The organism is Paenibacillus sp. MDMC362, assembly GCF_003269305.1.
In the GTDB taxonomy this organism is placed as follows: Bacteria; Bacillota; Bacilli; order Paenibacillales; family Paenibacillaceae; genus Paenibacillus_AQ.
Map to the genome: position 1 here is coordinate 1 of NZ_QLYT01000079.1, position 57,671 is coordinate 57,671.

General features: G+C 52.3%; 48 protein-coding genes and 1 riboswitch (1 of these 49 running past the window's edge). Of the genes, 7 read left to right on the top strand and 41 right to left on the bottom strand.

Annotation, left to right across the window (positions count from 1 at the left end):
* Positions 1-424: 424 nt before the first annotated feature.
* From DP091_RS29035 to DP091_RS29045, 3 genes are all read right to left on the bottom strand, one after another.
* Entirely contained in the window at positions 425-1,201 is a 777-nt protein-coding gene (locus DP091_RS29035) for a DODA-type extradiol aromatic ring-opening family dioxygenase (RefSeq protein WP_113061521.1), read from the bottom strand.
* Positions 1,202-1,278: 77 nt separating this feature from the next.
* On the bottom strand, positions 1,279-2,106 hold the full coding sequence (locus DP091_RS29040) for an alpha/beta hydrolase (protein ID WP_113061522.1): 828 nt from the start codon (positions 2,104-2,106) through the stop codon (positions 1,279-1,281).
* Between the two features lie 173 nt (positions 2,107-2,279).
* Complete coding sequence (locus DP091_RS29045) at positions 2,280-2,534, bottom strand: hypothetical protein (protein WP_113061523.1); 255 nt, start codon at positions 2,532-2,534, stop codon at positions 2,280-2,282.
* Between the two features lie 285 nt (positions 2,535-2,819).
* Between DP091_RS29045 and DP091_RS29050 the strand changes: the two genes are divergently transcribed.
* The 3 genes from DP091_RS29050 (at position 2,820) to DP091_RS29060 (ending at position 4,885) form a co-directional block, all read left to right on the top strand.
* Positions 2,820-3,155, top strand: coding sequence for a PadR family transcriptional regulator (locus DP091_RS29050; RefSeq protein ID WP_009592352.1), 336 nt, complete (start codon positions 2,820-2,822; stop codon positions 3,153-3,155).
* Positions 3,156-3,157: 2 nt separating this feature from the next.
* Complete coding sequence (locus tag DP091_RS29055) at positions 3,158-3,820, top strand: DUF1129 family protein (protein WP_113061524.1); 663 nt, start codon at positions 3,158-3,160, stop codon at positions 3,818-3,820.
* A 126-nt stretch (positions 3,821-3,946) separates the two neighbouring features.
* Positions 3,947-4,885 carry a hypothetical protein gene (locus tag DP091_RS29060; RefSeq protein WP_113061525.1) on the top strand — a complete coding sequence of 313 codons (939 nt, stop codon included), beginning with the start codon at positions 3,947-3,949 and terminating at the stop codon, positions 4,883-4,885.
* Between the two features lie 143 nt (positions 4,886-5,028).
* Here DP091_RS29060 and ilvA read toward each other — a convergent pair whose 3' ends face one another.
* On the bottom strand, positions 5,029-6,297 hold the full coding sequence (ilvA, locus tag DP091_RS29065) for a threonine ammonia-lyase IlvA (protein WP_071221525.1): 1,269 nt from the start codon (positions 6,295-6,297) through the stop codon (positions 5,029-5,031).
* Between the two features lie 147 nt (positions 6,298-6,444).
* A complete protein-coding gene (locus DP091_RS29070) occupies positions 6,445-7,347 on the bottom strand; it encodes a LysR family transcriptional regulator (protein ID WP_113061526.1) in 903 nt (300 codons plus the stop codon).
* Positions 7,348-7,496: 149 nt separating this feature from the next.
* On the opposite strand from DP091_RS29070, the gene DP091_RS29075 reads away from it, so the two are divergent.
* Positions 7,497-8,588: an oxidoreductase gene (locus DP091_RS29075; RefSeq protein WP_113061527.1), complete on the top strand. Its 1,092-nt coding sequence runs from the start codon at positions 7,497-7,499 to the stop codon at positions 8,586-8,588.
* A 78-nt stretch (positions 8,589-8,666) separates the two neighbouring features.
* Here the strand turns inward: DP091_RS29075 and DP091_RS29080 are convergent, their stop codons facing one another.
* The 12 genes from DP091_RS29080 to DP091_RS29135 form a co-directional block, all read right to left on the bottom strand.
* A complete protein-coding gene (locus DP091_RS29080; RefSeq protein WP_113061528.1) occupies positions 8,667-10,544 on the bottom strand; it encodes a DUF2264 domain-containing protein in 1,878 nt (625 codons plus the stop codon).
* 260 nt (positions 10,545-10,804) lie between these two features.
* Positions 10,805-11,941 (bottom strand): glycoside hydrolase family 88 protein, encoded by a 1,137-nt coding sequence (locus DP091_RS29085; protein WP_113061529.1) that lies wholly within the window; start codon positions 11,939-11,941, stop codon positions 10,805-10,807.
* Positions 11,942-11,957: 16 nt separating this feature from the next.
* The gene (locus DP091_RS29090) at positions 11,958-13,988 is read right to left on the bottom strand and encodes a heparinase II/III family protein (RefSeq protein WP_113061530.1); all 2,031 of its coding nucleotides are present in this window, start codon (positions 13,986-13,988) and stop codon (positions 11,958-11,960) included.
* A 57-nt stretch (positions 13,989-14,045) separates the two neighbouring features.
* Entirely contained in the window at positions 14,046-15,665 is a 1,620-nt protein-coding gene (locus DP091_RS29095) for a response regulator transcription factor (protein ID WP_113061531.1), read from the bottom strand.
* Entirely contained in the window at positions 15,658-17,469 is a 1,812-nt protein-coding gene (locus tag DP091_RS29100) for a cache domain-containing sensor histidine kinase (protein WP_113061532.1), read from the bottom strand. Before DP091_RS29100 ends, DP091_RS29095 begins: the two co-directional genes overlap by 8 nt.
* Before the next feature lie 98 nt (positions 17,470-17,567).
* Entirely contained in the window at positions 17,568-18,941 is a 1,374-nt protein-coding gene (locus tag DP091_RS29105) for an ABC transporter substrate-binding protein (protein ID WP_113061533.1), read from the bottom strand.
* A 156-nt stretch (positions 18,942-19,097) separates the two neighbouring features.
* Positions 19,098-19,937 (bottom strand): carbohydrate ABC transporter permease, encoded by an 840-nt coding sequence (locus tag DP091_RS29110; protein WP_113061534.1) that lies wholly within the window; start codon positions 19,935-19,937, stop codon positions 19,098-19,100.
* A gap of 15 nt (positions 19,938-19,952) precedes the next feature.
* Complete coding sequence (locus DP091_RS29115) at positions 19,953-20,900, bottom strand: carbohydrate ABC transporter permease (RefSeq protein ID WP_113061535.1); 948 nt, start codon at positions 20,898-20,900, stop codon at positions 19,953-19,955.
* A gap of 145 nt (positions 20,901-21,045) precedes the next feature.
* Positions 21,046-21,660, bottom strand: coding sequence for an alpha/beta hydrolase (locus tag DP091_RS29120; protein WP_113061536.1), 615 nt, complete (start codon positions 21,658-21,660; stop codon positions 21,046-21,048).
* A 490-nt stretch (positions 21,661-22,150) separates the two neighbouring features.
* Positions 22,151-22,858, bottom strand: coding sequence for a PIG-L deacetylase family protein (locus tag DP091_RS29125; protein WP_113061537.1), 708 nt, complete (start codon positions 22,856-22,858; stop codon positions 22,151-22,153).
* Between the two features lie 35 nt (positions 22,859-22,893).
* Complete coding sequence (locus tag DP091_RS29130; RefSeq protein WP_113061538.1) at positions 22,894-23,850, bottom strand: GNAT family N-acetyltransferase; 957 nt, start codon at positions 23,848-23,850, stop codon at positions 22,894-22,896.
* Between the two features lie 53 nt (positions 23,851-23,903).
* Complete coding sequence (locus tag DP091_RS29135; protein ID WP_113061539.1) at positions 23,904-25,049, bottom strand: serine hydrolase domain-containing protein; 1,146 nt, start codon at positions 25,047-25,049, stop codon at positions 23,904-23,906.
* Between the two features lie 436 nt (positions 25,050-25,485).
* Between DP091_RS29135 and DP091_RS29140 the strand changes: the two genes are divergently transcribed.
* The gene (locus tag DP091_RS29140; protein WP_113061540.1) at positions 25,486-27,627 is read left to right on the top strand and encodes an alpha-amylase family glycosyl hydrolase; all 2,142 of its coding nucleotides are present in this window, start codon (positions 25,486-25,488) and stop codon (positions 27,625-27,627) included.
* Positions 27,628-28,132: 505 nt separating this feature from the next.
* Here DP091_RS29140 and DP091_RS29145 read toward each other — a convergent pair.
* From DP091_RS29145 to purE, 16 genes are all read right to left on the bottom strand, one after another.
* Positions 28,133-30,169 (bottom strand): methyl-accepting chemotaxis protein, encoded by a 2,037-nt coding sequence (locus tag DP091_RS29145; RefSeq protein WP_113061541.1) that lies wholly within the window; start codon positions 30,167-30,169, stop codon positions 28,133-28,135.
* A gap of 130 nt (positions 30,170-30,299) precedes the next feature.
* Positions 30,300-31,142 (bottom strand): sugar ABC transporter permease, encoded by an 843-nt coding sequence (locus tag DP091_RS29150; protein ID WP_071221547.1) that lies wholly within the window; start codon positions 31,140-31,142, stop codon positions 30,300-30,302.
* Positions 31,142-32,455 carry a sugar ABC transporter permease gene (locus DP091_RS29155; RefSeq protein WP_113061542.1) on the bottom strand — a complete coding sequence of 438 codons (1,314 nt, stop codon included), beginning with the start codon at positions 32,453-32,455 and terminating at the stop codon, positions 31,142-31,144. Before DP091_RS29155 ends, DP091_RS29150 begins: the two co-directional genes overlap by 1 nt.
* A gap of 97 nt (positions 32,456-32,552) precedes the next feature.
* The gene (locus tag DP091_RS29160) at positions 32,553-33,863 is read right to left on the bottom strand and encodes a sugar ABC transporter substrate-binding protein (RefSeq protein ID WP_071221549.1); all 1,311 of its coding nucleotides are present in this window, start codon (positions 33,861-33,863) and stop codon (positions 32,553-32,555) included.
* A gap of 539 nt (positions 33,864-34,402) precedes the next feature.
* Positions 34,403-35,671 carry a phosphoribosylamine--glycine ligase gene (purD, locus tag DP091_RS29165; RefSeq protein ID WP_113061543.1) on the bottom strand — a complete coding sequence of 423 codons (1,269 nt, stop codon included), beginning with the start codon at positions 35,669-35,671 and terminating at the stop codon, positions 34,403-34,405.
* A 215-nt stretch (positions 35,672-35,886) separates the two neighbouring features.
* Complete coding sequence (gene purH, locus DP091_RS29170; RefSeq protein ID WP_113061544.1) at positions 35,887-37,434, bottom strand: bifunctional phosphoribosylaminoimidazolecarboxamide formyltransferase/IMP cyclohydrolase; 1,548 nt, start codon at positions 37,432-37,434, stop codon at positions 35,887-35,889.
* A gap of 152 nt (positions 37,435-37,586) precedes the next feature.
* Positions 37,587-38,198, bottom strand: a complete 612-nt coding sequence (gene purN / locus DP091_RS29175) for a phosphoribosylglycinamide formyltransferase (protein ID WP_113061545.1) — start codon at positions 38,196-38,198, stop codon at positions 37,587-37,589.
* Entirely contained in the window at positions 38,198-39,238 is a 1,041-nt protein-coding gene (gene purM, locus DP091_RS29180) for a phosphoribosylformylglycinamidine cyclo-ligase (protein ID WP_113061546.1), read from the bottom strand. The genes purN and purM overlap by 1 nt, the downstream gene beginning before the upstream one ends.
* 117 nt (positions 39,239-39,355) lie before the next feature.
* Positions 39,356-40,834, bottom strand: a complete 1,479-nt coding sequence (gene purF / locus DP091_RS29185) for an amidophosphoribosyltransferase (RefSeq protein ID WP_113061547.1) — start codon at positions 40,832-40,834, stop codon at positions 39,356-39,358.
* Positions 40,819-43,062, bottom strand: coding sequence for a phosphoribosylformylglycinamidine synthase subunit PurL (gene purL / locus DP091_RS29190; RefSeq protein ID WP_113061548.1), 2,244 nt, complete (start codon positions 43,060-43,062; stop codon positions 40,819-40,821). The genes purF and purL overlap by 16 nt, the downstream gene beginning before the upstream one ends.
* Complete coding sequence (purQ, locus tag DP091_RS29195) at positions 43,040-43,729, bottom strand: phosphoribosylformylglycinamidine synthase subunit PurQ (RefSeq protein WP_113061549.1); 690 nt, start codon at positions 43,727-43,729, stop codon at positions 43,040-43,042. The genes purL and purQ overlap by 23 nt, the downstream gene beginning before the upstream one ends.
* A 4-nt stretch (positions 43,730-43,733) precedes the next feature.
* Positions 43,734-43,979, bottom strand: a complete 246-nt coding sequence (gene purS, locus DP091_RS29200) for a phosphoribosylformylglycinamidine synthase subunit PurS (protein WP_012819094.1) — start codon at positions 43,977-43,979, stop codon at positions 43,734-43,736.
* Positions 43,980-44,029: 50 nt separating this feature from the next.
* On the bottom strand, positions 44,030-44,920 hold the full coding sequence (locus tag DP091_RS29205) for a phosphoribosylaminoimidazolesuccinocarboxamide synthase (protein ID WP_113061550.1): 891 nt from the start codon (positions 44,918-44,920) through the stop codon (positions 44,030-44,032).
* A gap of 221 nt (positions 44,921-45,141) precedes the next feature.
* On the bottom strand, positions 45,142-46,437 hold the full coding sequence (gene purB, locus DP091_RS29210; RefSeq protein WP_113061551.1) for an adenylosuccinate lyase: 1,296 nt from the start codon (positions 46,435-46,437) through the stop codon (positions 45,142-45,144).
* A gap of 3 nt (positions 46,438-46,440) precedes the next feature.
* The gene (gene purK, locus DP091_RS29215) at positions 46,441-47,628 is read right to left on the bottom strand and encodes a 5-(carboxyamino)imidazole ribonucleotide synthase (protein ID WP_113061552.1); all 1,188 of its coding nucleotides are present in this window, start codon (positions 47,626-47,628) and stop codon (positions 46,441-46,443) included.
* A complete protein-coding gene (gene purE / locus DP091_RS29220; protein WP_009592351.1) occupies positions 47,625-48,110 on the bottom strand; it encodes a 5-(carboxyamino)imidazole ribonucleotide mutase in 486 nt (161 codons plus the stop codon). The genes purK and purE overlap by 4 nt, the downstream gene beginning before the upstream one ends.
* A gap of 194 nt (positions 48,111-48,304) precedes the next feature.
* Positions 48,305-48,406: riboswitch (purine riboswitch) on the bottom strand.
* Positions 48,407-48,532: 126 nt separating this feature from the next.
* Here purE and DP091_RS31510 point away from each other — a divergent pair.
* Both DP091_RS31510 and DP091_RS29225 read left to right on the top strand, forming a co-directional pair.
* Complete coding sequence (locus DP091_RS31510; protein ID WP_181469948.1) at positions 48,533-48,694, top strand: hypothetical protein; 162 nt, start codon at positions 48,533-48,535, stop codon at positions 48,692-48,694.
* 288 nt (positions 48,695-48,982) lie between these two features.
* On the top strand, positions 48,983-49,222 hold the full coding sequence (locus DP091_RS29225) for a phosphoglycerate mutase family protein (RefSeq protein WP_258394734.1): 240 nt from the start codon (positions 48,983-48,985) through the stop codon (positions 49,220-49,222).
* A gap of 41 nt (positions 49,223-49,263) precedes the next feature.
* On the opposite strand, the gene DP091_RS29230 is transcribed toward DP091_RS29225, so the two are convergent.
* From DP091_RS29230 to DP091_RS29265, 8 genes are all read right to left on the bottom strand, one after another.
* Positions 49,264-49,698, bottom strand: coding sequence for a universal stress protein (locus tag DP091_RS29230; RefSeq protein WP_113061553.1), 435 nt, complete (start codon positions 49,696-49,698; stop codon positions 49,264-49,266).
* A 137-nt stretch (positions 49,699-49,835) separates the two neighbouring features.
* Positions 49,836-50,099: a DUF1294 domain-containing protein gene (locus DP091_RS29235; protein ID WP_076325616.1), complete on the bottom strand. Its 264-nt coding sequence runs from the start codon at positions 50,097-50,099 to the stop codon at positions 49,836-49,838.
* 231 nt (positions 50,100-50,330) lie between these two features.
* Complete coding sequence (locus DP091_RS31515; RefSeq protein WP_181469949.1) at positions 50,331-50,468, bottom strand: hypothetical protein; 138 nt, start codon at positions 50,466-50,468, stop codon at positions 50,331-50,333.
* A gap of 102 nt (positions 50,469-50,570) precedes the next feature.
* Positions 50,571-52,706 carry a DNA topoisomerase III gene (locus DP091_RS29240; protein ID WP_113061554.1) on the bottom strand — a complete coding sequence of 712 codons (2,136 nt, stop codon included), beginning with the start codon at positions 52,704-52,706 and terminating at the stop codon, positions 50,571-50,573.
* A gap of 62 nt (positions 52,707-52,768) precedes the next feature.
* Complete coding sequence (locus DP091_RS29245) at positions 52,769-53,935, bottom strand: bis-aminopropyl spermidine synthase family protein (protein ID WP_113061555.1); 1,167 nt, start codon at positions 53,933-53,935, stop codon at positions 52,769-52,771.
* 484 nt (positions 53,936-54,419) lie between these two features.
* The gene (locus DP091_RS29255; protein ID WP_113061556.1) at positions 54,420-55,073 is read right to left on the bottom strand and encodes a sigma-70 family RNA polymerase sigma factor; all 654 of its coding nucleotides are present in this window, start codon (positions 55,071-55,073) and stop codon (positions 54,420-54,422) included.
* 214 nt (positions 55,074-55,287) lie between these two features.
* A complete protein-coding gene (locus tag DP091_RS29260) occupies positions 55,288-56,244 on the bottom strand; it encodes a zinc-dependent alcohol dehydrogenase family protein (RefSeq protein WP_258394735.1) in 957 nt (318 codons plus the stop codon).
* A gap of 98 nt (positions 56,245-56,342) precedes the next feature.
* Positions 56,343-57,671, bottom strand: partial view of an N-acetylmuramoyl-L-alanine amidase family protein gene (locus DP091_RS29265; protein ID WP_258394736.1) — the 3' portion only. The gene runs 96 nt beyond the window's last position; the window shows 1,329 of its 1,425 coding nt (coding positions 97-1,425); the start codon falls outside the window, past its right edge; its stop codon occupies positions 56,343-56,345.

Sequence of the window (57,671 nt, forward strand, 5' to 3'; positions counted from 1 at the left end):
AAATAAGGTCCTCATTTTGCCGATTATCTGCAACTTAACGGAACGTGTGTCCGATAGTCCCACTAAAAGCGAGCGTATTGCCAAAATAGCGGATCTGAGGTCCGTTACTGCTGGGCCGTCGGACTAACCGAGTGCACTGATCCGCTACTTAACGGATCGTGTGTCCGATAGTCCCACTAAAAGCGAGCGTATTGCGAAAATAACGGATCTGAGGTCCGTTACTGCCGGGCAGACGGACTGACCAGTCCGATACTACCCGGCCGGCCGACGGACTGACTAAGTACACTGGTTATTCAATAACGCCCCCCACTATTTTCTGCTTTTTCCCACAAAATTTCTGCCCCGACTCACTGCCAGCTGAATCCCACACACTATCCCCCAAACACAACAAAAGCCGAGCTTGTAAACCAAGCCCGGCATCTCATTATTCGAATGACCAGCAGTTCAGACTCAAACTGCCATATTGGTAAGATTGAAACAATCGCTTTGCCTTGCGGCCGTTGTCGGCAGCACCCATTGCGTAGAACAAAGGGACAAAATGCTCCCGTCCATAGGAAGGGACAGCATCGCTGGCATGAGGCGCTTTTTTGTCAAACGCAAACAGATGATTCAGATTCCATTCCGTCAGCTGCTCCGCGATCCATTCATCGAATGCAGCCGCCCATTCATCAGGCTCATCACTTTCATGCACCATCCGCAGATTGTGCACCAAACCGCCGCTCCCGATAATCAGGATACCTTCTTCACGCAAATCAGACAGCATCGTACCGATGGAATATTGTTCATGTGGCGAGCGCTTGGAGTCCACGGACAAGGCCACCACGGGAATATTCGCATTGGGGTACATTTTGCGCAGAATGACCCATACCCCATGGTCCAGACCACGGCCGGTCACGGCCTTGGCATGCAGATTGTTAGCCTCAAAACGCTGACGAATCTGAGCTGCCAGCTCTGCGCTGCCTGGGGCAGGATATGTGATCTTGTACATTTCCTCCGGAAATCCGTAAAAATCATGCATCGTGCCATGCTCGGCGTCTTCAGTAAGCCGCTGATCCGGATCGTCCCAGTGGGCAGAAAATACAGCTATGCCCCTAGGCGTAGGCAGCTCCCGCCCCAACTGCTCAAGGAAGCGGGTGTACTCGTTGTCCTCCAGGGCCATCATCGGCGAACCATGGGCAATAAATAAAGCAGGTAACGTCATCGATGCCACCTCCAGCTTCAAAATCAAGGGACAACTCTATTGTACCGTTAAATCGCCCATTATGCCAAATAACTCCCTTAAATCATCCAGTGCTGCCATTCCTGCTGAATGTTCTCCTGCTCGTTCAACCAATCCCGTGTACGCTGAAGCAGCTGCTCGCGCTGTGGTCCGGCAGAGTACGTGTGATCGGCCTGGAAGATAATCTCCTTATCGCAGCGGCCTTCCTGGCGCATCCAGAACACTTTTTGGTACAAAAATGCGTAGTCCACCGGAATGACTTCATCCGAGGTACCATGTATCACCAGCACATTGCCCGTAAACTTGATGGCTTCCTGGAAAGGCTGACCCTGTGCCAGCGATTCGAAAAAGACCGGGGTAAACGAGTATCCCAAATAATCGGCGGATCCCGACTTGACAGAGGTGTCGTATACATCGCGACCGGTGATTTTGACGATATCGTTGAACGGATATCCTACTGCAGACCACAGGATCAGATTCTTCACCCGCCGATCCCGAACGGCGGTTTGCAGGGCGACAGCGCCACCCAAGCTATGTCCGATGAGTGTGATGCGCGTCGGATCGACATCGGTGCAGCTGAGTCCATAATCAAGGACGGAACGCGTCTGGGCAATCATCGAGTCGAGACCCTCGCTGCCATAATTGCCCGAACTCTCCCCGCATCCGATATAGTCGAACCGGATCACCATGTACCCGTCTTCGGCAAACGCACGTGCCGTTTTGACAAACAGCCGGTCCACGCCGATCCGGCTTCCAACGAAGCCGTGGCAGATAATGACCAGCGGGATCCGATTGCACCGGCCGCCTTGGGCCGCTTCCTTCAACGGGTAATGGATGGTTGCCGTAAGTTCCTCTTGATTATGCCGGATTGTAATTTGCCGCTCCATGCCGATTCCTCCTTGCGATAACACGCCGTAATCATAATATAAATAATTCCGATAAGTTTAATATGAATTAATTAAACTTATCTTAGCATCGTGATTATGGATTGTCAACGCATGGCATTTTTCTTCGCGCCCGAATTAATTGTTCCTTCCAGCTTTTCACTGAACCCTCAGCGTTACTCGTAGCTCTGGCGAAACATCGCATGGGTCTCTTCGCGCCCGCTCCAATCATTCATCCAGGTCTTCCCGACGGGGTCGTTCTCCCATAAGCTTGATGCGGACAGATCTGTTTCATCATCCTCGGAGGCGTATCCCCCTTCAGGCTGGCCAAATATCCCATCCGCTGTACTGCTGCCTGCAACAACCTTTTGCCCATTGGCCGGCACCGCGTCTCCCCCATGCAATTCATCGTCAAAAAAGTTAGCACTCACCTGAGAACTCCTCCTTTTTACCCCTAAAGTGATCAGGGTGTCGTCTATAGATTCAGAATGCTTATTATTGTGAAATAGGAACGGCGGAATTATACCTAGTTCACGAATACGACACGGAATTTATCAAGCTACCTTGCATTGCAAGTATGTTGTTAGTATGATATATTGCATAACAAGGTAGTCAACAGTTTGTCATTCGCCATTTGTCATTTCAATTGGCAGCCTAACCTCCATACGACCAACTACCTTGCATAGCAATATACTTGAAGGAGGATAATCCTATTCATGACCACCCAAAGTCAGATGCTAAAAGGCATTCTCGAAGGCTGCATTCTCTCGCTCATGGAGCATCGGGAGGTATACGGTTATGAGCTTAGCACGCTGCTGGAAGACAGCGGGCTAACGTTTGTGAGCGAAGGCAGCATTTATCCCCTGCTGCTTCGCATGCAGAAAGAGCAGTTAATCGAAGGGACACTTCGGCCTGCGCCCGGTGCCGGGGGGCCCCCACGCAAATACTACAATTTGACCGATAAAGGCCGACAGGTTCTACAACAATTCAAGGAGCATTGGGGAACGCTTAAAGATAGTGTGGACCACATTCTAACCCGCGGAGGACAGTGAACATGAATACCAAACAGATGATTAAAGAGAACAATCGACTCCAGGATGCCATGAAACCAAACAACCTGAGCTATTACCAGGACATGGTGGTCTATATCCGCAGCAGCTCGGTGCAGGAGCAAAAAGGCGAGGAGCTGCTGCTCGAAATCGCCCAGCACCTGCTGGACGCCCAAGCCAAAGGCAAAAGCGCCGAGGACGTATTCGGAAGCGATCCCGAAGCCTACTGCAAAGAGCTGGTAGAACAGCTGCCAAAAATGAAGGGCCTCAGCAGTCTCCAATATCATCTCATGATCCCGTGGATTGCTTTAACCTGGTTTTTCTTCGTCCAAGCGCTGGTCGGGTTCATCACGATGTGGGCCGGGGGGCCGGTTGAACGCATGACGCAGGTCCGTATTTCTACCCTGATTCTGATAGCAGGCGGTTCCTATGTGCTGATCCACGCATTGTTAAGATCGATGAAGAGCGATACCTTCAAGCCGGAGGTGGACAAACGCAAGATTAATGTCCGCAATATGGGGATTTATGTCGCCATCACCGTATTGATTCTGGTTGCCGGCGTGTGGCTGGGGCGGCTGCTGCCGGTTCTGACGATAGCGCCATGGATCAGTCTCGTCATATTCCTGGTCGGAATCGCCGGGACGAAGCTTCTTTTTTCGAGCAAATAATACAAACTCGTCATCCATTCGCGGCTTGCGCATAACAAAATCTTTAATATTTTTTCGTACATTGTAAACTAATGTTCTATAGAAGATGATAGGATAAGGGTAATGTGTGGTAAGGGAGGAATATATATGTCAAAATCCAAAAAATCCGCGATGGCTGCCATCCTTGCACTTATTCTAACGATCCAGACCGGCGTCATCGCTAACGCAGCACCTGCATCCGTATCCCAAGCTGGTTCAACCGCAGTTTCAAGCAAAGCTACCGCCTTCGGCAATGCGGTGTACAACAAAGCCAGTAAACTTCTGAAGGAAACTGACGTGGCTTATGCCAAGGCTTACATCACCAAGCATATCCGCAGCGTCACCCCGTATCAGGCGACCATGCTGGTGCTCAAACTGGAGAATGCGATGAATGATGCACTCCCGGCAAAAACCGATAAGGTGTATGAAATCGGCATTCAGGATAAGCTGATGAACCTGTACAAATTCGGGGAGCCGATTAACACGACCATTAACAAAGCCAAGGACGACACGCTTCGGAAGGTGCTCATCAACCTGAGGGATAGCGGCTACAGACTGTATACGACCGAAGGCGTCATCTTCCCGATTATCGACTATACGACACTGAAACCATACAAGCCTTACATCAATAAGGATCTTCAAGCCTACATCGACATCATGATTGTGGAGTCCAAGAAGCCTGCGGTCAGTGATGCCGCCTTGGTCATCCCTTGGTCCGAGGTCATTGAACGTGGACTCGCGCAGGAGGCTTTTATCACGACTTATCCTAAATCAAACCGGACCGCTGACGTGAAGCTGAAGCTTCGTTTTACGGAGCTGAGCTTATTCTACGGTTATAACAATACACCGCTATTCAAGTACGAGGACAATCTACTTGATCCGGAAGTGCGGCAAGCCTTCGATAGCGTGCTCAAGGACAGCGACGCCGTCTCCAAAAGCGCTCTCCTGAAAAAGCTGAAGTCCTGGTCTGAAGTGCTTGAGAGCAACAAGGACAAGTTGACCCAGGAAGTGGAGCAGTATCGTGCGAAGGCGGTTCCGCTCGACTAGACGAATGAACCACAAACCATTCCCCAACGTTAAACAAGATCGATAACCTAATGAATAGCTATCAAAAAAGCCGGATTCCCGTTTGTAGGAGAATCCGGCTTTTATACGTGGTCTGTGCCTATTTATCGTGCCCTGTGTGCCTCTTAAATCAGCAGATTGAACAGGTTCATGTTCTTGTTCAGCTCTGTATAATCCAGACCCTTGCGCTGCATCCGCTCTACCAGCGGACCGTAATCCTCGGGCCTTAACAGCTCGATGCCCACCAGGGCAGGCCCGTCTTCCTTGTTATGCTTCTTCGTATATTCAAAGCGTGCGATATCGTCGTCGGGACCCAGCACTTCTTCCAGAAACTCACGGAGTGCTCCCGCACGCTGCGGGAAGTTGATCATGAAGTAATGCTTCAGCCCTTCATAAATCAAGGAACGCTCCTTGATTTCCTGCATCCGGTCGATATCGTTATTGCCGCCGCTGATGATGCATACGACCGTTTTTCCGCGTATCCGGTCCCGGTTCATATCCAGCGCCGCCACGGCCAGCGACCCCGCAGGCTCTACAACGATCGCATTTTCGTTATACAGCTCCAGGATGGTGGTGCAGGCTTTGCCTTCCGGTACCGTCACGATGTCATCGACAAGCTCACAGCAGATATCGTAGGTCAGCTGCCCGACACGCTTAACGGCTGCGCCATCCACGAATTTGTCGATCTCGTGCATGGTGACCACCTCACCCTGCTTCTTGGCCTCGATCATGGACGCTGCGCCGAGCGGTTCAACGCCAATGACTTGCGTCGTTGGGCTGACGGTTTTTACATATGTTGCCACGCCTGCGGCAAGACCGCCGCCGCCAATGGTGACAAACATATAATCAGCCGGAGCGTCCAGCTCCTCCATGACTTCCATCCCGATCGTGCCATTACCCGCGATGATCTTCGCTTCATCGAACGGGTGAATAAAGGTCATGCCATACTCATCACATGCCTTGATCGCTTCAGCATAAGCATCGTCGAAGGTATCGCCTGTCAAAATGACCTCGACACTGCCCCCGCCAAAACGCTTCACCTGCTTCACCTTTTGATTCGGGGTTGTACTCGGCATATAAATCTTGCCTCTAATATTCAGCGCATTACAGGAGAAAGCCACCCCTTGCGCATGGTTTCCCGCACTCGCGCACACGATCCCGTTACCACGTTCCTCGTCTGACAAGCTGCGAATCATATTGTAAGCGCCGCGGATCTTGAAGGAGCGAACCACCTGCAAGTCCTCGCGCTTCAAATACACTTCGCAGTCATACTTGGCTGACAGCACAGCGTCGCGCTGCAGTGGCGTCCGCACGATCACTTCACGAAGCACGTGGTGTGCGCGTACGATGTCCTCCATGCTGACTGCCCGTTTTGCCGTATACGTCTCTTCCATTCTCTCGATCACACTCCCACTTCGCTGCCAGGTAAACGTTGATCCTTCCGCTACCCTCATTTACGTATTTCTATCATTGTATCACTTTTCATGAAAATATCCCGCCCTTTTCTGGCAAGCTTTCGGAAACGGGAGATGTTTTCAAGATCAGGAGGCCTGAATTCCAGTCGAATTCAGACCGCCCGCTTCTCTGACGCATTCCGCGAAAGCGGCAAACGCCTTGCTGCGGAATGATTCATTGCGACGGAGCAGCCGGGTCGTGGCGCTGCGATACTCTTCCGGTACGGGGTAGGCCGTTAATCCTGGATCGGACCAAGGAATCGCCGATGCCGGCAGAAGCGCGCAGCCCAGTTTGGCCCGTACGCAGCCGAGCATCGTCTCCAATGTGCCGATTTCGATCATGTTCGCTGCGGCGATCCCTTCGCTGCTAAGCCACTCTTCGTTAGACTTCCGGAACGGACATCCCTTGGGAAATACGATCCAAGAAGCACCCGTTAGTTCGAATGCCTTGAATGCCCCCTCTTCTTCGGATTCCTCCGACGAAGCAAGCAGCGACACCTCCTCCCGGATTTCCAGTTCGCTCACAAGCAGCGACATATCATAATCACCGGTAATGAACGCACCGTCCAATCTACGGCTGAGCATGCCTTCATGATGCTGTGGAGATGTTCCGCTAACGAGAGATAGCGCGACCTCCGGATAGGTTCGTTGAAAGTGGGACAAGGCCTGGATGAAGGACGGCGATGTCGCCATCGTCTCCACGACGCCGATCACAAGCGGACCGCTTGGATAGGGCGGCTCTTTGACGGCGGCAAGGGCTTCCTCAGCCATATCTAGAATCTCCTTGGCATATCGATAGAGAACGAGCCCCCTCTCCGTGGGCGAAACTCCTCTGGGATGCCTATCGAACAAAGGAAGACCCAGCTCGGATTCCAGCTTGCGTATGCGCGCCGTCACGTTGGATTGCACATACCCCATCTTCTCGGCTGCACCTGATACGCTGCCTTCCTCCACAATGATGACGATCATCCTCAGATCCGTTAAGTCCATTCAGCTCACCTTCTTGGTATCATTTTTATTGATACATATATTAATTTCTATCATTTTACAGTATAGACCATGCGAAATACAATCAGATCATACCCACTAACCAGCGTCGGTCGCCATAAGACTGATCAACCAATGAGGAGGACAAAACCATGCATTCATATCCCAACCTGCTAACCGAAGCTTCATTAGGATCTTTGAAACTGTCCAATCGGGCCGTACTCTCGCCCATGACTAGAACGAGCGCGGAGCCAAATGGCTTGGCAAACGACCGAATGGTCCGATACTATCAGAGATTCGCAAAGGGCGGGTTCGGTCTGATCATTACGGAAGGCCTTTATCCGGATGACGTTCAGAGCCAAAGCTATCTCAACCAGCCCGGCATGGCGAATGACCAGCAGGCCGCGTCCTGGAAGCCTGTCATCGAAGCTGTTCATCGGGAGGGAAGTAAAATCATTGCGCAGCTGATGCACGCCGGGGCCCTGGTTCAGCATGAGCGATTCGTCCCGGTAGCGCCTTCTGCGGTGAAGCCGGTGGGCGCCATGCTTGAGGATCATGGAGGAAGCGGAGAATTCGCCACCCCTCGGGAGTTAACTCAGGCTCAGATTAAACAAACGATCCAGGATTTTGCGCAAGCGGCACTCCGCGCCAAGGCTGCTGGATTCGACGGGGTTGAAATCCATGCGGCAAACGGCTATCTGCTCGATCAATTCATAACCGATTACACCAACCACAGAACGGATGAATACGGCGGGGCCACGGAGAATCGGATTCGAATTGTCGTTGAGGTGTTGGAAGCCATTCGGGCAGCCGTTGGCCCGGATTATACCGTTGGCGTGCGGATTTCCCAGGGCAAGGTGAACGATTTTCATCATAAGTGGGCTCAGGGAGTTGAGGAGGCTAAAACAATATTCGAACAATTGAGCGGGGCCTCACCATCTTACATTCACACGACGGAGTACAAAGCTTACGCCCCCGCTTTCGCTGAAGGCGAGACCACCTTAGCCGAGCTTGCCGCAACATACGGCGGCGTTCCCGTCATCGCGAACGGCAAACTCGGCGAGCCGGCTGTCGCAGAACGAATCTTGGCTTCTGGCCATGCGCATTTCGTTGCGATCGGCACCAGCGCCTTGGTCAACCCGGATTGGGTGAATAAAGCTCGGACAGGGACAGAGCTCCGACCCTTTAATCACCAATTTTTGCAGCCCATCGCCACGATCAGGGAGGATGAGGTGCTTATATGAAGCGCACGAAAGCCGGGGTTATCAATCCCCCGGCTTTTGTGGTTTAGATTTATATGAAGGCGAATGACGGCATGCCCTTCAGTTCATCGGAATCACGATGACCTTCCCCGTCTGTGTCGTTATTTTAATCTCACGATGGCCAATCTCTACACCCAGACCCTTTGTTACGGCTTCCATGGAAGCCTCTTCGACGACGTGAGGACCTGGATCGCCGTGCACAGCCGATATGAGCCAATACGTTCCGGGTTCGAGCGCCGCCATCAATGTAGGAATGACGGTGCGGGGACGCAGGAGATTGGTATTGGCATGGGGATAGATGAGCTCTGCTGTATCGTAACCGAGCATGCCATAGATAGCGCTCGTGCCGAAGGTGCTGGAAGCCGATGCTGCCCCTTCTCCCGCCATGGAGCTGTTTAGCGATCCCAAGCCTAAAGCAAACCCGCCTTCTGCGGCATCAAGCATTCTTCCCGTGCTGATCCGATGGATGCGAATATGCCAAGGGAGCCCCGCAGCTATCCAGGTCCGTACCTCCACGTCTCTCCACGGCTTCCATCGTGCATACAGCACATGCTCCTGAATCCATGTTTCCTCGCATAAGCGCTTGACCCGGAACAGCCGATCACCTTCGCTAAGCGCCAGCATGGAATCGTAAGCCCCCTGGGCCAGTCCCCATTCCGCCCTCGGTACGCTGAATGCAAAGGCGGTTGAGTAAACAAACTTCTCGTACTTGGCGGAAGTATGCGTATGCTCGTTCGTAGACGGATGGCCCGTATTGAACGCGGCCACATGGCCGGTCTGCTGATCCCGGCAAAACACCAGATGCGCTTGCTCCTGCACCGAAATTTCTCCCGTCTCCGGCAGTTCCTGCTCCTCGGCCGTCCAGAACGGATGCTCGTCCGGCAAAGCCAGGATCAGGAACGTCTTCAGCGACCAGTACACGGAGCCGGCCGCGTTATAATTCTCCGACATGATCCGGTTTGGGTACGCGTAGCCGATCGTCAACACGCCTTCCCGGTCGAATATGGGCTGCTGAAACCACCATCTGAGATTTCTCAGGATCAGCCCTTTTAGCTCACCCGGACGAAACCCTTCCAGCCCGGCATAGGCCGCAGCCGACCAGAACGCCGACTGGGCAAAGCGGTACGTCAAGCTGCGCCCATAAGGAACGGCCGCCCCGTCGGGGGCGAACCAGTGGAAGAAATCGCGGGCAAACAACGCTGCCCGCTCCCTGTAGCGTCCGGTGCGTTCCGGATCCTCCTCTCCCATCAGCTGCGCATAGATCAGGCCGTAGAAATGAAAGGCATACGGCACGTAATAATCGCTGTGCCCCCCGATTCCGTCACTGTACCAGCCTGCATCCAGATAGAATTCCTCAATGCGCTGGAGATTGTTCTCCAGCTGCTCAGCATCGTACGGCAAGCCTGCTTTGAGGAAGCCAACGTTGACAAATACATGGAAAAATAGCCAATTGCAATCATGACAAGGGTGATCATTGATCTGATCGAGCCACTGGTAGAGGTTGGCCCTCTCCTTCTCGTTCAGCGGCTGCCAGATTCGCTCCGGAATGAGGGCGAAGGCCAATCCGAATACCGCCATCTCCACCAGCCGTTGATCATAATCATTCACCTTTCCCCAATACTCCGCATGCGTCGGATCCGTCCCTGAACGTATCCCTTGGAGAGACAGCTCCCACAGATCCCCATGGGATCCGCCGGCAACGGCGGGTACGAGTCCCCACATGACTCGCGAGAAACCCTCCATCTCCGCAATATCGGCATAGGCGTCGGCTCCCGATCGTTCGAGGATTAATCGGGCTCGCCCCTCGCTGTACCATTTATTCAGAGGCTCGAGCAGTTGGGTGAGTGCTTCCTGCACATCGTCTCTTGTCCGTAGCGGATTCCGGGCAACCGGATGGGTCAAGCCACCATCAAGATTCCCCGTTGCCTGTATGCTCATCTTCCATTCTCACTCCATTTCCGGAATGCTTCTCTTATTCATTTCCTGTATTTCTACATCTCTTATCCTCTTACTCGCATGTACTTTTTTTATGAACCTACTTCTCTTATTCTCTTCCTGAGAATCCACCTCACTATACACTTCCTCGTGCTTCTATTTCTCTAACCCTCTTTCTGTGTCTCTACTCTTCCTCTGCTGTTTCTTGTTCCTGTTTCTGCTTGTTCCTGTCCTTGTACCTGATTCGTCCGCTTCAATCTCCGTCATTCCCAGTAAAACGGCCCCTTCCCTCTCAGCCGCGCCACGCCTTCCACAAAGAAAAAGTCGCCATAAATTAAGGGCACGTCGATATTCCGTCCTTCCGGATAATGACTGGTCCCATGAAGAATCAAGCCTTCCTCCCCATCGTTGTCCCATGTACCGTAATTCCGGTACAGTGATTCCAAAATCCGGACCGCGGATTCCCGGTATACGGCTGCCTGTCCCTGATCCAACTTGTCGGCCAGAAGCAGCAGCCCGCTGGCGGCGCAGGCTCCGGCGGACGAATCCCGATAGATGCGGGCTTCATCCGGCGCGCGGAAGTCCCAGTACGGCACATGGTCTTCCGGAAGGTTCGCCAGGAAGAAATGCGCCACCGTTTTGGCGGTGTCGAGGTATATCGACTTGCCTGTATGATGGTAGGCAAGCGTTAAGCCGTAGATCGCCCACGCCGTCCCCCTGGACCAGGCGGATTCGGGCGCAAAGCCCTGCCCGCCGATTCCTTCCACACGTTCACCGGTAGCCGGATCGTATCGAACGATATGATATACGGAACCGTCCGGCCGGACGAAGTCCCGGACCACCGTGTCCATATGGGCTTCGGCAATATGCCGGTAGCGGGGATCGCCACTGATCTCGGAGGCCAAAAACAACAAAGGCGTATTCATGGCGCAATCGATGATGGCTAGTCCGGCGTTATCCTCCCCTTCCGACCATGGATTCCAGGCTCGAATGTATTGGCCCTTCAGGTTGAAGCGTGCAGCCAGGTAGTTAGCCGCCTTGAGCGCGCGTACCTTGGACTCTTCGCTGCCGGTCAGCTTGTAGGATGCCATACTCGTTAACGTCCACATGAAGCCGAGATCGTGATCCAATCGTACATATTGGTTCAGCACGTCATCCAGAATGAGCTCGCACTGCTCGGCGGTCGTTCTAAACTCCGCCCGGCCGCTGTCGTTGTACAGAAGCCACAGCATCCCAGGCCAGAAGCCGGCCGTCCACCAATGCGGCGGCTCCAGCTGGTAGACTCCATTCTGGCTGGCATGCGGAAACCCCGCCCCAATCCGCGTTACGTTTCGCCGCGTTTTCGCAAGCGACTTCTCCCAGGCCTCCGTCAACCATTCCAAAGCGATCTCTGTTTTCATTCCTCTCCACTCCTGTTCATATGAATTGAAATCTGAAATCGATATTCGTATGCAAGCCGGGGGCTCTCACTTTAAAATCCACGGCATACCAAGATGCTTCCTTCCCAAAGTGGTCACGGAAGACATGGCCTGTCAGCTCAGGCTCTACCAGATCGTTGTCATAGTAGATCAACAGGCCGGGCCTGTTTTCCCGGGAAAAGGCAGACTCCGGAATAGAATCCTTAGCCTTGAGTTGCTCTCGGTTTTCTCCTCGGTGCTGAGCCGTTTCCTCCCGATCACCATCTAGAACCTGAGCCGGCTGCCCACCGGTCCCTTCTTCTGCTGCTGTCAGCCCCGCCGTCTTTTCCAAGACCTCAACGGCTTCCGGTCCCTCTGTCTCTACTCGGTCATCAGCTGCCGCTCCCCGTAACGCAACAGCCCAGCGGCCATCCATCAGCACCAGCTCGGGCTGTATCCTGGTGACGATCCGCTCCACCAGACTCTCCGGGAGTGAATCGAACGTAAACCGGTCGCTCAGCGTCAGCTCTGGCCGATTCCCCTCCTTGTTCCATTCCAGCGTCCTTGTGAATGCCCGAAGCGCCGGAACCCGGTAGGCCGAGGCCAGCTCAAGCGCAAGCCGATCCACGGCTTCGCCCGCCACCGCTTCCAATACAACCGCGGCGCTATCCGAACCCTCTTGCTGGTAATGGCCGTCGATGATCGGCACGGAGTGGCCTTGGGAGCCGTTGCAATCATAGCCGTACCGTCCTTCGCCGAAATACTCGGCCGTGTACTCGCCGCAGCCGAGGTCCGAGCACCATACTTCCCCGGCGCCGTACAGGATAAAATGCCCCAGATCATTATGGTTGTGCGGCTCGCCGTTGCTGCCGCCCTTGGCGGCAAACGCGTACACTTCGTCTCCATGGGAGCTGCGTGAGATCAGCCACTGGGCATCAGGCAAATAATAACTCGCCTCTCCCCAATCGCTTCCCTCCAGCAAGGGGGTTCGCCAGATCAGGTTACGCAAGGCCGGAGCCCAGCGGCTGCAATGGTCGTCGCGGTAAGCCGACCGGAGAGACTGCGGCGGAGACTCAAAGTCTGCGTACAATGCGGCCAGATAATGAGACAAGCCGATATGCACCTTGCTTTCCGGCTGCGAATCGGAGAAGTTGACGACGGCCTTGCCTCCCAAAAAGCCCTTTTGCTGAAACAAGGCGATGCGGCCTGCCTTCTCTGCACGGAACCAGTCCATCTCGCCTCGGGTGCGCTTGCGCAGCAAATCGGCATAATACACGAAATACCCGAACCCGTAATTCCAGTATCCCAGCCCTTCCAGACAAGCTCCATCGGGGCCAAAGCCCTGCAGATAATAATCCATGCACCGCTCCGTCTTCAGCAGAATCTTCGCAAGAGATTCCCCGCTTTCCATAAGCAGCAGCGCGGCAGAGCCGATGGAACCGGCACAGACGGCAGACCAATTATGCGTCGCGGTCTCCCAGCCGTGCTCATGACTTAGGAAAGGGGTGAACAACCGCGCTTCAACCTCCTCCTCGATTCTTGAGATCAGCAGCGAAGGCAGATGGTCCCGCAGCAGCATGCGGATTTCGCTGAGGGTAAACCCGGTCTCGGCGCTGAACAGATCAATCGTCCCTTTGATGCCGCCCGGCGATTCCGCATTCAGGTGCGCCGGTAAACACCAGGTATACTCATCGCAGATGGACCAGACCATCTCCTGGAGAGCCGTCCGGTACGCTTCGTTATCAGGCTCGAGAAGGACCAGCAGGGCAAACGTATTCAACCGGAGCCTTCGCTCGAAATAGACCCTCTCATAGTCCAGCCTCGTTCCATGCCGGGCAAACCGGGTGAATAAGTCATAGGTCAGCGGCGGATTCGGGAAAGATAGCAGCCGTTCCCCTTCCTCGCGAATCTCGGATATGTCCTGCTCGTAATCCCCGCTTCGCTGAATGCCTTCCCAGAACGCCCTCTGGTCCCCGCCTTGGTAATACATTCGCAAATCGGCGGGAGTCATCCCGTTCACAATCGTTGTCAGCTCCTGCATCCTGTTCATCGGACTAAGACCCCTCCCCAATTCGACGCCCGTTCAGACGCCCGTTTCATCTCCCGTTCAACCGTTCCGGAACTCTACAGGGGTCACCCCCGCATAAGCCTTGAATGTCTTGCTGAAATAACTCACATTGTCGTAAGCCAGACTTTCGCAGATTTCCCCGACCGTGCGGTCCGTCTGCCGGAGCAGCTCCTTGGCTCGCTCCATCTTCATCCGGGTGACGTATTCGATGAAGGTGACACCCGTTTCTTTCTTGAACATGCGGCTGAAATAGCTCGGATTCAGGTGCAGACAGCCCGCAACTTCATCCAGCGTGATCCTCTGGTCAAGCCGAAGGGACACGTATTTGCAGGCCTCCGTCACTTCCGATCTTCTGCTGCCCCCGAATCCCCGATCCATGGCCTGCATGGTGGATTCCAAATAATCGTGAAGCCAGGATTTCAGCTCGTTCAAGGAATCCATGTCCATGATCTCTTTGTGCAGCGCATCCGCTGTATAAGCGGGTGACAGCGAATGCAGGAGATGAAGCCTCAGCTTCAGATCCAGCAGAAGCTTCAACACCCAGTCCTTGACCGATTCCGGTGCGTACCGCTTGCCTTGAATCCATGAGATCCACCGATCGACCGTATCGCGCGCTCCGGAGCCCTCCTTGCCGAGCAGCGATTCCCGCAGCTCCGAGCTGGCCCGGTCATAATAAACGAAGAGATCGGGATCTCCATGCAGACTGTTCTGTTCAAGCGCTCCGTTCAGTTTCGATATCTCCTGCGGCTCCAGATAGAAACGTTGCTGCCGGCAGGCCAGCAGTTCATTGAGCCCTGCCTTTAAGCCCTCCGGCTCCGCGCACCCCCGGCCGATCAGGAACGACATGCGGATTCGCAGCACGCGATCGAGCGTCCGCTGCACCTCCTTCAAGCAGGCGGCGGCATCATCGTAAACGTTGCTGCCCAAGCCGGGTCGATACGAGAACAGGAGCAGCGAAGACTTTGCATCGTATATGACATGGACCGCACTCGGATTCAGCTGCTCCAGCACCTCCCGCAGCACGTTGCCCAGGGCAAAATGCAGCGTCTGGTTGGAGGCGAAGCGGTGCTTGATATCCCGGACATCCTCCAGATGCCCGACCACGGGAAGGCAGTGGAAACCCGGCTTCAATATCCCGTACTCCGACAGCTCATGCCGCCATTTTTCGGGTGACAGCAGGGGCTGGTGTATGAAATTTTTAAGGCTCTGCTCCTTCCGCAGCTCCTTGGATTCGTCCACCAGATGGATCATCCGCGACCGTTCCCAGCCCTTCTGGGCCTCCTCGTCCATTGCCTGCTTGAAGCGCCTCAGCAGCTGTGCCAGCTCCTCGGGGTCGAGCGTATCCTTCAGCAGATAATCCTGCACGTTCAGGCGCATGGCCTGCTGGGCATATTGGAATTCGTTATGGCAGGACAGAATGGCGATCCGCACATCGGCCTTCACTTCTTTGATGCGTGCGGACAGCTCGAGCCCGTTCATTTTGGGCATGCCGATATCCGTAATCAGGATGTCCGGAGGCGAAGACTTCGCATCCTCCCAGGCACTCATGCCGTTCTCATAACTTCCCATCAGATTCAAACCCAGCTCATTCCACGAGATGGCCTCCGACAACAGCTCGATGACGGGATAATCATCATCCACCAGCATCACGTTATACATCCGTTTTCCCTCTTTCCGGTATAAACATCTCGATCACCGTTCCCTGGCCAGGCTCGCTGTAAACGTGACATTGAAAAGCCTCGCCGAACACCATGCTCATCCGTTCCATCACATTTTGAAGACCAATATGGGAGAAGCTGCCTCCGCTTGCCTCTTCCTGCTTCGAGGACCCGGCGGAGCCGCCTTGGATTCTGCGGGCAATCGACTCCCTGATGGCTTCATCCATGCCGATGCCGTCGTCCTTCACCGCCAGCACGAGGTGCCTGCCCTTCATGACGGCTGCAATCCGGATCATCCCTGCCTGCTGGTTGAGCCCATGGATTAACGCATTCTCCACGACCGGCTGCAGAAAAAAGCGCGGCACCTTAAAGAGGAAAGCCTCCGGAGCGATATCCAGCTCCAGCCTGACCTCCTCCTTCTGCCGGAGGTTCATCAGGGCCACATAATGCGAAATCAGGTCGATTTCTTCGTGAAGCGCAATCTCGTCCTCCTCGCGGCTGATCGTCATGCGGAGCAGCACGGACAGGGAGCCGATCATCTTGGCGCTTTCGGGATCGCCCCGTTTCATGACCTTCATCCGGATGGAATTCAGGACATTGAACAGAAAATGGGGATGGATCTGGGCTTGGAGCATTCGGAGCTCCGCTTTTCGTTTTCTCGCCTGGTTCTCGGATATTTCCGAAATCATGGCTTTGAACCGGTCCAGCATGTCGTCGAATAAATGACCGAGCCGACCAACCTCATCATTGCCATGAACATTCGACCTTACTTCCAAGTTTCCGCGCTGCACGGCGGTTGCCACTTTGCCGAGCTTGACTAACGGCTTCGTAAACGCGCGGACAAGGGCAATGAGCAGCAGCAGAAAGATCAGAAAGAAGCACATCTGAAACCAGAACACCCGGTTAAAAATCGAGTTGATATTGACGATCGCATCCTTGTACGGCTGCATCAGCACCAATCTCCATCCGGCAAACGGAATGTCCTGGTGTACCATCAGCTGTTTCTCCCCCTTCATCGGTACGATCGAATACGGCTTCTCTTGGTCCAACTCATCAAGATAAGCAAAGGTCGTTCCGATCTGGTTCTGATGACTGCCGGAAACGATCGTTCCCTTGGCATCCAGCAGCACCATATCGTTGCCTTCCGAAAGGGAGTTGAAGATCCCGCTGATCTGATCCTCCATGAACGTCACGATCACGTAGCCGTAAATCTCGGAATCCGGCAGCCGGAGGGTGCGCACCACCGATAGCTGTGTCGGATGATCGATCTGGTCGGGGAGGAACATCGTGGCCTCCGGTCCTGTCCACAGAGACTCCAAGCCTTGCAGCTCCGAAATCCGGCTGAACCAAGGCCGCTGTCTGTAATCGAGCGGATTGTAATCGCTTACGGAATAATTCATGTAATAGGAGCCGTTCTCTAGTATGACGGTCACATAACTTTTCTCGCCGACGACCGTCAAGCTGTCCAGATGCTCCAGTACCCGGTTGGAGTCCATGAATCTGCGGTAAGGGTCCGGGTCTTCGTTGCCGGAGACCACCTGCTTGAAGTAAGAATTCAACCCGGAATTCATCTGAATATAGTTGGCAATATTGATTTTGCTTAAGAGCAGATTCGTCACCGATCCGCGGACCAGCTGAAGGGCATCGCTTGCGTTGGATACCGCCTGCTGCCTCAAGGCTTCCTTCGTTAACGAATTGTACAGAATCAAGCTGACGATGGCGGGTACGACGATGCAGATGATGGCAGCTAATATCAGCTTATGCCTGATGGAGCTCGGGATCAGGCTCTTGAGTCGTGCGGGCATAGGATCCACCTCGGGTATGGCGTGACGGGAATGATGTACGCGAATTCAAAAAAAGGGACGAAGAATTCCGTCCCGATTTTTTTGTCTATTATACCAGATCATTTTTTGTTGGATTCTATAATTTTGTTCACTCGCTCCTGCGAGTTCGCAACGGTCTGGTCGATATCCTGATTGCCCAGTATCAGCTTCTCGTATTCCTCGTTCACCGCCTCGTACACTTCCGCCTGATAAGGTGCCGGAGGCACGATAGCTGAGGCCTTCGAAGCGACCAAGGTGTCCACAAGCGATTTCTTGTCTACCTTCTCCGGACTCTTCGTGGCCGACAGAATGGTGTCGATGATCTCTTCCACCTGCTCGGTTTTCACCTGCTGCCAGGCCGGAATGTTCTTGCCCTGCACGATTTGCCCTTCCGTTGTGTACCAGCGGACGAATTTATAAGCTTCTTCCTTATGCTTGGACTTGGCCGCCACCGCCACGTAATCCGTGGTGACCGGCGTAAGCCCCGTCGGATCGCCTTTCTCGTTTTTCGGGAATGGGGCTACGGCGACATTGAAGTCCAGCGGCACTTTGTCCGTTCCGCCGATCTCCGTGTTCATCCAGCTGCCAATCGTGATCATGCTCGCGGATTGATTGAAGAATTGCGTCCGGTAATTCAGCTTCTGGGAGATCATGTCCGTGTACGGCACCGAGGATTGGTCCTCCTTCTCCATCCGCACGCGCAGCTCCAGCGTCTTCCTGAAGGTCGGGTTATCCAGATTGGAAGAGCCGTCGGCCTTCAAATAATCGGTATCTTGGGGCTGATTCGCCATCATCAGCTTCAGAAACTCCAGCCATCCGCCTCCTTGCGGGCCATGGAAGTATGTCCCGTAGCGCTTAGACGCTCCTTCGCCTTGGGTCAATTTTTTGGCATAATCCGCATATTCGTCCCAGGTCCAGTCCGTCGGAACCGGCAGTCCCGCTTCCTCCAAATGATCCTTGTTCAGCAGCACATACCACGGGTTGAACTTGCCCGGCAGCGCATAGACCTTGCCGTCGAGGCGGGTATCTACTTTATAATCCGTTTCCACGCTGTAGCCGTCCTTCGCAATGAAGTCATCCAGCGGCTCGGCCATGCCGAGCGCCACCCGCTGGGCGTAACCGGCCGGATCGCTGAACATCAGAATGTCCATCTGGGCCGAGGAAGCCGCCTCCAGGTCGAGCTTCTTGAACGCCTCCTGCGTATCCCCCTTCTCGCTGAGCTGGACCAGCTCAATGCTCACGCCCGGCGTTGCCTCTTCATAGGCCTGGATCGTTTTCTTCCAATTGTAAGCTTCCTCCGTGCCATAGGTGTACAGCCTCAGATTGGTTTTGCCCCCGCCTTGTTCGGAACCCTCTTGGGCCTCATTCCCCTTCGCTCCGCCCCCGCAGCCGGACAGCAGGCCGATCACCATTGCAGCCGTGAGAACGCCCGACCACCATTTCTTGTTCATCATTGTCTATAACCCTCCCCATTGATATCAATATCGGTATGTAAAGTCGTGACGATTCTAGCTGTAACTATCCCCATTATATAGAGCGCTTACATCTTAACCATAAAACAATCTTTACTGATGTTGGAACTATTTTTACCCCATTCATTCCCGGGGCTCTTAACCCTTGACCCCGCCCAGCGCGATGCCCTCGATGACACTCTTCTGGCCGATGATAAAAACGATCAGCAGCGGGAAGATCGCCGACACGGCAGCCGCCATGATCAGGGAATAGAATTCTCCGCTCAAGGACGTGAATTTCTGCATCGCCAGCGGAATCGTGAACAGCCGGTCCGTCCGCAGGAAGATGAGCGGATTCTGATAATCGTTCCACGTCCAGATGAACCGCAGGATCGCATACGTGGCAACAGCGGGCTTCACCAGCGGCAGTGCAATCGACCAGAAGATTCGCGGATGGTTCGCGCCGTCGATTTTGGCGGATTCGATGAATTCCTGATGCACGCCCATGAAGAATTGCCTGAGCATAAACGTTCCGAGCACGCTGAAGCTTCCCAGCATAATGAGGCCGAAATGGTTATCGAACAGCCCGATGTTGCGGTACAGAATAAACTGCGGGATCAGGATGGCCTGGCCGGGAATCATATAGGTCACTAGCACGATGATGAACAGCCAATTGCCGGCGGCAAAGCGGATTTTGGAGAAGCCGTAGGCCGCCAGGGCGGATACCATGGCCGAGATGATCGTGGTCAGTATACTGACCTTGATCGAGTTCCAGTAATAGAGATAGAAGGGATAATCGCCGAACCATACCTCCTTGTAATTCTCGATGGCGTTCCACTCCCGCGGAATCCACTGGATCGGATATACGAATACGTCTTTCTCCACCTTAAAGGATGTAACCAGCATCCATATAAAAGGAAGAAGAAACAGAATGCTCACCGCAAACATCGCGATCGTGACGATGAGCTTGCGCCAGTCGACGCCGACTCTTGTCCCCATATAACGCCCTCCTTCCTAGTAGTTGACCCACTTCTTCTGAGCAGCCCACTGACCCAGCGTAATCAGCATGACAAAACCGAACAGAACCGCGGCAATGGACGATGCGTAACCAACCTTCAGATTGACGAATGCCGTATCGTATAAATACCAGACCATCATGGTTGTCGATCCAATCGGTCCGCCTTGGGTCATAACAGCAATGATATCAAAGACCTTAAACGTGGAGATGACGCCCGTCACCAGCAGGAAAAATGACGTTGGCGACAGCAGGGGCAGCGTAATGCGTCTAAATTTGGTCCACCCGTTCGCTCCATCGATATCCGCCGCCTCGTACAGATCCTTCGGAATGGACTGCAGCCCGGCGATATAGATAATCAGATTGAAGCCGATGGAGATCCAAATCGATATCAGCATGATGGAAATCAGCGCGAAATTCGGATCCGCGATCCACTTGGGCGGCTCGGATATCCCGAGCGTCCTAAGGATTTCGTTGATCGGCCCGTAGGACGGCTGGAAGAGTACCTGCCATACGACGGCCACCGCCACGATGTTGGATATGTAGGGCATGAAGTAGGCCACTTTAAAATAGCCCTTCATATAGACAAACCGGTCGATCAAAATTGCCAGCGTCATCGAGATTATCATATAGACCGGAACCGTCAAGAGAAACAAGATGTTGTTGCGCACCGACTTGATAAACATGTCATCCTCCAGCAGCTGGCGGAAGTTCTGAAACCCGACCCACTGGATGCCGTCCCAGCCCTGCACGAAATTCCAATCGGCAAAACCCAGCACGAGCGTAGCCAATATCGGAAACAGCACCAAAATGATAACGCCGATCAGCATCGGGCTTACGAATGCGATCCCCCATAGGTTCTCTCCCCGCTGCAAGGATCCCCGGGATCTATGTCCCCGCGCAGGCTGGGTGCCATGCTTCTTCATCGTCTCCATTGTCTGTGCCATGTCGGACCCCCTCGATTCTTATTCGATGGGTTAAGTATAAAAAAAATACCGCCAACGTTTTGACGGTATTTTGATCATATTCGCTTTCATTTTTACTTATTAGGTAAGGAATGCATGGTGCTTGTATATCATGGCATCCATGGTATTAGAGGAACTTCTCCTTAAACCAGGCAGCGGCCATCCCAACCTCTGCACGGCTCAGCTGATGCCCCCCGTTCTCCCAATGCAGCTTTACGTCCGCCCCTGCGGCACTTAGCAGTTCATTCAGATCCTCGCTCTCCTGCGGGGTGCACATCGGATCGTGTCGACCGGCCGCGATGAAGACGGGAACGCCAGTCAAATCCGGTAAGGCCTTATCCCGCAGCGGAACCATCGGATGGTGGAGGATCGCCCCTTGCAGCGCATCTCCCTCGTGGAACAGCAGGCTTGCGGCAATATTGGCGCCGTTCGAATAACCAACCGCTACGATACGGCTGCGGTCAAAACTGTATTCGGCGGCTGCCCAATTCAGGAATTCATTCAGGTCCTGCGTGCGTTTCACGAGATCTTCTACGTCGAATACGCCTTCAGCGAGACGACGGAAAAATCTTGGCATGCCGTTCTCCAGTACATTTCCGCGGACGCCGAGCACATTCGATGCGGGCGAGATCATCTCGGCCAGCGGCAGCAAATCCTCCTCATTCCCTCCGGTACCGTGCAGCAATAGTAAGGTTGGTGCCTCGGGAGAAGTTCCTTGGCGGTAGATATGCGTATGTTCCATGCGTATTGTCTCCTTTCGATTCGTTATATGGTTAGATTCCGTTTTATATGAATGTTAGAATTCCCCCTAAATACCCCAATAGGACCATAGGCTACCCTAAAAATCACATTATAAACTAGGCTGCAATCCCTCTAGAAACTGCGCTGGAATCCCTTATTAATATCTTTAATTTAAGATTCTTTAAATACATAATACCACGGAATTTTAAAAATGCAACAGCATCCCTTCCGCATCCCGGTCAGAGTTGCACTCGGACATGCTTTGTCGCCAGTTTCCTCAGCCTTTGACAAATGAAAAGAGAGGAAGCCTCCATATGGAAGACTTCCTCTCCTGTTTGTATTCTCTATATGATTCCGTACGTGTTCCCCCGTAACATCACTCATTATATCAAAAGATAGGTATAATGTCAGTGGATGTTTTGGCATTTCTCACAATTTTTTCGTGATTTCATTAGGTATTATTCCAGTTGTCTGGATGTAAAAGCATATAATTAGAAAAACTGTAATCGTTTAGTCAACGCACCTCTCGGCACGGCAAAGGCTTGTGCCCGCTTGAAGTTCACCGGAGCCCCCCTCACAATCGTGAGCGCTTTGTAATATTCGATAAACGGGAAGCCGTACGTTTCCCCACGCGCATAAGCATACACGTTCATGGCTCTCACCCAAGTTTCATAGGGTTCGTCCGGAATATCGATAAACACCTCAGGGTGAAAATCGTACGGGTCCTCCCAATTGTCCGCATAGTATAAATGCTGGGCATAATGGGCCGGAAGCTCTCGTTCAATCGTCTTCAGCCCTGCATAGAAGCGGGCGTCCTCCACAATGTAATGGGTATTGGAGTGGTCCTTGTGGATGCTCTCCTTCCAATGCGTGATGATGATATCGGGCTTCACTTCCCGTATGACGTCCGCTACCTGATATTTCACTTCCTCATCGAGCGGCAGCTCGGCATCCTTGTAAGCAAGGAAACGGACATCCGCGCCAACGATATCGGCAAATTGGTGAGCTTCGTCAATTTTCTGCTTCGCGTACTCCTCCGGCGTCAGACGAGGGTGTCCCTTCTCCCCTGGCGTTAAGTGAAGAAACGTTGCTTTGTGTCCAGCCTGTGTGTATTTGGCGATCACGGCGCCCGCCGTAAGATCCATATCGCCCGCATGTCCGCCAATCGCCAAAATATGATGCTGCTTTGCTTCCGTCAAATCGGATCTCCCCTTTGTATGGAAAATAGTAGAATCTATTGAAGCGTTTTGCTCATAATATCGAACCGGCGTGTCACATGAAATCCGGCCTTGCGGTACAAATGCCCGGCCGGGCTCTGTTCGCCCGTCCAGAGGAACCAGGCTCCATGCAGCCCCTGCGCACGCATGAGGGCGAGGCAATCATATAACAGAATTTTCCCCAATCCCTTCCCTTGCATCGATGGGTCCACGCCAAACGGACCAAAGCGTTCTGCCACGGCCTCATATCCGTTATGCAGGCAGAATCCCACCAGCTTTCCTTGATCGCGCGCGATCAGAATCTGATCCGTTCTTAATCGCTGCAGCAATCCCTCGCGAATCGCCCGGCCCCAATCCGGGTTAAACACGTCCGTCGCAAAATCGATCAGCTCCACTAAATCGCTGTCCTGAGCCAGCATGAAGGTGAAGCCTTCTTGCTCCCGCTGCCGCTTTAATTCCGCAACTTCCGGCGGCATACGAAAATCGACCAGGGAGCGATCCATCGCAACCGCCGTGTAATTGCGGGTAAAGCCGCTTGCCGCAAGCCTTGCCAAGCCCTCCGGATAGCGCTCGCCATCGATTCCCGGGACGATATAATTCGGGGCATACGAGGAGAAAAAGACTTTGCAGCGTCCATGACCGCGAAGATAGTCTTCGCCGTCCTGCAGCAGCCGCGATGCCACACCCTGTCTCCGAACCGATGGATCGGTATAGAAGAAGGTGATCCACCCGCGATCCGGCTCCAGTTCGGTTCTGATCATCGGCAGTCTCCGGCGTACCGCATACAGGACGCCTACTATGCGACCCTCCTGCTCCGCAATCCGCAGTCCTTGCGGATCAAAGTTCGCATCGAGCAGCACCAAGTTCCGAAAGCGAAGCCGAGTTATTGGATCTCCCGGTAAGCAGGCGTTCCACAGAGCAGTGATAGCGTCCTCGTCTCCAGGCCGGTAGGCCCTGTAGGCTAAACTCGTCATTGCGTATTCCCTCCTTATTGTCGTAATTCTTCATATTTGCTTGGATTCGCTTCTCACCCTGCCACGGCTCCCGTCAATGCGTTGTGGACCTGGACCCGCAGCTGGGCCACGCTGCTGCTCCGTCCCCCGTATACGCGGTTTGTCAGCAGAACGACCGCGAGATCCAGCTCGGGATCGATCCACATGCTGGTTCCGGTAAATCCGGTATGCCCGTAACAGCCCGGACCCATCCAATCACCCGAAGCGTCCATCTTATCCCCTTTCAGCACCCACCCCAGGCCACGGTTGGAGCCATGAATATGCCCCGTATGGGTACGAGTAGCCGTAACCGCCGCAGCCCTAGATAAGATGTGGGATTCACCGCCTCCTGCCTTTGGATCCACCGTTGCCGGTATCGCCCCTAGTGCCAGCCACATTCGGGCGTATTGCAGCAGATCGCCTGCGGTCGCAAACAAACCGGCATGACCGCATACACCACCCAAGGCCCGTGCCTTCTCGTCATGCACAATTCCGCATAGATGATCCTGGATGGTATCCTCATACTCCGTTGCTGCATAGCAGCCGGCCTGTTCCGGCGCAGGAGTCAGCGTCGCATGACGCATGCCGAGCGGATCCAACACCCGTTCCTTTACTGCCTGCTCTAAAGACATTCCCAGTACCTTCTCAATCATGCAGCCAAGCGCCAAATATCCCAGATCACTATAAATTACCTCGGTATCCGGCTTGGTCACGAGTGGTGCGGAAAGAACGGCATCCCACATCTGCTCCCTATCCCAGCCCTGCGAATGCAGGTTCATATCCGCCTGAAGCCCGGAGGTATGCGCGAGCAGCTGTCCTACCGTAAGCTCTTCTTTGCCAGCCGTTCCGAATGGAGGCAGAATGTTACTCACTTTTGTGCTTAAGGTCAAGACTCCCTCATCGATCAATTGCAGAATCAACGGGAGGGTAACCACCACCTTCGTTAAGGACGCACAATCGTATAACGTATCCTTGCTGACCGACACAGGCTGACCCTGCTTTGGTCTGGGGTTGGCATAACCGGCACTATAAAACCACTGCTTGCCTTCATGCATGACACCCAACACGGCACCCGGCGTCGTACCCGCGGCTATTTCGCGTTCAATGGCGGAGCACGCCGCCTTCACTCCCTTGATTCCCAAGCCCAGCTGCTCTGCACCGGCTTCGGCGCTGCTCGCCATCCCCTCTTCCCTCCTTTGCTGCAAGTCCTTAAGTTTGGAATACTAAATAACAGACACTTCATTTAAATCCACAGCATCTTCGAAAATGTAAACGTTTCCTAAACCTATTATATGGCCTGTAAAATTTTGTTTCAATAATAATTAATAATTATAAAATTTAATTTCATCGCACCCTACACAAGTTTTCCTTTTATTTGGATATAACATATTGACACTTGAATGCGCTTCCATTTACAATAATGTTGAAATCAAACACTCGCATAATTTAAGGGCCATGCATTCCGTCACCGCACACCCGGTATGGAACAACCCCGGTTTCTCTACAGGAGATTCCGGGGTTTTTTGTTGCCCGATTTAGTATGGGAGGTGATGCTCAAGCAGCCGATAAGCTAGTAAAACCAGCCTTCTCTATATCAGCTACATAGGAGGAATTACGATGAAAAAGTTTTACAAACTGACAACTGCTCTTGCCCTTAGCTTTTCCCTGGCCTTGAGCCTTCTCGGTCCTGCTCATGCGGCCCCGGATACTTCGGTGTCCAATAAACAAAATTTCAGCACGGACGTCATTTATCAAATCTTTACAGACCGTTTCTCCGACGGCAATGCGGCCAACAACCCGACCGGACCTGCCTTTGACGGTACCTGTACCAATCTAAGGTTGTACTGCGGCGGTGACTGGCAAGGGATTATTAACAAAATCAACGACGGCTACCTGACCGGCATGGGCGTAACCGCCATCTGGATCTCCCAGCCAGTCGAGAACATCTACAGCGTCATCAACTATTCCGGCGTGAACAACACCGCTTATCACGGCTATTGGGCCAGAGATTTCAAGAAAACGAACCCGGCTTACGGCACGATCGCCGATTTCCAGAATCTCATCGCAGCCGCCCATGCCAAGAACATCAAAGTCATCATCGACTTCGCACCGAACCACACCTCTCCCGCTTCCTCGGACCAGCCTTCATTCGCGGAGAACGGCAAGCTGTACAACAACGGCACCCTGCTCGGCGGATACACGGGAGATACACAGAATTTGTTCCATCATAACGGGGGCACCGATTTCTCAACAACAGAGAACGGGATTTACAAAAACCTGTACGACCTTGCCGACCTGAATCACAATAACAGCACCGTGGATACCTACCTGAAGGACGCCATCAAAATGTGGCTCGATCTGGGCATTGACGGCATTCGAATGGACGCGGTGAAGCATATGCCGTTTGGCTGGCAGAAGAGTTTCATGGCTACCGTCAACAACTACAAGCCGGTCTTCACCTTCGGCGAATGGTTCCTCGGCGTGAACGAAGTGAGTGCCGAGAACCATAGGTTCGCCAACGAATCCGGCATGAGTTTGCTGGACTTCCGTTTCGCGCAAAAGGTACGCCAGGTATTCAGGGACAACACCGACAATATGTACGGTCTGAAGTCTATGCTGGAGGGCTCTGCAGCCGATTACGCGCAGGTGGAGGATCAGGTTACGTTCATCGATAACCATGACATGGAACGCTTCCACAACAACAGCGCTAACCGCCGTAAACTGGAGCAAGCGCTGGCCTTCACGCTCACTTCCCGCGGCGTGCCGGCCATCTATTACGGAACCGAGCAATACATGTCCGGCGGCAACGACCCTGACAACCGGGCACGAATTCCTTCTTTCTCTACGACGACTACCGCCTACCAAGTAATTAAAAAGCTGGCGCCACTGCGCAAATCCAATCCAGCCATCGCCTATGGAACGACGCAGGAGCGTTGGATCAACAATGATGTGCTGATCTATGAACGCAAATTCGGCAGCAACGTGGCGCTAATCGCAGTAAACCGCAACGTGAATACGCCGGCTTCCATTACGGGATTGGCGACTTCATTGCCTGCCGGCAGCTATGCCGACGTGCTGGGCGGACTTCTGAACGGCAACAGCTTGACTGTTGGCACAGGCGGAGCAGCTTCCAACTTTACGCTCGCTGCGGGCGGTACGGCCGTATGGCAATATACCACGGCCGTGACTTCGCCAACGATCGGGCACGTAGGGCCGATGATGGCCAAACCAGGCGCAACCATCACCATTGACGGTCGCGGCTTCGGCGCAACCAAAGGCACGGTATACTTCGGCTCAACGGCCGTAACAGGCGCTAACATTACGGCATGGGAGGACACGCAGATCAAAGTGAAGATCCCTGCGGTGGCCGGTGGCGTATATAACATCAAAGTCGCCAATAGCGCTGGCACTTCAAGCAATGTACACGACAACTTCGAAGTGCTGACCGGGGATCAAGTCAGCGTCCGGTTTGTGGTGAACAATGCCACCACCGCGCTCGGACAAAACGTGTACCTGGCTGGCAGCGTAAGCGAGCTCGGCAATTGGGATCCTGCGAAAGCCATCGGACCGTTGTACAATCAGGTCATCTACCAATACCCTACCTGGTACTATGACGTCAGCGTACCGTCCGGTAAAACCATCGAATTCAAATTCCTGAAAAAACAAGGCTCGACGGTAACGTGGGAGGGCGGCTCGAACCATTCCTTCACCGCTCCAACAAGCGGCACGGCCACCATTAACGTGAACTGGCAGCCGTAGGCCTAAAAACGCACCCTTCCTCTGCTGCTCCGGCTAACGGCACAACCACCATGAATGCGGAACAATGGCCGTCGACCATAATCCTTTGCCGAAGAGCGGCGCCTAAACAAAACCAGCTCCGGGACAGTTCCCGGAGCTGGTTTTTATTCATGCAGTTCATGATTCCAGCAGACAGTAACTCCCTCGCTAAATCCCAGCACTCCCGAGTAACACGCCTCCAACAAAAAGCCGATGAAGTTGGTTTCCCTTCATCGGCTTTTTTCTTCCCCCTACTAGCGTAAATGGTTTGGTGTTTAGCACGCAGTAGCGAAAGAGGACGAATCGATTCCGGAAAAACGATAGTGGTCGCCTTTGCCCCCGATTTTCTACCGCAGAATTATAATTCCAAGAAAATTGGGGGCAACAGCGATTGGAGGAATGATACGTACTCGCAGCGTCTCACTTCAACGGAGCATGCGGAGTGCTGCATAAGCCACATCATTTTCACGCAGCAATCGAAAACCATTTACGTCCTAAACATCACCAAAGATTTGCGCAAGCCCTCCGATAGCTCCTCCAAGCGTGAAGACAGGGCAACCAGCTTCTCGCTCACCTTGAACTGCTCGGATGACATCGAAGCGACCTCCTCCGTGGCGGCGCTGGTCTCTTGAACGATCGAGCTCGCCTCCGAGATCGAGTCGGTCAGGGTAAGCTGGGAGGCGATCAGTACCTCTACCGACCGGGTCGATTCGCGGATCTCGGCTAAAAGGGCATCCATCTCGTGGCGTACATGATCGAATACGCCCTGGGCTTCCTGTACCGAATGCAGCTGCTCGTCAAAGAGCGGTGATGCCGACGTCAATGCATCAACGGAGCCTTGTACCTCAGAGCGGATATCCCTGATCATCCCGCCTACGGTCTGGATCGATTCCTTGGAACGATCCGCCAAGCTGCGCACTTCATTGGCTACGACCATGAAGCCGCTGCCTGCTGCCCCCGCACGTGCCGCTTCAATCGTCGCGTTAATGGACAGCACGTTGGTTTGATGCGTGATCTCCGACATCAGCTCCAATATTTTGTGAATCGACGCGGTGTTCTCCTTCAGCTTCTCCGCATTCTGGACAATGGCCCGGTTCACTTGATTAATCCGCGTGGATTTCTCCACCAGATTGTCCATATGCCGTGCGCCCTTTCCCGTCACCTGAAGCACGCGATCAGCCGCGGCCTCCATCACTTGATTCGAATCCGATACCTTACTCATCTGAACGCCGATGTTCTCAGCCAGCTGGTTCTCCCGTTCGGCCTCCATCGCCAGGCTTGCGCTTCCCTGTGCAATCTGCTCCATGGCCGATGCAATTTCACCAGCCGTCAACGAGGTTCCCTTCGAAACTCCCGCCAATTCCTCCGCCGTGGCCAGCACTTGCTTCGCGGAAGCATTCGTCTGATCGACCAAAGCCGAAATTTGCCCCATCATCCGGTTGAAGCTGTGGCCGAGTCGGCCAATTTCATCCGCGCGCCGGAACTCGGTCCGAACCTTCAGATTTCCCTGCTCTCCCTCTTCCATCAGACGGCACATCTGATTCAGGGGGCGGCCGATGGAACGCATCATATAATAGCCTATCAGGATCGCAACCAGAACCGCGGCCACAATAACCCCGAGCGTTACAACCAATAGCTTGTCCGTGGCTTGCACAAAATCGCTAATGGGAGCAAAGCCGACCATATGCCAAGGAGCCGTTTTCAGCGGGGTATACACCACCATCTGCTCGTCGGCGGTGTAATAAATCCCTCCTTCTTCGGCATCTTGAGGAACCGTGATGGCGGACGGCTGCATCAGCTGAGCCGAGTCCATGTCGTGTACGATCCGGTTATCCTCGGCAATGATTCGCATCCGGCCGTTGTTCCCTATTTTTAAATTGGCCAGCACCCCTCCGACCGCCTCGTCTTTGATATCAATCAGCAGGATGTACTGTGCATCCGGATTCTTCAGATTTTTCAGCAATCTCCCCATTGACATGGTGGCGGTTTTCTCGTTCTCCATAAAGCCTTGAACCTCGGTCGGAAACCATACCGGTTCGCCATCGGCCTGTATAATTCGGTCCATCTTCGCCTTCACGCCATCTGCGGAAGACAATCCGGTTAAACCCGTTGAATTATAGGAGCTTTGAGCTTGAAGATTGGGCGCAACCAGGCGCATGCCCTGCAGACGTTTATCCGAAGAAGCCATCCCGTTCAATTTCTCCCGAATTCGGTTCTCGGCCTGCGTTTTGTCCCGAATGCCGATACCCGCCGTACTTACCGTAACGAGGTCCTCGCGAAGAACCGTATCCAGCGCCCATTGACGGGAAGCGGCTTCATATTGGGCCAGCAGGAAATCCAGCTTATCCGCAGCTTGCATCATCTGCCCCGAAGTCGCTTCCGACACCTGATCCATCACCGTGTCTTTGGAGATGATATACGATAATAATCCGAGCGCCGAGGATAACAGCACGATCGTGGTAAAAAAGATAACAAACAGCTTCATCCCAACCGCTTTGAATTGAAAACGCCTCATTATGTTCATATGTATATGACCCCCTGCATCGCATGCTTGAATGCAAAAAGACACAGCTAGCGGTTACCGGCTGTGTCTCTTCGCTGTTCTCTCTATCTATCTGTCTTATGATGAATTCATACGATTAGCTATCCGTACCTTACCCTTTGCTTGCACCAGCCGTCATGCCATCGACCAGCAAACGCTGCAGGAAGACAAACAGCAAGGTGATCGGCAGTGCGATCAGCACGGATGCCGCCGCGAACAACGTAAAGTTACTGTCCTGGGTGGAGTTGACGAGATCCCACAGACCGACGGCGAGCGTCCAGTTTTCTTTTGTCCGGAGCACGAGTCTCGCAAAGATAAAGTCTACCCATGGCCCAACGAACAGCGTCAAGCCCATATACGTGATCATTGGCTTCGACAACGGCAGAATGATTTTGCGGAATATCTGGAAGTTGGTAGCTCCGTCGATCTTCGCCGCTTCATCCAGACTTCGCGGTATCGTATCCAGGAAGCCTTTCATGATCAGGGTTCCGCCTAGCGGCGCCCCTGCCGCATACACGATAATCATCGCCGCATGCGTGTTCAGCAGATCCAGGGAGTTCAGCAGGATATACAGCGCGATCATACTCATGAAGCCCGGGAACATTCCCAGCACGAGAATGACCGATAATGCATTCTGCCGGCCTTTAAACCGGAATCGGGAGACCGCATAACTTGTAAGCAGGACAAGAATGGTCCCGATAATCATGGAGAATATCGCAATTTTCAACGTGTTCATGTACCATGTGCCGAACAGAAAGCTCTGGGACGTAAACAATTCTTTATAATGACTGAGCGTAAAAGATTCTGGAATCAAGGACTTGCTGTACAACGACTTTCCGGGACGGAAAGAGGCCAGAACAATCCAGAGCGCCGGGTAAATACAACCGATCGCAATGATGACAAGCGTGATGTAACTTGCCGTCAGGCGAATCGCATTTCTCATTTTAATTCCCATTATTGGATCATATCCTCCTCTTTAAAGGATCTGGTTCTGCGATAATTGTAAATCGAGAAGGTCGCAATAATCATGAAGATGATAATACCGATGGCCGATGCCATGCTGTACCGCTGCTGATCCAGCGTCAGTTTATAGAGCCAGGTTACCAGCAGGTCCGTCGCACCCGCGTATTGATAATCACCCACAACCGGGTTACCGTTAGTCAGGAGGAAAATCAAGTTGAAGTTGTTAATGTTACCGGCAAATTGCGTAATCAGCACCGGAGCCGTCGAGAACAAAATCATCGGCAGGGTGATGATCTTGAATTTCTGAAATCCAGTCGCCCCGTCCACATCGGCCGCTTCATAAAGATCCTTCGGAATCGTAGTCAGGACACTCATGACGAGAAGCATGGATACCGGGATACCTACCCACATATTAACGATAATAACGGTCACTTTGGCCCAGACCGGATCGGTCAGCCATGGCAGGCCTTCCAAACCGAAATATCTTAAATACTGGTTGATCGGTCCGAATTGCCCGTTAAACATATTACGCATGACGAGCAAGGAAATCAGCTGCGGAATCGCATATGGAATGATCAAAATGACACGCCATACGCCTTTGAAACGAATTCCTTTTTGTTGAATAAGGAGCGCAACGAGCACACCGCCAAAATACGTCGTTACCGTTGCCAGAACCGCCCAGATGATCGTCCAGGTCAGGACGCCGAAGAACGTATGGCTCCATGATTTCAATGCAACGAGATTGGTGAAGGTTTTGAATCCGACCCAGTCAACCAAATTTGCCGGCGGCAGATTGTTTGGAGCGGAATAGTTCGTAAACGCCAGCATGACCATGAAAATAATCGGCATGACCGTAAAAAACAAAATACCGATGGCCGGCAGCGTCAGGAATGATTGCGCGAATTTCCATTCAAAAATATAGTAAAGGGTCTGTCTGAAGTTGTTGGGTTTTCCACCCTGTTCCCTTAGTTTTCCAGCGTTATATGCGTTTTTGATATTGGCATAATACCCAATAAGAAAAAGCGCAAACATAATCATGGTGATAAGTCCTTCAATCAGGAGATTGATGGAATGGTCACCTGCTACCATTTGGGTTAATCCGTTGACTTTCTCTAAATGGCTTCCCTGTTCCCCCAAAGTTGTCATTCCCCAGATGGCATCACCCAGGTTGTTGATGAAATAATACAGACTGAATATACCTACGATAAGTAAAAGAACGCCTTTGATCCATTGCCGATTGTAAAGCTGACCCAGACCCATACAGATGGCTGATAATACGGCTGCTGTCGTACGATGTTGACGCATGCTCCCTCCATTCTCCTCTCCATATAATCGAGGAATCACCCGCCGGTTGTTCGGCGGGTGAACTTCTTCATCTATCTCGCATTATATAAGAACGTAATTACTCGCCAGCTCCACCACTGTTGAGATCTTTCACTTGATTTACGGCTTTATCAAGCGTTTCTTTCACGTCTTTGTTATTATCCCAGATCTCAGCCAGTGCAGCCCCTACAGGAGACCATACGTTAGCCATTTCAGGAACGGATGGCATCGGTTGGGAAGACTTGAACTGCTCCGTGAATGCCGATACATACTCGTCATTCTTGATTTGATCGTCTTCTTGAGCTTCGTTGTTAGTTGGAACCGATCCTACCAGGGCGCTCAGTTTCAATTGAGCTTCCTTGCTTGTTGCAAAGTCAGCGAACAAACGAGCGGCTTGCGGATATTTCGTGAACGAGCTTACGTACCAAGCTTTGATACCGGAGAACGATACAGCAGGCTGGCCGCCGATGGTTGGGATTGGAGCAACGCCAAGCTTGTCGCCAAGCGCTTCTTTGTATCCGCCGAGCTCCCATGGTCCGTTAATGTCCATCGCCAGGTCGCCGCCCGTGAACAATCCGCGTTTGATATCAGGCGTAATGTCGCCGGATTTAACCGGAAGAATTTCTTTCAGGCTTGCATACACTTCCATACTTTTGACTGCGCCTTCGTTGTTGAGGCCGATATCGTTGACATCTGCGCCGCCGTTACCGAAGATGTAGCCGCCATTGGAAGCAAGGAATGGATATGCGAAGTACAGGTTGCCTGTTTCGAACATGATTCCGTATTTGTTCTTGGATTTGTCTGTGAAGGTTTTGCTGAACTCAATAACTTCTTCCATCGTTGTTGGAACTTCTTTTACCAGGTCTTTGTTGTAGTACATCAGGTATGTTTCAGCAGCGCGCGGGTATCCGTACAGAACGCCGTCATAGCTTACGCCTTGGATAGCGGCTTCCGAGTTGCTGCTCTTCGTTTTTTCTTCGAAATAATCATTTGGCAGAACCAGGTTTGTAGCTACGGCCTTACCCAGATTATCGTGAGGGAACAATACAACGTCAGCGCCCAATCCGGATGGTCCGTCTTGTTGAAGCTTGGTAACTTGGTCGGTTGGTGACAATTCTTCGATGGTTACTTCAACGCCGTATTTCTCGGTAAATTCTTTGGCAACCGCATCGGTGTAGGCTCTTTCGTCTCTACTTTCCCATACGATCAATTTAGCGCCTTCCTCTGGCTTAAGTTCCGGTGCTTCTGTATTTTCGGCCGGCGTCTCCTGGGCCGGTGGATTCTCAGCAGGTGCCTCAGCAGCAGGAGCAGGTGAATTTCCTCCGCACGCTGTAATGGAGAACGCCAACGTGAAGGTTGCAGCCAGCGTAAGTAGTTTCTTCATCTTCATTCCATGATTACCCCTCTCAATAAATGATCAGAAAATGTTGGAAATCTGCGCAAACGATTTCAGAAATTTTCAGCGTCTCTTTTTCTATGTAACATCTGGCGAGATACTCAGGAAAAATCCCGTTGAGAAAGCGCTTCATTCACTGAAAACATCATACAACATTTATTATAGAATGTAAAAACGTTTGCACAGATCATTTTTACCCGTTTTAAGCATATAATCTCCCATTACCTTCACTATTCACTGTATTTCGTAAGTTATCATAAAAATAGTTGTGCATATGCTGTGCAATTCAGTCATTTCGCGCGTTATTTGAGACAAGAGTCCAGCAGAAATGGTTGCATGTTGAACAAACGTTTGCACAGTAATGCATATTAGAAAAACATTAGCTCAACCTGCCAGGAGATGACTTTAAACTTTTAGCTTGGCCTCCTCATGTGTTCCCGATAACAGGAAAAAAGGACTACCGCTCATGATCTTTGAATACAGATCAGCGGCAGTCCTTCTATCGTAAATGGCTGATACCTACTGAAGCTCCGTTATTGCAGCGCCTTCAGCGCAATATCCGTCCGATTAAACTTGCCTTCAAACGTAATCGCTTCTGCCCGTTCATAGGCTTTCGCACGTGCTGACGCGATATCAGCCCCTAAACCAACAACGCCCAGGACGCGTCCCCCATTCGTTCTCCACGTTCCATCCGCATCGCGAGAGGTGCCCGCATGAAATACAATCGTCCCGTCCTGTTCGTCTTCCAGGCCATTGATCGCAATTCCTTTCGGATACGAGGCAGGATAGCCGCCGGAAGCCAGAATGACGCATACGGCTGCCTCGTCGCTCCACTCCAGCTCAAGATCGGCCAGGCTTCCATTTACGGCAGCAAGGAAGACGTCCAGCAGATCGGTCTTCAAACGCGGCAATACGACCTGCGTTTCAGGGTCGCCGAAGCGGGCGTTGAATTCGATGGTCTTCGGTTTGCCATCCGGCGTAATCATCAATCCGGCGAACAGAACGCCCCGGAACGGACGCCCTTCGGCAACCATCGCTTTTGCCGTAGGCTTGATGATTGTCTCAATGGCTTCCTCAATAATGGATGGCTGAATATGAGGCAATGGCGAATAAGTCCCCATTCCTCCGGTGTTCGGCCCCTGATCTCCATCATAAGCCGGTTTATGATCCTGTGCCGCCGACATCGGCTTCACGGTTTCGCCATCCACAAAGGCGAGGATCGACATTTCCTGGCCTTCCAGAAACTCCTCGATGACCACCCGGCTTCCCGCATCGCCAAACACCTTCGATTGCATAATGTCGCTGAGCGCCTGCTCGGCTTCTTCGATCGTCCGCGCAACGGTAACCCCCTTGCCGGCTGCGAGCCCGTCCGCTTTCACGACGATCGGTGCGCCTTGCTGGTGCAAGTAAGCTAGCGCCTGCTCGTAATCGTCGAACTTCGCGTAAGCTGCCGTTGGAATGTCGTATTTATGGAGCAGATCCTTCATAAAGGTTTTGCTGCCCTCAATTTCGGCTGCATTTTTCCGCGGACCGAATACAGGGATGCCTGTAGCGTCGAATGCATCTACGATGCCGTCAGCCAGCGGATCATCCGGACCGACAACAATGAGTCCCACCTGCTTCTCCACGGCGAATGCCGCCAGCTTCTCAAACTCCGATACCGCGATCGGCACGCACTCGGCCAGCTGTCCAATACCGGCGTTGCCGGGTGCGCAGTAAATCTTATCCGCTTTCGGGCTCTTTGCCAGTGCCCATACGATGGCATGCTCTCTTCCGCCGCCTCCGATAACCAAAATATCCATGGTTTACCCCTCCCGATTCATTTCAACATTACCGTCGACATTTCATAACATGAATGATTTACAGGGCGAAGCGTGAGGTCATCTTCACCTTCTGGTCCCCTTAAACTTAGAGGCGGCGCGCTCGAAAGAGCGGCGTCGCCTCTATATGTTGCTGAAAGGTGAACTCCAGCTGCAGCCTCAAGGTTGCAGCGAAGCTCCTTTTTTATACTCATGAATTAGTGCTTGAAATGCCGCACGCCGGTAAAGACCATAGCGATCCCGTATTCATTGGCTGCCTTGATGGACTCCTCATCCTTAATGGAGCCGCCAGGCTGAATGATGGCAGTAATGCCGGCTTTCGCTGCAAGCTCCACGGTATCGCCCATCGGGAAGAACGCATCGGAAGCGAGAACGGCTCCCTTGGCTTTCTCTCCTGCCTGTTCCACCGCAATGCGCGCCGAGCCGACACGGTTCATCTGGCCTGCGCCAACGCCAACGGTCATGTTGTCTGCAGCCAATACGATCGCATTAGATTTCACGTGCTTGACCACTTTCCAGCCGAAGAGCAGCTGCTTCAGCTCTTCCTCCGTTGGTTCACGATCCGTTGCAACTTTCAGGTCAGCGGCGTCCAGGGAATGCACATCGCTTTCTTGTACGATCATGCCGCCTTCGATGGTTGTTACGGCAAGCGTGCTCTGGCGCTCCTTGGCCGAACCGAACTCGCCCATCTTCAGCAGACGGATGTTCTTCTTCTTCGTCAGGATCTCCAGCGCTTCCGGCGTGAAATCAGGCGCCAGGATAATTTCAAGGAAAATATCCTTCAGCAGATCGGCCGTCGGAGCGTCAATTGTCCGGTTCGCTGCCACAATCCCGCCGAATATGGAGGTTGGGTCTGCGTTATAGGCTTTTTGATAGGCTTCCAATACGTTCGTCCCGATTCCAACGCCGCATGGGTTCATATGCTTCACGGCAACCACCGTTGGCTCGTCAAACTCCTTCACGATCTGCAATGCCGCATTCGCGTCATTGATGTTGTTGTAGGACAGCTCCTTGCCGTGCAGCTGCTCGGCTGTCGTCAGGGTACCCGCCGGTGCCAGCGGTTTACGGTAAAATGCCGCTTTTTGATGCGGATTTTCTCCGTAGCGAAGGTCCTGAATCTTCTCGTAAGTCACGCTAAAGCGCTCAGGAAGCGGATCGCCCGTTACATTCGACAAATAGTCGGAAATCAACGTATCGTAGGCCGCCGTATGACGGAATACCTTGGCTGCAAGACGTTTACGGGTTTCCAGCGTCGTGTCGCCACCTTCGCGGATTTCCTCGATCACGCTGCCATAATCCGCCGCATCGACAACCACGCTCACAAAAGCATGGTTTTTCGCAGCCGAACGCAGCATCGTCGGCCCGCCAATGTCGATATTTTCGATTGCATCCTCATACTGGACACCCGGCTTCGCGATCGTTTCCTGGAATGGGTACAGGTTCACCACGACCAGATCGATGTAATCGAGGCCCAGCTCCTGCATCTGACGCTGATGCTCCTCGCTGTCGCGAATGGCAAGCAGGCCGCTGTGTACGGCTGGATGAAGGGTTTTGACGCGCCCGTCCAGAATCTCAGGGAATCCGGTCACATCGGAGATGCCGATGACAGGAACACCTTCCTTGGCGAGGAGGTTCTTCGTTCCCCCTGTCGAAATGATCTCTACACCCAATGAAGACAACTCGCGGCAAAACTCTACGATGCCGGTTTTATCCGAAACGCTGACCAAAGCTCTTTTGATACCCACGTTCATACCCCCTATTTTGAATGAAAATCAACTAAATAAGCCTGTCTTGATTCCGTAGATGCTGTCGAAGATCCATAATTGCAAATTATTTCCCGAGAAATATCGAACATGTCGATTCACCGAAAGACCCTGACCGCTTTTATTACAAAAGCCTATTCGGTAATCGTCACATTCCGCCCGTTCAGCGAAATTCGCCCCTCGGCGAACCAGGAAACGACTTCAGAGTATAACTTCTGCTCCACGGCATGAATGCGTTCTGCCAGCACTTCTGCCGTATCGCCTTCCTTGATCTCTACGGCTTTTTGAGCAATAACAGGTCCGGTATCCATGCCGCCATCCACGAAATGAACCGTGACACCGGTCATCTTCACACCGTAGCCCAGCGCTTGGCCAATCGCGTCTTTACCTGGAAAGGCAGGGAGCAGTGAAGGATGAATGTTGATAATCCGGCCGCTATAGAACTCGACAAAGGACGGACTCAACAGCCTCATATAGCCGGCGAGGACAATTAATTCGACACCCCGCTGCTGAAGCTCTGCCGCAATTTCACGTTCGTAATCTTCCTTCGAGGCATAATCCTTCGGCTGAAACGAGAAAACATCCACATTCGCCGCTTGTGCCAGCTCCACGACGGGAGCCTGCGGCTTGTCGCATACCAGAATGCTGATCTCGCCGCCCAGGGCCCCCCTGTGCTGCGCGTCTACCAAAGCCTGAAAGTTACTGCCCCTGCCGGAAGCGAAAACCGCAATCCGAAACGATTTCATTACACCTCAGCTCCCGTAAAGGTTACGATACGCTCGCCTTCGGTCACGCGGCCGATCGCATAAGCCTCTTCGCCTGCGGAACGGAGATATTGAAGCACTCCGTCTGCATCCTGTTCTTTGACGACAAGCACCATGCCGATTCCCATATTAAATGTCGTAAACATATCCTTGTTCGAAATGCTGCCTTTTTCCTGCATGAGCTTAAAGATCGGCAGAATCGGCCAAGAGCCATATTCGATGTCGACATTGACGCCATCCGGCAGCATACGCGGAATATTCTCGATGAATCCGCCACCCGTGATATGCGCCATGCCCTTTACTTCGATCTCTTTCAACAGTCCGAGCAGCGGCTTCACATAAATCTTGGTCGGTGCGAGCAGCACGTCGCCAAGACGTCCGCCCAGTTCCGGAAGCTCTTGCTGCAGGGAGTAGCCTGCGTCCTCCAGAAGCAGCTTGCGAACAAGCGAGAAGCCGTTGCTGTGCACACCGCTGGATGCTAAACCAATCACCGTGTCGCCTGCCGCGATATTCGACCCGTTGATCATTTTGCTTTTGTCGACGATGCCTACGGTGAAGCCCGCGATGTCATACTCGCCTTCACTGTACATGCCCGGCATCTCCGCCGTTTCCCCGCCGATCAGGGAACAGCCGGCTTGGTTGCATCCGTCGGCGATCCCTTTGACAATGGATTCGATTTTGGACGGAATGACCTTATCACACGCTAAATAGTCGAGAAAAAAGAGCGGTTCTGCGCCTTGCACCACAATATCGTTCACGCACATCGCTACCGCATCAATGCCGATGGTATCATGTTGGTCCATCGCGAATGCAAGCTTCAGCTTTGTGCCGACGCCATCCGTGCCTGAGACGAGTACCGGCTCTTCATATTGGTCTTTATTCAGCTTGAACAGTGCGCCAAAACCCCCGAGGTCGGTCATGACTTCCGGTCTGAAAGTCGTTTTGACATGCTTTTTCATACGCTCTACCGCTTCGTTGCCTGCAGCGATATCCACGCCTGCTTGTTTGTACGTATCCGACACGCGCTCAACACTCCTTTTTCGTTATGACGAAAGTATCTGTTCACACATCATTTATGGGCTTAATCAATAACCAGCTTAAAGGATAAAACCGAGAAAAAATGGCTGTCCACTGCAGAATCAGCAGCTGCAGCCCATCTTCTCTTCCCCGTTAAAATCAATCTGCGTCGGGTAATCATTATCAAAACATGCCATGCACAAACCGCCTTTAGGGCTGTGCTCATCATAACCGCCAATGGCGGATATAAGTCCCTCCGGGCTAAGGAACGATAAGGAATCCGCGTTGATCTCCCGGCAGATTTCCTCGACGCTTTTCTCGGAAGCGATGAGCTCCCTGCGGTCCGGTGTATCGATGCCGTAGAAGCAAGGGTTCTTGAACGGCGGCGACGTAATCCGTACATGCACTTCGGTCGCGCCCGCTCCGCGAAGCAGGTTGACGATCCGGCGGGACGTGGTTCCCCGTACGATGGAATCATCGATCATAACCACCCGTTTGCCTTCGACCACGCGCCGTACCGCGCTCAGCTTCATCTTCACGCCCTGCTCACGCAGCTCTTGGCTCGGCTGAATAAACGTCCGGCCCGTATATTTATTTTTGATCAATCCGAGCTCGTAAGGAATGCCCGTTTGCTCGGCGTAACCGATAGCGGCCGAGATGCTGGAATCCGGTACGCCTGTAACCACATCGGCATCCACGAACGATTCCAGGGCCATCTTGCTGCCCATCCGTTTGCGGGCCGAATGCAGATTGGAGCCGTTCAGATCGCTGTCCGGACGGGAGAAATAAATATATTCCATCGCGCACAACGCTTTGCGTCCCGCTTCCGTATACCGTTCTTCCCGAAGCCCGTTCCGATCAAGGATCAGCAGTTCCCCGGGAGCAACATCGCGGATCGCTTCCGCCCCGATGACTTCAAGCGCGCAGGTCTCGGAAGTGAAGATATATGCATCGCCCAGACGACCCATCGTGAGCGGACGGAGTCCGTTCGGATCCGAAGCGACGAGCAGCTTGTCATTGGTCATGAGCAGAAAGGCAAACCCGCCCACCAGACGCTGCAAGGCGTCCTTGGCAGCCTCGACAAAATCCTTCGGCGAACGCGCGATCAGATGCGCAATGACTTCCGTATCGCTGGTTGTCTGGAATATGGAACCTTCCATCTCCAGCTCGCGCCGAAGCTTCGGCTCGTTCACGATGTTGCCGTTCGTTGCGATCGCCAGATTTCCTTCGCGATATTTAAAGACGAGCGGCTGCGCATTCGTCAGTCTGCTGTCCCCGCTGGTCGAGTAACGGACATGCCCGATGGACATGCTGCCCTTCAGCGATTCCAGCTTGTCTTTATCAAACACTTCTTTTACAAGTCCCATCCCGCGGTGATAATTGAAATTCTCGCCGTCGGCCACGCAGATTCCTGCGCTTTCTTCGCCGCGGTGCTGGAGGGCGTGAAGCCCGTAATAGGAAAGGGAGGCGGCATCGGGATGCCCAAACACCCCGAATACGCCGCACTCTTCTTTTAAAGTATCGAAAATATCGCTCTGACCTGTTCCCTCATTGTAGTAATCCCCTGTCCACAGTCCTTCGGGTATCAGTTCATGAGACATGGAATGGCATCCTCCCAGACGGATTTCAAAGCCTCCACGGATTCTTCCAGCGCAGAAGCACCGTTAATGTTAATGCTAAGCTTATTCCCGCCGACTACGCCAAGCGCGGTAAATGGAACGTCCGCTTCTTGCAGGAGCTTCTCCAGCGCGTTCTTATGATCAGGGGAAACCGACAACACGATCCGGGATTGGCTCTCGCTAAAGAGCGCTACGTCGTTACGCAGATCGGTTGACCATTGCACGCTCGCCCCAACGTTGCCGCTGATGCAGCTCTCCGCCAGCGCGGCCGCAAGTCCCCCTTCCGACACGTCATGCGCGGATTGTACCAGACCGGATTGGATGGCCTTCAGCACGCCTCCGAGCAATTTCTTCTCGGTACCCAGGTTCAGTTCCGGCGGTCTGCCTTCCGATACTCCGTGCATGATCGCTTGGAACTCGCTGCCGCCCAGTTCCGCACGGGTATCGCCCAGAACGTAGATGGCATCGCCTTCCGCCTTGAAGCCTTGTGTCGTAATATGATCCGTATCATGGATCAGACCGACCATGCCGACAACCGGCGTCGGATAAATCGCGCCTTTGGCATTCTCGTTGTAGAGACTCACATTTCCGCCAATGACCGGCGTTTCAAGCTCACGACAAGCTTCCGCCATGCCGTCCACGGCTTTTTCCATCTGCCAGAAAATTTCCGGCTTCTCCGGGCTTCCGAAGTTCAGGTTATCCGTAATCGCCAGCGGCTCGGCGCCGGAGCATACGATATTACGCGCCGCTTCGCTGACCGCGATTCTGCCGCCAAGCTCAGGGTCGAGGTAGACGTAACGTCCGTTACAGTCCGTTGTCATCGCCAGGGCTTTCCGCGTTCCCTGCACCGTTACGACAGCAGCATCCGAACCCGGACGAACGGCCGTGCTGGTGCGAACCATATAATCGTATTGGTTGTATACCCATGCTTTGCTTGCAAGGCTTGGCGAACCGAGCACCTTCTTGAGGGCACCGCCCAAATCCTTCACTTCTTCATAACGAAGCGTATCCACCGCAGCCTGCTCTTGGTAGTAAGCCGGTTCTTGGGACGGTTTGTTATAGATCGGGCACTCGTCTACGAGCGCTTTAACCGGCATATCGCCGACCACCTCACCGTGGTGCATCAGCTTCAGGCGGCCATCGTCCGTCACTTTGCCGACTTTGGCGCAGATAACGCCCCAGCGTTCGAAGATTTCCCGCGCTTGCTCCTCATGCTTCGGCTCAACCACGAACAGCATCCGTTCCTGGGACTCCGACAGCATCATTTCATAAGGCGTCATGCCCTCTTCGCGCTGAGGCACCTGGTCCAGGTACAGCTCAAGACCGTTGCCTGCTTTACTTGCCATTTCCGCACTGGAGCAAGTCAATCCAGCGGCGCCCATATCCTGAATGCCCAGCACGATGCCGGAATCGATCAGCTCAAGGCAGGACTCCATCACGAGTTTCTCCATAAACGGATCGCCGACCTGAACAGCCGTACGGTTCGCTTCGGATTCCTCCGTCAGCTCAACGGAAGCGAAGGTTGCGCCGTGGATGCCATCGCGGCCGGTTGGAGGCCCGACATAAAAGACCGGATTGCCTACCCCTTTTGCAACGCCGCGCTGAATCTTATCATGGTCGATAACGCCGACGCACATCGCATTGACCAGCGGATTGCCTTCATAACTTTCGTCGAATACTACCTCGCCGCCTACCGTCGGGATCCCGATGCAGTTGCCGTAACCGGCAATGCCGGATACCACGTGCTCAAACAAATATTTAACGCGATCGCTCTCCAGCTTGCCGAAACGAAGCGAGTTAAGAATCGCTACCGGTCTTGCCCCCATGGAGAAAATATCGCGGATAATGCCGCCAACGCCCGTGGCTGCGCCTTGATAAGGCTCAACAGCGGATGGATGGTTATGGCTTTCGATTTTGAATACAACCGCTTGGTTGTCGCCGATATCAACGATCCCGGCGCCCTCGCCCGGTCCCATCAGGACGCGCGGGCCGCTTGTCGGGAAACGACGAAGCAGCGGCTTGGAATTTTTGTAGGCGCAATGCTCGGACCACATGACACTGAATACGCCGATTTCCGTGTAATTCGGCTTGCGTCCCATGAAGGAACAGATCAGCTCATACTCGCTGTCCGAAACTCCCATTTGCTTGTAAATCTGATGCTCTGCGATCTGTTCTGCTGTCGGTTCCTTAACGGACGTTTGCTGCGCCATGAGTATCCCTCCATGCCTGTAATATGGATGTAAACATTGCTTTACCGTCATCCGAGCCGAGCAGGCTGCTGACTGCGCGCTCCGGATGCGGCATCATGCCGATTACGTTGCCCCGCTCGTTGCAGATGCCTGCGATATCCTCGATCGAGCCGTTCGGATTGTTTTGATACGTAAATACGATTTGCCGGTTATCCCGGAGCTTTTGAAGTGTTTCTTCATCACAGTAATAGTTGCCCTCGCCATGCGCGATCGGAATGACAATCTCTTGCCCCTCCGCGTAATCGCGCGTAAACGGCGTTGTGTTATTGTTCACTTTGAGCACCGTGTCATGGCAGCGGAATTTCATCGAATCGTTACGGCGCAGAGCTCCGGGAAGGAGTCCGGCTTCCGTCAAAATCTGAAATCCGTTGCAGATGCCAAGAATATACTTGCCCTCTTCCGCCGCTTTCGCCACTTCGCTCATAACCGGGGCGAATCGGGAAATCGCACCACACCGGAGATAATCTCCATAGGAGAATCCGCCGGGTACCAAAATGCAATCATATGGAGATAGGTCCGTAGCCGTATGCCACACATAATCCACCGGCTGACCAATCGTCTCTTCTACCGCTTTATAACAGTCAATATCACAATTGGAGCCAGGAAAGACCAGCACTGCAAATTTCATTGGTTTAGCCCTCCAATTCATAACGGTAGTTCTCAACCACCGTATTGGCCAGAAGCTTCTCGCACATTTCTTTCACTCGCAGCTCGGCTTCCTCACGGTTGTCCGTTCCTAGCTCAAGTTCCATATATTTACCGATCCGCAGGCTTTCCACTTCCTTGTACCCTATCGAATGAAGTGCACCTTGCACCGCTACCCCTTGAGGGTCCAATACGCTCTGTTTAATCGTGACGTAGACCTTTGCTTTCAACATTGTATCCTGTTCCTCCTCGGTATATATGAATGAAATGGTTTATAAAAGCTTTACAGGCTTGCACCCGTGATTCGACTGTAAATATCGGTATAGCGGCGCGTCGTCTCCTCCACCACGGCCTGCGGCAGGGGATCCGGCTCACTGTTCTTATCCCAATCGGACGAAGCGAGATACGTGCGGACGGGCTCCTTATCCATACTATCAATCTCAATGTCTAGCGCGTAATTTTTCTCATCCCAGAAACGGGAGGAATCCGGCGTAAAAATCTCGTCGATCAAAATGATCTCTCCATCGATTAAACCGAACTCAAACTTGCAATCGGCCAAAATAATGCCGTGCTTGCTGCAATAATCGCGGGCGAACTTGTACAGCATCAGGCTTTTGTCCCGCAGCTGCAGCGCCAGCTCCCCGCCGACAAGCTCCTTCATGCGCGATAGCGGGATGTCCTCGTCATGACCGACATCGTTCTTGGCAGCCGGCGTGAAGATCGGCTCGGGAAAAGCCTCATTCTTGCGCAGACCCTCCGGCAGCTTCATGCCGTTAACCTCGCCAGAGGACTGATACTGTCTCCAGCCTCCGCCGGTAATGTACCCGCGCACCACGCATTCGATATCGATGCGCTCGGCCCTCCGGCACACCATGATGCGTCCGTCCAGCAGCTCCTTGTCCTTAACGGCATCGCCCAGCAGGTTCACGTCTGTGTGCACGACATGATTACTAATGAGCTGCGCCGTTTGTTCAAACCAGAAGGCGCTCAGCTTGTTCAGCACGGTTCCTTTGGCCGGTACAGGCGGCTCCAGCACATAGTCAAAAGCGGAAATACGGTCGGTTACTACAATGAGTACGTGCTCGCCCAGGTCGTACAATTCACGGACCTTGCCCTTATACAGCAGCGGTACGTTGACCAGATGAGTCGCGGTCGATAATGCCGGTAATGTCATGTGTTTCCTCCCCTTGGGGCGACGTGCTGCTCACGCATGAGTAACCGTCGCTCCCTATATTTCTGACGGATGAAAATAGAATGCTCCGTATCATGTTAAAGGTTTTCAGCTTATTCAGCACTACGAATGCGGATTGTTTTTCCGATACCTGTTGCCCCCAGATTTATTATGAATTTATTAATTATGTTTAAAGCCCTCAGGCCCTAATACAAAATTCTGAACTACTCCAATCCCAGCTTGGCAAAAATCGTATCCACATGCTTCAGGTGCCAGCTTGGATTAAATGCATCTTCGATCTCCTCGGCGCTGAGCACCTCGGTGATCTCAGGCGTGGATTCCACGATCTCGCGGAATTGGCGCTGCTCTTCCCATGCCTGCATAGCCCGAGGCTGAACGGTGTCGTACGCTTGCTCGCGGCTGAAGCCCTTGTCGATCAGCTTCGTCATGATCCGGCCCGAGAAAGGAACGCCGAACGTGCGAGCCATGTTGCGCTTCATGTTCTCAGGGAAGACGGTCAGGTTCTTCACGATGTTGCCGAAGCGGTTCAGCATGTAGTTCAGCAGCATCGTTGCGTCCGGCAGGATGATACGTTCTACCGAGGAGTGGGAAATATCCCGCTCATGCCAGAGCGACACGTTCTCGTAAGCCGAAACCATGTGGCCGCGAATGACGCGCGCAAGACCCGAAATGTTCTCGGAACCGATCGGATTCCGTTTATGCGGCATCGCGGAGGAACCTTTTTGTCCTTTGGCGAATGCCTCTTCGACCTCGCGAACCTCACTCTTCTGGAGTGCGCGGACTTCGGTAGCGAACTTCTCGAGCGAAGTCGCGATGAGCGCAAGTGTTGCCATGTATTCCGCATGACGGTCACGCTGCAGCGTCTGGGTCGAGATCGGCGCCGGCTTCGTGCCAAGCTTGCGGCAGACGAATTCTTCAACCGAAGGATCGATGTTGGCATACGTTCCAACGGCTCCGGAAATTTTGCCGTACTGCACGCCGTCGGCCGCATGGCGGAAGCGCTCCAGGTTGCGGATCATTTCTTCATGCCACAGCGCCATTTTCAAACCGAAGGTGGTCGGCTCTGCATGCACCCCATGCGTTCTGCCCATCATCGGGGTATGCTTGTAGGCTAGTGCCTTCTCTTTCAAAATACCGATAAAGCGCAGGATGTCCTGCTCCAAAATATCGTTGGCTTGCTTGAGCAGATATCCCATCGCGGTATCCACCACATCCGTCGAAGTCAAACCGTAGTGGACCCATTTGCGCTCTTCGCCAAGGCTTTCCGAAACCGCGCGAGTAAAGGCGATGACATCATGGCGGGTTTCCTGTTCGATTTCATAAATCCGATCCATATTAAAGGTTGCATTCTGGCGAAGCTTAACGGTATCTTCCTTCGGAATGACGCCGAGATCTGCCCATGCCTCGCATGCGCACAATTCCACTTCCAGCCATGCTCTGAATTTGTTCTCCTCTGTCCAAATCGCCCGCATTTCCGGTCTGCTGTAACGTTCAATCATCGTTTAATCCTGCCTCCAAATATTAGTTTTCTCTACCCATTCGAGCGCGTCATCGACATCCCCGCACAAGAGGTTGATATGTCCCATCTTGCGGTTAAACTTCGATTCGCTCTTGCCGTATAGATGAAGCTTAGGCACAACGCCGAGAGACTCTGCAAGCGCGTCGTGCTCTCCAAAACGCCGTACCGCTTCCTCCAGATGCTGTCCCAGGAGGTTCACCATGACGACCGGGCTCAGCAGCGTTGTGTCCCCGAGCGGCAGATCGCAGATCGCTCTCACATGCTGCTCGAATTGAGAGGTTGAGCATGCCTCCATCGTGTAGTGACCCGAGTTATGCGGACGAGGTGCAAGCTCATTCACGTACAGCTCCCCATCCTCGGTCACAAACATCTCGACAGCCAGCAGGCCGACAGCTCCCATGCCTTCAGCTACGCGTTCTGCGAGCTGGCATGCTTTGCGCTGTACTTCGCTCGTCACGCGAGCAGGCACAATCGACAAGTGCAAAATATTGTTGACATGCACGTTCTCTGCCGGGGGGAAGCTCTTCACGATGCCGCTGGGCGTACGCGCCGCGATCACGGAGATCTCGCACGCGAACTTCACGAACTTCTCCAACACCAGCTCCGTTCCACTGGCAGCCAGCTCTTTGTAGGCTGATTCCAGCTCATCTTCGCTGCGGAGAACCGCTTGCCCTTTACCATCATAACCTCCCATGGCGGTCTTAAGCACGCACGGAAGTCCAAGTTCAGAGGCGGCGGACTGTAAATCTTCCAAGCTTGTTATTTCACGATACGGCGCAACCGGTACGCCGGCCGCTTCAATTGCGGCCTTCTCGCGCAAGCGGTGCTGCGTGGTGTACAGCAGCTTGCTTCCCTGGGGAACATAAGACTGTTCCTCCAGAAGCTGGGCGACGCCCGCATCGACATTTTCGAATTCGTACGTAATGACGTCCGCTTTGACGGCGAGCTGCCGGGCAGCCTCGACGTCGTCATACCGGGCCGTAACCTGCTCTGCCATCTGGCCAAGCGGGGAGTTCGGCGTCGGATCAAGGGTGACGAACGAATATCCCATCCGGATCCCGTCCAGCGCAATCATCCGTCCGAGTTGTCCCCCGCCAAGTACACCAATGACGGAACCTGGCAGTAGCTTTTTGCTAGAGACCTTCGTCTGCTGTGCTCCGTTCTCCATCATAGGTTATCGCTGCTTTCCAGCACTTCGTCACGGATACGATCCCGGCGCGCTTGCACTCTTTCCCGAATCCCCGCATCCGAAGTGCCCAAAATCTGGGCGGCGAGCAATCCGGCGTTAGTTGCTCCCGCTTTACCGATCGCTACGGTTGCTACCGGAATGCCGCCCGGCATCTGCACGATCGACAACAATGAATCCAGCCCCTTCAGCGCTTTCGATTTAACCGGAACGCCGATAACCGGCAATACCGTCTTCGACGCGACCATTCCGGGCAGGTGAGCGGCCCCGCCGGCTCCGGCGATAATGACGCGAAGCCCCCGGCCCTCCGCTTCCTCGGCATACCGGAACATTAAGTCCGGCGTCCGGTGAGCGGATACGACTTTTTTCTCATAAGGAATTTCAAGCTCGTCTAGCACCTGGCATGCATGGGACATCGTATCCCAATCTGATTGGCTTCCCATAATGACTCCTACTTGTGCTGTCATGAGTTACCCCCGCTTTCTTCGAAATTCGACAATATAATGGTTACTGCTGAAAAAAAAGTCCGATCCCGTAAACACAAAATCTGTGCAGGTCTCGGACATACAAGGATTACGAACGCTGCTGCCTGCGTCAAGCAGAAGAGTCTTGCGCATCCGCCGCCAAAGAGGCAAACATGAAACCAAGCCCCGTCGTAGCCGCACCGTTTGTATTCCCTCGTAGTCCGAAAATTTACGGTTTCCGGGTAGAGACTTCCGGGCCATATCCCCGGCTTTATACGAGAAATATTAAATTTCATCAATCATGCTTCATAAGTTATTTTGAACCTCAACATCCTCAGTTTATCAATTTCTGACACCAAATGTCAACCTAAACACGAACAATCGGATTTACATAAAAAATAATGTTCGTATCTAGGGAGTGAGCAATGCTGCAGCAAAAACATCTTGGAGATTGCGGCATTAGAAAGCGTAGACAACTGCTGAACATGAAAAGCCGTGAGCAGTTCATGTGGAGCATAGTCAGCGCTGCGCTGACGCATCGTGATTCCGATCGGCTGTTAAACACAGGAAACTGGATTGAACTATAATGGATGTTTCCCGTGTTTAAAGGCGAACGCTTCGCTTCTCCATCCACGATTCGTCCGCTCCGCTGGAGCGAGAACCTTTTTTTGCTGCTGCATAGAGGGTAAGGGAAAAGTATTATCGGAGAATAAAATAAGACCGGATTCTGCTCTTTAATTGTAATTACTTACAAGGAAGATGGGGGCGAGTGTCGAAATCATATCATCCGACATGAATATGAAATACGACAAAACTTTAATCCGATATCTATATTTGAATCTTACTAAGCAGAATCTATTACAAAGGAGGAACCAATGGCTATCTATCTCGTAAGGCATGGTCAAGATGAAGAAGGGTACCGCGGAGGGTGGAGCCAGCGAGGGCTCATAAACGAAGGGATCAGGCAAGCGGAGAAGCTGGGGCAATACTTAAACGAACACAAGCATGATTTTATTATCCATCGAATCGTATGCAGCGATTTACAGAGAGCCTATCAGACTGCCTCCATATTGGCCGATAAGCTTACCTTGGAGAATGAAACACCTCATCTATAATCGAACTCTATAAAAAAGGGACGCCTAAGCGTCCCCACACATTATTTTACAACCAGTACCGGAACCTTGGCATGCTGCACTACGTTATGGCTGACGCTGCCCAATACGAACTCGCGGATACCGCCAAGACCGCGGCTGCCGATGACAATCAGGTCACTTCCGTTCTGATTCGCATACTCCAGAATGACCTCAGCGGGAGGACCCTGGATCATCTCCACTTGGCCGGTGACGCCTGAATTCTCAATCCGCTCACGAATTTCCTCTGTCGTCTGCACAGCAAGATCGTAGACATCTTTATTAAGTGAAGCTGGAATTGGGGCAAGCCCTTCCCCAACGAAGAAACGCGGAAAATCGTAAGCATGAATGACATCCAGCGCAGCTCCCGGTGTTACCTTGGCAAGTTCAACCGCACGTCCGAGCGCTTTATTCGCTGCTTTGGAGCCGTCGTAAGCTAGAAGAATTTTAGTAAAAAGCATACAGGCCACCTCTTTCTATAGTTAAGAGACCTACTACAGTTAAAAGACCTACTACTTATTATTAAACAACTTCATGCCGATATGAAACGAGCTTGCTGACTCGCTGTGATATTCCTATGTAGTTCAGATTAAACAGACTATCCCCAGAAGTACGTGTATAGCGCGACATTCACGACTAGCAACAGCGGCACGCCCAGTTTAAATGATAAATGCCTCGTTTTATGACGCTTGCGGTACATGGCAATCCATACACCCAAGGCCCCGCCTATGGCAGCCAGCAGAAACAGCGTTCTCTCCGGAACCCGATCCCGTCCCATTCGGGCACGCCGTTTATCCTCCGACATGACCAGGTAGGCTACCGCATTGATAAAAATAAACCAAACGATCAGTGCAGGTCTCACGTTGGTTCACGCACCCCCATTCCAACTGATCGATCTTCCCCAATCAGCCATTTGCTTTACATTCTATGGCTATTATAAAACTGCAGGCGAATGAAGACAATGCCGGCTAAATAATCTTGGATCATGCCCATCTATGAATGCCATTATTAGGACACGGCCGAGCGTCATAATTCCAACGAACCCGTGTCCGGCATAATGACAGCCAGGCCATGCTCAACCCCTACTCAAAACTTATGATTCATTCTTGGATATTTCATTCAGGCTCGGAACATAGTCTGCAGCCTTTTTCGGTTTGAGGGTCTTGCTCTCCTCAAGAATGCTTGATTTGTTCTGCTGGTTTTCGCTTTTTCTTGCTTTATGATTCGGCATGCAAATCACCCCCTGTCCGTAGAATGAGCCATTCTACCCGAGGTTATGCTAGCGACGGCAATAAAATCGCTTTTCAAGCAATGGGGAGATGCCTTAAGCAGATTATTCCTTCCCCTTCTGCTCAAGTGCCGCCTTCAACAGGTCACCCAGGTTCGAACCGATCGACTCCTGTTTGCTATATTGCTGCACGAGCTTCCGCTCCTCGCGTTTGTTCACATGCTTGGCATCCTTCTTCAACGTTTCCGTAATGCCGCAGCCCAGGCACTGCACGAACAGCCCCGCCTTGCCTTCTTTCATCTCCATCTTCTTGTGGCACTGCGGACAGCGGCGATTGGACAGACGCTTCTCGCCTGAACGCTTGTATCCGCAATCGTCACTCGGGCAGACAAGCAGCTTGCCGCGCTTGGTCTTCTTCTCCAGCAGTCTTGTCCCGCAATCCGGACAGTGGCTGTTCGAGACATTATGCGGTTTGTACTCCGCTTCGCTTCCCTTCACATCCGTGACCAGCTTCTTGGTCATGTCCCGAATTCCACGCAAGAACGGTTCGGGCTTACCTTGCCCCTTCGCGATCCGTTCGAGCTCGGCCTCCCAGCGTGCCGTGAGCTCCGGTGTTCTCAGCTCAGGGGCGACAAGCTCGATGAGCTGCTTGCCTTTGCCTGTCGGATGGAGGGTTTGTCCCTGCCGTTCGATCGTATCCGAGCTAACCAGCTTCTCGATGATATCAGCCCGAGTCGCTGGGGTTCCTAGGCCGTGCTTCTCCATCTGGGAGAGCAGCGCTGCTTCGTTATAACGCTTCGGCGGCTGGGTCCGTCCCGGTTTCAGTACGCAGCGGACCACCTTCACCGACTCTCCTTCTCGCAGTTCCGGCAGGAGCTTGCCGGAAGACTGTCCCTGAACCTCGTCCTGCTCGTCTTCAGCGTCATCATCATAATCGCCGCCATATACCTCTCGCCAACCGCTGTCCTTGATCGTAGTCCCTTTCGCGTAGAGCTGTTCTCCCTCAATCTGGACTGTAACCGATACGTTATCGTAGCGGGCAGGAGGATAGAACAAGCTGATGAACCGGCGTACGATAAGATCGTACAGCTTGCGCTCATCCACTGACAGCTGATTCAGCAGCACGGTCTGTTCGGTCGGAATGATGGCATGGTGATCCGTAACCTTGCTGTCATCCACGACCCTTTTGCCCGGCGATAAATTTTTACGCAGCAGCGGACGTGCAATGGAGGCATAGGGCCCGATCGCGATGCTCGCCAGTCTCTCCTTCAACGTTCCGACCATATCCGATGTCAGGTAACGGCTGTCCGTACGCGGATAGGTGACCAGCTTATGCTGCTCATACAGGCGCTGCAGCACGTTCGAGGTCTGCTTGGCCGAGAACCCGAATCGGCGGTTGGCATCCCGCTGTAATTCGGTCAAATCATAGGCCAGCGGATGCGGCTCGGTTTTCTCGCTCTTTTTCACGCTGACGATTTTACCGGTGCTGCCCTCCAGCTTCTGCTTCAGCTTGGCCGCTTTATCCTTCTCGAATAGACGACCGTCTCTGCCGGCCGGACGCCAAGAAACCTCAAAATTCCCAAGATCCGCCTGCAGCGTCTCATATTCCTGAGAGCGGAAATTCACGATTTCCTTCTCCCGGTCCATGATCATCCCGAGCGTTGGCGTCTGAACCCGGCCTGCCGACAACTGTGCATTAAATTTGGTTGTCAGCGCACGCGTCACATTCAGTCCAACCATCCAATCCGCTTCCGCCCGGCAGCGTGCGGATTCATACAGCCGTTCGAACAGCTGCCCCGGCTTGAGTGATGCAAAACCTTCCTTGATCGCCTTATCCGTCTGGGAAGAAATCCACAGCCGCTTGAACGGCTTGTTCCACTTCGCCATTTTGAGGATCCAGCGTGCAAGCAGTTCCCCTTCACGGGCAGCATCGGTGGCAATAATCATCTCGCCGACATCCGGGCGCTTCATCAGGTGCTGAACCGTCTTGAACTGGTGGCTTGTCTCCTTCAGCACCTTAAGCCTTGGGTTATCCGGGAGAATCGGCAAATCCTCCAGCGCCCAAGTCTGGTACTTCTTATCATAGTCCTCGGGTTCGGCAAGTCCTACCAAATGTCCAAGCGCCCAGGTCACAATATATTTCGGTCCTTCAAAATAATTCTTCTGCTTCTCGCGGCTGCCCATTACTCTCGCAATTTCCTTTGCAACGGACGGCTTCTCAGCCAACACTAATACTTTCATAGCCCTCCCCTTCCTCTGTCCCCCTATTATAACCTCCCCTCGATTGTTTCCACAAAGATAAGTCAGATCGTTTTCTTAGCCAGCCGTGTGAACGTAAGATTGGCACATACGGGACAGCCCTGCTTCTTCAAATCCTCGATCGTAGAATAATCACCCTGAACGCCTACCTGCAGCTCGCCCTGACATTGGATGCATCTGTAAGTTCGGACCGTTCGCCTAACCTCGCCTGTGTAGAGCTCCTCCTCGAAAGAATCCGTAATATGAGGCTCCGTAAATTCCGTCGTTGTTAGCACGATCATCTGACCGCTGTTGCCGATCATCTGCGCTCCGATATATTGATTGAAATGAAGCAGCGCCTGCTTTACCGACAACCCCATACGAACGAATTCACGCTGCATGGACCATGTGAAATCGGGGGATTTGTGCGCGAAGGAGAGAAAGATGGGGCATCCCTTCTCGTGTTTCAACGCGCTAATCCCTCTGGATAAGAACAGGGTCAGCCCTTGAAGCGTATAGGGCGGATCCGTAAAAAAACAATCATATTGCCCGCTCCAGCCCTCAGGCAAAGGGCGCCTGAGATCGATATGTCTGCAAGTAACCGCTAAGCCTTCTTTTGCAGCCGCGACCTGGATATACCGCAGGAATCGCTCATCGATATCCATTACGGTAATGGCGGCTCTCTGGTCCTTTGCGTTCGGGAACAGCCGTTTAAGCAGCAGACCCAGCGAAATGCTCACAAGGTCGTCATCGCCAACGCACAGGATGTTCTTGCCGATCAGACTGTGCTCCCTCAGACACAGAACGGCTCTCCGAAGACTCGTCTCAACCGTGCATTGGGATTGGTCGATCTGAACATCGACTTGGGGGCGCTGCTCCAGGATCTCCGTGAGCCTCGCTAGTACATCAGAAAGCTCCGGCCGCCAATCGGTTTCTTCGGCCATAAGCTTCTGATACAGATCTAGATCGATCCCCCCGTATCCCAGTTCATGTTCAACATAGGCCTTCCCGGCAGAGGTGCAGCGAACTCCCCGCTCTTGAATGAGAGCACCTGTCTTGATGAGCTCCTTCTTGATTGCCGCAGTGACTGGAACCGGTAGATACGTATGTCGTGCCAGCTCTTTGGTTGAAATACCGGGCCGCATATAACTTGCTACCAGCAGCTGTTCGATGACCTGAACGCCTTCCTGCAAACGAACCTTGGTTTTCACTTCTTCTATAAAATTCATCATATGAATCACGCTCTTTTCCTGAATATGGGGTGGTTATTGCCCCTGGAAAAGAACACACGTAACCCCATACGTGCTGCAGTAATAAAAAAAGGACAGAAGTCCATGAACCATCGTCCACCTTCTGTCCCCCAAGCGGGAAGCCGTGCCCGGGGCACGGCTGTACAGTCAATATATATGGGATGGCTGTTGTGTTCTTAACCAGGTGGACCCAGAGCCTTCGCGCCATGACAAATAAACCTCACGTATAGTAGGTTTTTGCCAAAACACAAGCCAGAGTCCTATACAATTTGGTTAGTTAAGAACACGCACCGACATCAAGACAGCTCCCCTATTTTTCAATATATCCCGCCGACTAAAACCTGTTGGCCATAAAAATAATATCCTTCTTCACTTCAAAACCGTGTTTCCGATAAAAATCTTCCGCCGGAAGATCCTTTTCCGTAAGCAGCACCATGCAATGAATGTTAATCGATTTTCGTTTCCATTAAGCCGTTACACCCCATGATCTATGAATGATATCGTAATCCCCGATAAGCCTAGCCGTCCGGATCATCATGAGTATAGGAGCAAAGTTCCTAAGACTCGGCTCCTTACACACTATCGGGTCATGGCTCACGTTCCTTTCCGTGGAAGGATCCAATCTTTCCGCCAATATGGCACGCGCCCGGTACAGCCGGGATTTCACCGTTCCTTCCGGTATACCTACCATCTTGGCGATATGGTTGATCGGTATATCCCGATAATAGTGAAGCTGAATAACTTTGCGTAAATCATCTTCCAGATGAGTCACGGCTTCGTTGAGTTCGATCGCTTCATACGGCAGTGCATCGGCACCCCCATTGGCAAGTTCGACCGTCCGCAGCCGCTGCTGGGAGCGCAGCAGTTGCAGGCATTCATGAATAAGAATTCGGGACAGCCATGTTCTAAAATAAGCAGACTCCTTTAAGGTCGACATCGCTGCGAAGGATTTATAAATCGCTTCCTGTACGGCATCCGCGCAATCCTCTTCCCGCCTCAGATACAAGCGAGCTAATCCATACAAATTACGCTCGCAAGCGTGGACCAGCCTGCTAAAGGCTTCCCGATCCCCATGCTTGGCAAGCTGGACATCGCGTTCTATATTGGATTTCTTGTTCACATTGGTAGACCTCCTTTGCAACACTTCCTTGGCCTTACATAAGTTAGATGCCTGAGAGCGCGCTTAGGTTCACGCCAGTTCATATTTTTTAAAATATCTGCTGTGCCATCACCTTCATTTTCGCACAAATCCGTTAATCATTTTCATATTGAATTAACGTTCTCAAGAATCAATGATTATAGTTTCATGTTTCCGTTCGAAGACCATTCGTACGTTAGTTGAATGAAAATGGTTCCAAAATCACTTTCCCTATGTGACCACTTTGTTGAGTTTCTATAATTGCTTTCTCATATTCCCGTAGACTAAAACGCGTTCTTGGCGCTTGAATGGTCAATTCCCCATCTATCACCAATTGGAATACCTCACCAAAAGTTTCATGCCACCGAACATCGGAGATACCTTCAATCCATCTCCTAAGCCAGTATGGTTTCACTCTGATATTAGAATGTTTTTGGTGTATCTGAGCCCAATTCATTTGAGTTCCTGACATAAGACCAATATTTAAGACTGTGCCACCTGGATGGATACACTCAATCAGGTCGTGTCCATCTTGCCCGCCAATGCTATCAATACCCGCCGTTGCCCCCCTCTCACAAGTCAATTCCAAAACTCGAGGGACAAGCAATTCTTTAGACGTGTCAATTACTGCCCAAGCACCAAGCGAATACAGATCCTGGGTATGGCTATCATTTCTTACCACCGCAATCAATCTGTATCCAAACACCTTTGAAAACTGTGCAAAAATACGTCCTATAGCAGAACCGCAAGCATTTACAATGAATACATCATCAGACTTTAACCCCAATTCTTCTTTACAAATAAGCCACGCTGTCATAGGGTTAATGTACATTTGGCTGGCTGTTTCGTTATCAATTTCAACGGGAACCCGAATTGCAAGATTGGCTTTCGTTTTCACGTACTGTTGCCAAGTTCCTTCACCACGTAGAGGCAGTACCCTTTTACCTAAAAGGGATAGTGTTACGGATGAACCAACAGCTTCAACAACACCAACCCCTTCATACCCTGGTACTGCTGGCAGCTGAATTCGATGTTTATAGGCACCCTGAATCGGAATTAGGTCAGAAGGATTAATTGGACTAAGAATCATTCGAACCACTATTTCATCGTGCTGAAGTTGTTTATCGTCTACTCGTTGTTCTAATTCCAACACTTCAAGAGGATGTCCAAACTTCTTATACTGTAAAGAAATAAACTCCTTAATGTGTATCTCTCCTTCCTGAATGATCCATGGCAGCCCGTCCGTTTTCCTTACTTGATGCTCAGATATTCTTTAATTCCATCGACAATAGCTTGAGCAGCTTTGTATTGTACGGTATTGGATAGCATTGCTTTTTCGTCGGAGATATTGCTCAGGAATCCAATTTCCAATAGGACAGCAGCCATTTTCGTTTCTCTAATGACTTGAAAACTTTTATCCTTCACACCGCGGCCTTTAAGCCCCATTGCATTGATTAAGCGCTTGTGTATAGCGTTAGCCAGCTGTTTACTGCTGCTTCGCTGATAATAATAAGTCTCTGTACCATTGGCCTGAGGTGACTCAAGAACACTGTTTCCATGTATAGATACAAATACGTCGGCATTTAATGTATTGGCAAGCTGCACACGTTCTGTTCGGGTAGGGTACACATCACTATCGCGGGTCATCAATACTTCGATCTCAGGCTCCTTCAAAAGGAGTTCTTGCACTTTTAGAGATAATGCAAGGTTAAAATCTTTTTCATGTTTATTAGAAATACTTGTCGTTCCCGGGTCACTTCCTCCATGTCCAGGATCGATCACTACAATCTTTCTCCCCCGCTCACCTGCCAAGGGTTCTTGAATAGGAGATTCGAAATCGCCTGTATCATTTAAATCAATAATCAGTTGATCACCGATAAACTCATGATGAACTTGAATTATACTATCTCGATTCATTTCAATGACGATTCTGATTTGATCTGGATCACGATTAAATAACGAATATCTCACTTCCGATACATTGGGTTGACCACTAACATCCAACTTAGCCATAGATCCCGAGGCTAGTGGTTGAGATAAATCACCAAACGTTGTATTAGGTAAATCAATAACAATTCGATTAGGATCTTTTAAATTAGAAATAATCGGTGTAACAATCCCATTCAAGCTTACAACAAGCTGGTTATTCACAAAATCAATTTCGCTGATATGTGTTAACGATACTTGTTCACTGTTTTCTGAATGGGGAGCAGAAGCTTCCGTTTGAGCAGAATTATTGGTACTGCTTGTCAAATATACAATTTTACCCTTGTTGTCCCAGCTCACAGCGAGTCCCATCTGTTCACTTACGAAGCGTAGAGGAACCACTACACTTTTATTCAAAATTTGAGGTGCAACATCCAGTAATATGGGCGTCTCAGCTACCATCGCTTCTCTTTGGTCAACGTGTAAAGAGATTGTCTTCGAATTTTGTTGGATTGTTACAGAATGCGATGTTTGATCCCAATCCACACCAAACTTTAGATTTTCAGCAACAACACGAATCGGGACCATCACGTGCTTATTAACCACTGTAACCTGGACATCAGAAGGCAACATCACTTCCTGACCATCTAATAT

Excerpts from the sequence above, each read along its gene's own strand:
- DP091_RS29035 (WP_113061521.1), bottom strand. The coding sequence starts at position 1,201 with ATGACGTTACCTGCTTTATTTATTGCCCATGGTTCGCCGATGATGGCC.
- DP091_RS29040 (WP_113061522.1), bottom strand. The coding sequence starts at position 2,106 with ATGGAGCGGCAAATTACAATCCGGCATAATCAAGAGGAACTTACGGCA.
- DP091_RS29050 (WP_009592352.1), top strand. The coding sequence starts at position 2,820 with ATGACCACCCAAAGTCAGATGCTAAAAGGCATTCTCGAAGGCTGCATT.
- DP091_RS29055 (WP_113061524.1), top strand. The coding sequence starts at position 3,158 with ATGAATACCAAACAGATGATTAAAGAGAACAATCGACTCCAGGATGCC.
- DP091_RS29060 (WP_113061525.1), top strand. The coding sequence starts at position 3,947 with ATGTCAAAATCCAAAAAATCCGCGATGGCTGCCATCCTTGCACTTATT.
- ilvA (WP_071221525.1), bottom strand. The coding sequence starts at position 6,297 with ATGGAAGAGACGTATACGGCAAAACGGGCAGTCAGCATGGAGGACATC.
- DP091_RS29070 (WP_113061526.1), bottom strand. The coding sequence starts at position 7,347 with ATGGACTTAACGGATCTGAGGATGATCGTCATCATTGTGGAGGAAGGC.
- DP091_RS29075 (WP_113061527.1), top strand. The coding sequence starts at position 7,497 with ATGCATTCATATCCCAACCTGCTAACCGAAGCTTCATTAGGATCTTTG.
- DP091_RS29080 (WP_113061528.1), bottom strand. The coding sequence starts at position 10,544 with ATGAGCATACAGGCAACGGGGAATCTTGATGGTGGCTTGACCCATCCG.
- DP091_RS29085 (WP_113061529.1), bottom strand. The coding sequence starts at position 11,941 with ATGAAAACAGAGATCGCTTTGGAATGGTTGACGGAGGCCTGGGAGAAG.
- DP091_RS29090 (WP_113061530.1), bottom strand. The coding sequence starts at position 13,988 with ATGAACAGGATGCAGGAGCTGACAACGATTGTGAACGGGATGACTCCC.
- DP091_RS29095 (WP_113061531.1), bottom strand. The coding sequence starts at position 15,665 with ATGTATAACGTGATGCTGGTGGATGATGATTATCCCGTCATCGAGCTG.
- DP091_RS29100 (WP_113061532.1), bottom strand. The coding sequence starts at position 17,469 with ATGCCCGCACGACTCAAGAGCCTGATCCCGAGCTCCATCAGGCATAAG.
- DP091_RS29105 (WP_113061533.1), bottom strand. The coding sequence starts at position 18,941 with ATGATGAACAAGAAATGGTGGTCGGGCGTTCTCACGGCTGCAATGGTG.
- DP091_RS29110 (WP_113061534.1), bottom strand. The coding sequence starts at position 19,937 with ATGGGGACAAGAGTCGGCGTCGACTGGCGCAAGCTCATCGTCACGATC.
- DP091_RS29115 (WP_113061535.1), bottom strand. The coding sequence starts at position 20,900 with ATGGCACAGACAATGGAGACGATGAAGAAGCATGGCACCCAGCCTGCG.
- DP091_RS29120 (WP_113061536.1), bottom strand. The coding sequence starts at position 21,660 with ATGGAACATACGCATATCTACCGCCAAGGAACTTCTCCCGAGGCACCA.
- DP091_RS29130 (WP_113061538.1), bottom strand. The coding sequence starts at position 23,850 with ATGACGAGTTTAGCCTACAGGGCCTACCGGCCTGGAGACGAGGACGCT.
- DP091_RS29135 (WP_113061539.1), bottom strand. The coding sequence starts at position 25,049 with ATGGCGAGCAGCGCCGAAGCCGGTGCAGAGCAGCTGGGCTTGGGAATC.
- DP091_RS29140 (WP_113061540.1), top strand. The coding sequence starts at position 25,486 with ATGAAAAAGTTTTACAAACTGACAACTGCTCTTGCCCTTAGCTTTTCC.
- DP091_RS29145 (WP_113061541.1), bottom strand. The coding sequence starts at position 30,169 with ATGAACATAATGAGGCGTTTTCAATTCAAAGCGGTTGGGATGAAGCTG.
- DP091_RS29150 (WP_071221547.1), bottom strand. The coding sequence starts at position 31,142 with ATGGGAATTAAAATGAGAAATGCGATTCGCCTGACGGCAAGTTACATC.
- DP091_RS29155 (WP_113061542.1), bottom strand. The coding sequence starts at position 32,455 with ATGCGTCAACATCGTACGACAGCAGCCGTATTATCAGCCATCTGTATG.
- DP091_RS29160 (WP_071221549.1), bottom strand. The coding sequence starts at position 33,863 with ATGAAGATGAAGAAACTACTTACGCTGGCTGCAACCTTCACGTTGGCG.
- purD (WP_113061543.1), bottom strand. The coding sequence starts at position 35,671 with ATGGATATTTTGGTTATCGGAGGCGGCGGAAGAGAGCATGCCATCGTA.
- purN (WP_113061545.1), bottom strand. The coding sequence starts at position 38,198 with ATGAAATCGTTTCGGATTGCGGTTTTCGCTTCCGGCAGGGGCAGTAAC.
- purF (WP_113061547.1), bottom strand. The coding sequence starts at position 40,834 with ATGTCTCATGAACTGATACCCGAAGGACTGTGGACAGGGGATTACTAC.
- purL (WP_113061548.1), bottom strand. The coding sequence starts at position 43,062 with ATGGCGCAGCAAACGTCCGTTAAGGAACCGACAGCAGAACAGATCGCA.
- purQ (WP_113061549.1), bottom strand. The coding sequence starts at position 43,729 with ATGAAATTTGCAGTGCTGGTCTTTCCTGGCTCCAATTGTGATATTGAC.
- purS (WP_012819094.1), bottom strand. The coding sequence starts at position 43,979 with ATGTTGAAAGCAAAGGTCTACGTCACGATTAAACAGAGCGTATTGGAC.
- DP091_RS29205 (WP_113061550.1), bottom strand. The coding sequence starts at position 44,920 with ATGACATTACCGGCATTATCGACCGCGACTCATCTGGTCAACGTACCG.
- purB (WP_113061551.1), bottom strand. The coding sequence starts at position 46,437 with ATGATTGAACGTTACAGCAGACCGGAAATGCGGGCGATTTGGACAGAG.
- purK (WP_113061552.1), bottom strand. The coding sequence starts at position 47,628 with ATGATGGAGAACGGAGCACAGCAGACGAAGGTCTCTAGCAAAAAGCTA.
- purE (WP_009592351.1), bottom strand. The coding sequence starts at position 48,110 with ATGACAGCACAAGTAGGAGTCATTATGGGAAGCCAATCAGATTGGGAT.
- DP091_RS31510 (WP_181469948.1), top strand. The coding sequence starts at position 48,533 with ATGCTGCAGCAAAAACATCTTGGAGATTGCGGCATTAGAAAGCGTAGA.
- DP091_RS29225 (WP_258394734.1), top strand. The coding sequence starts at position 48,983 with ATGGCTATCTATCTCGTAAGGCATGGTCAAGATGAAGAAGGGTACCGC.
- DP091_RS29230 (WP_113061553.1), bottom strand. The coding sequence starts at position 49,698 with ATGCTTTTTACTAAAATTCTTCTAGCTTACGACGGCTCCAAAGCAGCG.
- DP091_RS31515 (WP_181469949.1), bottom strand. The coding sequence starts at position 50,468 with ATGCCGAATCATAAAGCAAGAAAAAGCGAAAACCAGCAGAACAAATCA.
- DP091_RS29240 (WP_113061554.1), bottom strand. The coding sequence starts at position 52,706 with ATGAAAGTATTAGTGTTGGCTGAGAAGCCGTCCGTTGCAAAGGAAATT.
- DP091_RS29245 (WP_113061555.1), bottom strand. The coding sequence starts at position 53,935 with ATGATGAATTTTATAGAAGAAGTGAAAACCAAGGTTCGTTTGCAGGAA.